Here is a 56,394-nt window from a genome sequence, read left to right as displayed (position 1 = left end):
CCACCGTCCAGCACGAGTACGGCGACCACCTGCTGGTCAACTTCTCGGTGTGGGAGTCCCTCGACGCGCTGTGGAACTACGTCTACCGCAGCGACCACCTGGCCGTGCTGCGCCGCCGCCGCGAATGGTTCCTGCGCATGGCGGAGCCCGCCATGGTGATGTGGTGGATCCCCGAAGGGACCATCCCGACGCTGGCCGAGGGGATGGCACGCCTGCGCCGCCTCAGGACCGAAGGACCCGGCCCCGAGGCGTTCACCTACAAGGACGCCTACGACAGCAGCGAGGCCGCCAGCCTGCCCGCCGCCGCCGCGGCCAGGAAGTAGGCCAGGTCCTCCTCCAGCCCCCTGCCCATCGTCGACAGCCGGACCGGCGAGGCGGACAACGCCTCGCGCAGGCCGTCGACCGGCACCGGGACCAGGTCGTGCCGGACCGCCAGGAGCTCCGCCTGGTCCCGCACCCGCTCACCGAACGCGCCATCCAGCATCGGCACCGGCACCCGGGCCCGCGCCAGCGCCACCCGCCCGTACGCCGTCAGCGAATGGTGCGAGACGCCCACGTGCCGCTCGCGCAGGTCGCCCTCGCTCACCCGCAGCGACGCCACCGGCCGCCCCTGCAGCACCGCCGCCGCGTTGACCGCCTCGCCCGCCGACACCCCCGAGAACCCCCACCGGGTGCCCGTGCCCAGGTTGCCCGGCCCCTGCGCGACCACCGCCACGTCGGCCTCCAGCACGTGGCGGGCCGCCAGCAGCCCCGTGTGGACGGTGACGGCCTCCACGTCGCCGCCGAACGCCTGCCCGACCGTGACCGTCCCCGCCAGCCAGCCGATCTCCCGCAGCCGCGCCGCCGCCATCGAGAACCACGCGGGCAGGGCCCCGCCGTCCTGCATCACGTACGCGACCCGTACGCCGGGACGGGACTCGTACAGGCCGCACAGGATCGGCGGGAGCGCCGAGTGCAGGTCGGCGACCACCACGGGCATGCCGTCGACGGAGTCGGCCTCGCGCAGCCGCTCGTGGAACGGGGAGTCCTGCTCGTCGGCGCCCAGCACCGTGGCCTGCAGCGGCGTGTAGCGCGCCTTCACCAGGTGGCCGGGGCCCTGGGGATCTTCCGGCAAACGGTTCGGCACTGCCACCACCATGGCGTAACCTCCCGTACCGAGACCCATCGCGAGTGCCGTCGTGTTGAGCAGCACCTCGTCGCCGGGCTCCGGGCGGCCCACCAGCAGCGGATAGGCCAGCGCCCGGGACAACGCGCCCGCCGCGTTGGAGTCCTCACCGGACACGGCGACGTCCAGCTCCATCGCTCCCGGCCACTCGCGCCGGATCCGCACAACCTCGCCCTTGCGCCATCTGATCACGGGGGCAGGGTAGCGTCGTTGAAGGAGGAGTGAGCAGATGTCGCGCCGTAAGACCGAGCGGTTGCTCAATCTGGTGATCTGCCTGCTCGCCACCCGCCGCCCGCTGTCGGCCGAGCAGATCCGCCAGGCCGTCCCCGGTTACGACCGCGACGGCGACGAGGCGTTCCAGCGCATGTTCGAGCGGGACAAGAACGAGCTGCGCGAGATCGGCATCCCGATCGACGTGGTCCGCGACCCGTGGGAGGACGAGCCCGGCTACCGCATCGAGCGGCAGTCGTACGAGCTGCCCGAGATCACCCTGGAGCCGGACGAGGCCGCGGTGCTGGGCGTGGCCGCGCAGGTGTGGCAGCGCGCCAGCCTGGCCGAGGCCGCCTCCGGGGCGCTGCTCAAGCTGCGCGCCGGCGGGGTCGCCACCGACGAGACCGCGGGCGGGGGAGTGGCCGGCGGCGGCGCGCTGGAGGTGCGCGTCGACACCCGCGACCCGGCCTTCCCGGCGCTATGGGAGGCCGTGCGCGACCGGCGGCCGGTCCGCTTCGACTACCGCGGCGCCGGCAGCGAGAACGTGCACACCCGCACCGTCGAGCCGTGGGGCGTGGTCAGCCGCCGCGGCCGCTGGTACCTGGCCGGGTTCGACCGGGGGCGCGGCGCGCCGCGGGCCTTCCGGCTCAGCCGCATCACCGGCCAGGTCGCCGCCGCGGGCCGGCCCGGCTCCGTCGAGGTGCCCAAGGGCGTCGACCTGCGGGCCATGGTCGACTTCCCCGACGAGCCCGCGCGCGAGCGCACCGCGCTGGTGCGCGTGCGGCAGGGCGCCTGCGAGGGGCTGCGCCAGCTCGCCCGGACCGTGCGCCCCGGCGCCGACGGGTGGGACGAGGCCGAGCTCACCTTCTCCGACCCCGAACGGCTGGCCGGATGGATGGCCAGCCTCGGCTCCGACGTCGAGGTGGCCGGGCCGCCCGACGCCCGCGAAGCCGTCATCCGCCGACTGAAGGGAGCGCTGGCATGAGCGGGTCCGCCGACCGGCTGCCCAGGCTGCTCGCGCTCGTCCCCTACCTGATGTCCCACCCCGGGGCGCAGGTCGGCGAGGTGGCCGAGGTGTTCGGCCTGAGCGAGAAGCAGCTCATCGACGACCTGCAGCTCGTGTGGATGTGCGGCCTGCCCGGCCACACGCCCGGCGACCTCATCGACGTGTCGTGGGACGGCGGCGAGATCGTCATTGACAACGCCGACACCATCGCCAGGCCGCTGCGGCTGGGCATCGACGAGGCCAGCGCGCTGCTCGTCGCGCTGCGCATGCTGGCCGCCACGCCGGAGCTGGCCGAGGTGCAGGGCGACGCGCTGCCCCGGGTGGTGGCCAAGCTGGAGCGCGCCGCGGGCGAGGGCGCCGCGGCCGTCAGCAGCCAGGTCGCCGTCGACGTCGACGCCGCCCCCGACGCGCTGCCCCGAGTGCGCCAGGCGCTGACCGCCCGCCGCCGGCTGTCGCTGCGCTACTACGTGCCGGGCCGCGACGAGGTGACGCCGCGCGAGGTCGACCCGATGCGGATCGTCGTCGTCGACGGGCGCAGCTACCTGGAGTGCTGGTGCTACCGGGCCGAGGCGATGCGGCTGTTCAGGCTGGACCGGATGCTCGGCGTCGAGGTGCTCGACGTGCCCGCCGACCCGCCTGCCGAGGCCGAGCCGATCGACGTCGCGCAGGGCGTGTTCCGGCCGTCGCCGACCGACGAGCTGGTCGAGCTTGAGGTCACCGCCGCCGGGCGCTGGGTGGCCGAGTACTACCCGTGCGAGCAGGTCACCGAGCTGGGCGAAGGGCGGCTGCGGGTGACGCTGCGGGCCCGGGACGAGGACTGGGTCCTGCGGCTGGCGCTGCGGCTGGGCGACACCGGCCGCGTCGTGGCGCCGCCCGCGATGGCGGGCCGCGTGCGGGAGGAGGCGGAGCGCGCCCTCGGCCTGTACGCTCACCAGGCATGACGTGGATCTTGCCGGCCGCCGTGCTCCTGGTCGCCGGGCTGGCCGTGATAGCGGTCGCCGGGCGGCGCGCGGCGGTGGCCGCACGCCGCTTGAACAGGGAGATTGCCCAAGTTCATCAGCAATTCAGACACAAAGAGAACATCGGGGGATGAGGCAGCGGCCCCGGCAGCGTACGATCGGGGGGAAGAACCGCACTTCGCTCACCATGAAGGACGTCACATGAACTTGGGAGCTCCGGAGATCATCCTGATCCTGGTGGCCTTGGTCCTGCTCTTCGGCGCCAAGAAGCTGCCGGATCTCGCCCGTGGCGTCGGCCGGTCCCTGCGCATCTTCAAGGCCGAGACGAGCAAGCTCAACGACGACGACGACAAGCCCACCGTCGTGCAGGCGCAGGCCGAGCCCCAGGCTCAGCCCCAGCCCGCGCCCCCGCAGCAGATCCCCGCGGCGGCGCCCTCCGTCGAGGAGCAGGCTCGCCAGCTGGAGGAGCAGGCCGCCCGGCTGCGTGCCGCCGCGCAGGCCGACAAGCGTCCCTGACCCATCCACCCCTCGTCCCCTTGGACTGACTAGATGGCGCTGCTGAAACGGTCGGATCCCAAACCGCAGCGGGATCCCGAGGGCCGCATGCCGCTGATGGAGCACCTGCGCGAGCTGCGCAACCGGGTGCTCATCGCGCTCGCGGCCGTGGCGGTCGGCCTGGTCATCGGCTGGCTCGTGTCCGGGCCGATGTGGGAGCTGCTCAAGGAGCCCTACTGCTCCGCCCCGCAGTCGCGCGATCTGACCGGCGAGTGCAGCCTGACCTACAACGGGATCTTCTCCTCGTTCTTCATCACGCTGAAGATCTCGCTGATGGTCTCCCTCGTCGTGGCCTCACCGGTGTGGCTCTACCAGATCTGGGCGTTCGTCACCCCCGCCCTCTACCGCACCGAGAAGCGCTACACGATGGCGTTCCTGGGGCTGGCCATCCCGCTGTTCGCGGCCGGCGCGGCGCTGTCCTATCTGATCATGGACACGGCGCTGGGGTTCCTGCTCAGCTTCTCGCTCGAGGGCACCGTCGCCACCATCTCGATCGACGAGTACCTCGACTACGTCCTGATCATGCTGCTGATCTTCGGCGTGTCGTTCGAGCTGCCGCTGCTGCTGGTCTTCCTCAACATCATCGGCGTGCTGCCGCGCGCCACCGTGGCCAAGCACCGGCGCCTGGTCATCTTCCTCATGTTCGTCTTCGGCGCGCTCGTCACGCCGGGCGGCGACCCGGTCACCATGATGGCGCTGGCCGCGCCGATGATCGTGCTGTTCGCGGCGGCCGAGCTGGTCATGTACCTGCTGGAGCGCAAGCGGGCCGACCCCTACGCGGGGCTCGACGACGACCAGGCCTCCGCGCTGTCCGACGACGACACCCCGATCGACGCCCCCACCGGCGTGGACGACGGGCGACAGGAAGAGGATTCCGGTTCTGCCCGATAGGCGATAGGTTCCGGGCGTGGCCCCCCAACTCGCCCTGCTCGTCAACCCCGCCGCACGCGGCGGACGCGCCCTGCGCCTGCTCGAACCCGTGGCCCGCCGACTCCGCGCCGGCGGCGCCGACCTGTCGGTGATCGTCGGCGACGACGCGGCGGACGCGCTCGTACGGGCCTGCGCCGCCGTCGCCGAACGTCCCGACGCGCTTGTCGCCTTCGGCGGCGACGGCCTCGTGCACCTGGCCGTCCAGGCCGTCGCGGGCACCGACGTGCCGCTCGGCATCATCCCGGCGGGCACCGGCAACGACATCGCCGCCGCCCTCGGCCTGCCCGTCCAGGACCCCGTCGCGGCGGCCCGAACCGTCCTCCGCATGCGCCCCCGCCCCCTCGACGCCGCCACCATCCGCCACACCACCGCCCCGCCCTTCCCGGACCCCTGCACGCGCGCGGGCGCCGCCGGAGGCCCCGGCAACGGTGGTCTTGGGGGCCGCTCCGGCGGCGTCCCCGGCCTCGGTGGTCCCGGCGGCGCCGGTGGCGTCCCTGGTCCCGATGGTCCCGGTGGCGTCGGTGGCGCGCCCGTGGGCGGGTCCGGTGGCGACCCAGATGGGCCCGTCGGCCGCCCCGGGCGGGCCGGCCGCTCCGGTGCGGGTGGGGACGGGGCGGGTGGGGGCACCGGTGGCCGGTTCGGGGCGGGGCTCTCCGGTGTGGGGGGCGGGGGTGGGGAGGAGGTGTTCGCCGGGGTGGTGTGCTGCGGGTTCGACTCGCGGGTGAACGAGCGGGCCAACGCGCTGTCGTGGCCGCCGGGGATGGCCCGGTACCTGGTGGCGACCGCGCGGGAGCTGAGGTCGTTCGAGCCGATCCCGTTCCGGGTGACGATCGACGGCGGGGAGCCGGTCGAGCGGGAGGCCATGATGGTCGCGGTGGGCAACACGAGCTCGTACGGCGCCGGGATGCGCATCTGCCCGGACGCCCGCCCCGACGACGGGCTGCTGGACGTGGTGATGGTGGGCGCGGTGGGCAAGGGGGAGTTCCTGCGCGTCTTCCCGCGTGTCTACCGGGGCACGCACGTGGCGCATCCGGCGGTGACGGTGTGGCGGGCCAGGAGCGTCACGCTGGAGGCGGCCGGCGTCGTGGCGTACGCCGACGGTGAGCGGATCGGCCCGGCCCCGGTCACGTGCGAGGTGCGGCCGGGCGCGTTGAACGTCCTGGTATGAACCGTACTTTGTAAAGGGCGCGGCCGTGAGGACGGACCGGAATGGCGGTTTCGGTAGGGTGGCCGGTATGACAACGCCAGCGGAACGCTACGCGGCCTTCCGTCAGAAATACGCCGGCGACGGGCCCGCATTCACCTCGTTCCGGGGCCTGTACGACTTCGAGCTGGACGAGTTCCAGATCGACGCCTGCCGGGCGCTGGAGGCGGGCGACGGAGTCCTGGTGGCGGCGCCCACCGGCTCTGGGAAGACGGTCGTCGGCGAGTTCGCCGTCCACCTGGCTCTGGAGCAGGGGCTCAAGTGCTTCTACACCACCCCGATCAAGGCGCTGTCCAACCAGAAGTACAACGACCTGGTCAAACGGTACGGCACGGCCAAGGTGGGCCTGCTGACCGGCGACAACAGCGTCAACGGCGAGGCCCCGATCGTCGTCATGACGACCGAGGTGCTGCGCAACATGCTCTACGCGGGCTCGGCCACGCTGGCGGGGCTCGGGTTCGCGGTGATGGACGAGGTCCACTACCTGGCCGACCGGTTCCGCGGGGCGGTGTGGGAAGAGGTCATCATCCACCTGCCGGAGTCGGTGCGGCTGGTGGCGCTGTCGGCGACGGTGAGCAACGCCGAGGAGTTCGGCGAGTGGCTCGGTGAGGTGCGCGGCGACACCACCGTGATCGTCGACGAGCACCGGCCGGTGCCGCTGTGGCAGCACATGATGGTGGGCCACCGCGTCTACGACATCTTCATGACCGACGACGACACGCCGCGGATCAACCCGACGCTGATGCGGGTCACGCGGGACGCCGAGCGGCTGACGGCGGGGCGGGGCAGGCGCGGCTACGGCAGGCCGACGCGCTCGCGCCCGCCGGACCGGGCGCAGGTGATCGAGCGGCTCGACGCGGAGGCGCTGCTGCCGGCGATCACGTTCATCTTCTCGCGGGCGGGCTGCGACGCGGCCGTCCAGCAGTGCCTGCACGCCGGGATCCGGCTGACGACGGAGCGGGAGCGGCACGAGATCCGCCAGCTCGTCGACGAGCGCACGGCGCACCTGCCGGACGAGGACCTGGCGGTGCTGGGCTACCTGGAGTGGCGCGACTGCCTGGAGCGGGGGCTGGCCGCGCACCACGCGGGCATGCTGCCGGCGTTCAAGGAGGTCGTCGAGGAGCTGTTCACCCGCGGCCTGGTCAAGGCGGTGTTCGCGACGGAGACGCTGGCGCTGGGCATCAACATGCCGGCCCGCAGCGTGGTGATCGAGAAGCTCGACAAGTGGAACGGCGAGACGCACGCCGACCTGACCCCCGGCGAATACACGCAGCTCACCGGCCGGGCGGGGCGGCGCGGCATCGACGTCGAGGGCCACGCGGTGGTGCTGTGGCAGCCGGGCATGGACCCGCTGTCGGTGGCGGGCCTGGCGGGCACCCGTACGTATCCGCTGCGCTCCAGCTTCCAGCCGTCCTACAACATGGCGGTCAACCTGGTCGGCCAGTTCGGCAGGGAGCGGGCCAGGGCGCTGCTGGAGGAGTCGTTCGCCCAGTTCCAGGCCGACCGGGCGGTGGTCGGGCTGGCCAAGCAGCTGCGCAAGCACGAGGAGGCGCTGGAGGGCTACCAGGAGGCGATGACCTGCCATCTGGGCGACTTCCCCGAGTACGCGGCTCTGCGCAGGCGGCTGTCGGACCGGGAGGCGGAGCTGTCGCGCCAGCGCGGCGCGGCCCGGCGGGCGGCGGCGGTGCGGTCGCTGGAGGCGCTGCAGCCGGGTGACGTGATCCGGGTGCCGGGCGGGCGCCGGGCCGGGCTCGCGGTGGTGCTCGACCCGGGCCGCAACCCGCGCGGTCACGGTCCCAGCCCGCTGGTGCTGACGATCGGCAAGCAGATCAAGAAGCTCGACCCCGCGGACTTCCCGGTGCCGGTGGAGCCGCTGGAGAAGATCCGCATCCCGAAGAACTTCAACGGCCGCTCGCCCAAGGAACGCGCCAACCTGGTCTCCACGCTGCTGGCCAGGATCGGTGACCGCGATCTGGGCAAGCCGGTCAGGGCGCGGGACCACGCGGTGGAGGACGACGAGGTCAACGAGCTGCGCCGGCGCATCCGGCAGCACCCGTGCCACGGCTGCGACGAGCGCGAGGACCACGCCCGCTGGGCCGAGCGTTACCACAAGCTGCTGCGTGAGACCGAGGGGCTGCGGCGGCGGGTGGAGGGCCGTTCGCACGTCATCTCGCGCACCTTCGACCGGATCTGCTCGGTGCTGGAGCAGCTCGGCTACCTGGAGGGCGAGCAGGTCACCGACGAGGGCCGCCGGCTGGGCCGCCTCTACACCGAGCTCGACCTGCTGACGGCCGAGTGCCTGCGCAGCGGGCTGTGGGAGGAGCTCGACCCGGCTGAGCTGGCGGCGTGCGTGTCGGCGCTGGTGTTCGAGTCGCGGCAGTCCGACGACGCGCGCCGGCCCAAGGTCCCGGCGGGCCGGGCGCAGGACGCGCTGACGGCGATGCTGCGGCTGTGGGGCGAGCTGGAGGGCATCGAGTCCGACCACGGCCTGTCGACGATCCGCGAGCCGGATCTCGGCTTCGCGTGGGCGGCGTTCCGCTGGACGAAGGGTCACTCGCTGGACGCGGTGCTGATGGACGGCGTGGGCGGCAACGAGCTGGCGGCGGGCGACTTCGTGCGCTGGGTCAAGCAGCTCATGGACCTGCTGGGGCAGCTCGGCAACGCCGCCCCGCCCGGCAGCCGGATCAAGCAGACGGCGACCAAGGCGATGGACGCGATGCGGCGTGGGGTGGTGGCCTACTCGTCGGTGGCCTGACCCTCTTGCCAGAGGACGTGCGCGCGATTACGGTCAAGACCGTTATATCGCCCGCCGGGAGGCTGTCGTGCGCATCGTCCTTGTCGCATTCCTTGTCCTGTTATCCCTCGCCACTCCGGCCCAGGCCGAATCGCCGCCCACCGGGTGCGGCTTCCAGAGCCTGGGCCGGCTGCCGCTGACCGGCGCGACCACGGCGGGCACCGCGCTCGACGGCGATCGCGTCTACTCGGTGACCTCCAGCGCCTCCGGCCCGGCCGTGCTCGGCATCCGCGACGCCGCCGACGGCTCGCTGATCGCCGAACGCCCGCTGCCGCTCGCCCTCGGCTCCTGGGCCGTCACCGTGGCGCCCGACCACTCCGTCTACGTGGGCAGCTACAACGCCACCGCCGGGGCGATGGGCCGCCTGTTCCGCTACGACCCGGCGGCCGACAAGGTGAGCGAGCTGGGCATCGCGGTGCCGGGCGAGACGTTCGTGTGGACGGTCGCGGCCAGCCCCGACGGCTCGGCCGTCTACGGCGGCACCTCGCCCAACGGGCGGCTGTTCCGCTACGACACCGCCACCGGCCGCGTCGCCGACCTGGGCAGCCCGGTGCCGGGCGAGCAGTTCGTCCGCGACCTGGCCGTCGGCGCCGACGGCACCGTGTACGCCGGGGTCGGCGCGCAGAGCATGAAGGTCGCCGTGGTCGCGCCGGACGGCGCCGTCCGGCAGGTCATCGAACCGCCGGTCGAGGGCGCGGGCTACGCCTACGACCTCGACGTCGTCGGCCACCACCTGCTCGTCCGCTTCACCACCTCGACGGGCGCCAACCCGATGGGCGTGTACGACCTGGCCGCCAAGGCGTGGAAGGACGTGGTGGCGGACGTCGGCAGCCTGACCGTGGGCGGCGGCAGGCACGGGCACACCGTCCACCTGGTCCAGGACGACGAACTCATCGAATACGACCTGAAAAGCGGAAAAATCACGAAGCTGGGCTTCGGTGACCTCGGCGGCGGGGCCGCCCGGACGCTCGGCTGGATCGGCACCACCCTCGTCGGCACCTCCTCGACCGGCCGCCTCTGGCACTACGACCGCCGCGCCGGCAAGGGCGTCCTGTTCGAGTCCACGCTTACCGGCCAGCCCGTCAGCATCCGCTCGATGGGCGTCGGCCCCGACGGGCGGATCTACGCCGGCGGCTTCTTCACCGGCGGCCTGGCCTCCTACGACCCCGCGACCGGCGAGACCCGCTCGTGGCCGAACGTCGGCCAGAGCGAGGGCATCGTCACCCATCGCGGCAAGCTCTACCTGGGCGTCTACCCCGGCGCGCGCATCTACGAGTTCGACGGCGAGCAGCCGCGGCTGCTGCTCGGGCTGGGGGAGCAGGAGCAGGACCGCCCGTTCGCGATGGTGTCGGCGGGCGACTGGCTGGCGTTCGGCACCGTGCCCAAGGCGGGCGTCCTCGGCGGCGCGCTCGGCCTGCTCGACCCGGCCACCGGGGAGAAGGTGATCGAACGTGACCTGATCCCCGGCCACAGCATCATCGGCCTGGCCTACCGCGACGGCGTCCTGTACGGGACCACGTCGGCCTTCGGCGGCACCAACGTCCCGCAGGGCGAGGCCCAGGCGTTCGCCTACGACGTCGCCGGGCGCTCGCTGAAGTGGCGGACCACGCCCGTCCCCGGCAACCTGGCCCTCGGCTCGCTCGCCTTCGACGGCGCGGGCAGGCTGTGGGGGCTCAGCCCCGACTCGCTGTTCGAGCTCGATCCGGCCACCGGCCGGGCGCTGCGCACGGTCAAGCACCAGACCTACCCGTGGCAGACGGTGTCGCAGGTGTGGCTCGACACCTACGTCGAGGCCGGCCGTGACGGCATGCTGTACGGCAAGGTCCAGGGCAAGGTCTACCGGATCGACCCGGTGACGATGAAGCTCACGCTGATCGTCCGGCCGATCTCGAACCTGGTGAAGGGCGCCGACGGGCACATGTACCTGTCGCGGTTCGAGAACTTCTCCACCTACAGGCTCTGCTGAAGGGCCTCGGTCCGCTTGCGCAGCACCTCGACGGTGCGCGTGACGTAGTCGGCTATCGTGGCCAGCTCGCGGGCGTCGTACCGGGACATGAAGGCGTTCATGTCCGCGCCGAGGTCGGCGAAGATGCCCGCGAGGTCCGGCCGGTTGCCGGGGTCGGCCTCGACGAGGACGCGGCGGCGGTCGGCGGGGTCGGCGACCCGCCGGGCGTAGCCGGCGCGTTCGAGCCGGCCGACGAGGGCCGTGACGGCGCTGGCGTTCATGCCGAGCTCGCCGGCGAGCGCTCCGGCGGTCAGCCCGCCGGAGCGGGTGATCACGCCCAGCGCCTTGTGGTCGACCGCGCTCAGGCCCAGCTTGCGCGCGACCGCCTCGTGGAAGAGCACGACCGCGGTGCTCAGCTCCCAGCCCATCCTCGCGCCGTCCATCCACGCTCCTTTGTTTCAATGGAGTGAATAATTCAATGTGATGAAGTATTGTACCGGCATGGTTCTCCGATCAGGTTTCGAACTCGCCGGTGACGCCGCATCCTGGGGATGGCGCTTCTACCTCCGGCACTTCTGGATCGTCGCCGGGCTGTCGATGGTCCCGGCCGTCCAGCGCTTCGCCGCCATCACCGCCGGCGACGACCTGCCCGCCGCCGTGAACATCGCCGCCGAGGTGCTCACCGCCGCCTGCCGCGTCGTCCTGCTGTACGTGATCGTCCGCCTGGCCGTACGCGCCGAGCCCGCGCTGCGCGGCCTGACCCCCGCCGCGCTGTGGCAGCGCATGGGCGAGGGGATCGACCGCGACCGCTGGGCCTTCGCCACCCAGTTCCTCGTGCTGGGCGCGGCCTTCACCGTGCTCGACGTGCTGCCGGCCCTCGCCGTCGAACAGTGGGCAGGCCAGGCGCGCGACCTCGTCACCGCGCTGCTCGTCTCCGTGAAGAACCCCACCGTCATCGCGTTCACCTTCGTCTGGATGACCGGCGTCGCGACACGGCTCATGCTCAGCGGCTCAAGGCGTCCAGCAGCCGGTTGAGCGGGCTGTCGAGCCCGTAGCGGTCGGCCAGGCGCACCAGCGCCTCCGGATCGCGCGGCTTGACCGGCAGCGTCAGGTCCGCGGCCGGCAGCGGCGCGTCGCCGGCGACCTTGACCACGGCCGGGGCGGCGGCCAGATAGTCGCGGGCGGCGGCCAGCTTGGTGCGGCTGCCCGCCGGGAAGCCCTCGGTGACGCCCGCGTCCAGCGCCTCCAGCAGCGCCTCCAGCGAGCCGAACCGGGTCACCAGCGACGCCGCCGTCTTCTCGCCCACCCCCGCCACGCCCGGCAGGCCGTCGCTGGGGTCGCCGCGCAGCGTGGCGAAGTCGGCGTAGCCGCGGCCCGGGATGCCGTACTTGGCGCTCACCCAGCTCTCGTCCACGAGCTGCAGGTTGCGGATGCCGCGCGCGGTGTAGAGGACGCGCACCGGGCGGGCGTCGTCGACGAGCTGGAACAGGTCGCGGTCGCCCGTCACGATGTCGACCGCGCCGGAGGCCCGGTGGGTCAGCGTGCCGATCACGTCGTCGGCCTCGAACCCGGGCGACTCCAGGCGGGCGATGCCGACCGCGTCCAGCACCTCCTCGATCACCGGGATCTGCGGCACCAGCGTGTCGGGCACCTCCTCGGTGTCGCCGTGGGCGACCCGATGCGCCTTGTACGTGGGGATCGCCGCCACCCGGAAGGCGGGCCGCCAGTCGGCGTCCATCGTGGCCACCAGCTCGGCGGGGGAGTGCTGCCGCACCAGCGTGGCGATCATGTCGATGAGGCCCCGCACCGCGTTGACCGGCATGCCGTCGGGCGCCGTGATCGAGTCCGGAATGCCGAAGTAGGCGCGGAAGTAGAGCGAAGGGGTGTCCAGAAGCATCAGCACTAGCCCAGTATGCCCACAGCCAGCAGGCACGCGTCGTCTTCCGGGTTGGGCCCGCCGATGTCGGCCAGCAGCCGGTCCAGGCCCTCGTCCAGGTCGCAGCCCGGCAGCTTGCACGCCGCCGTCATAACCAGGTCGAGCCCCTCGTCGATGTCGCGGGTGCGCCGCTCCACCAGCCCGTCGGTGAACATCAGCAGCAGGTCGCCCGCCCGCAGCGGGGTGCTGGCCAGAAGATAGGGCCGGTCGCAGGTGGCGCCCAGCAGCACGCCCGCGGGCGGGCACAGCGGCGAGGCCACCCCGTCGCGCACCAGGATCGGCGCCAGGTTGCCCGCCTGCCCCCAGGCGAACACGCGGGTCGCGGTGTCGAGATGGCCGATGATCGCGGTGGCCGTGGTGCCCGACAGCCGGTGCAGCACCAGGTCGTTCAGCCAGGCCAGCACCCGGTTCGGCGGCACGCCCGTCATCGTCAGGCCGATCAGCGCGTGGCGGAGCTGCGCCATGTGCGCGATCGCCGGCAGGCCGTGCCCCGACACGTCGCCGATCGCCAGCAGCGCCCGCCCGTCGGGCAGCGCCGCGGCCTCGAACCAGTCGCCGCCCAGGCTGGCGGTCTTCTCCGCCGGGACGTAACGCACCGCGATCCGGGTGCGCGGCAGGTCCAGGCAGCCGACCGGCTCCGGCAGGATCGCCTCGCGCAGCGCCAGCATCACGTGCCGCTCCTCGGCCGCCTGCACCCGCGCCTCCAGGAGCTGGCGGCGCGACTCCGACATGATCCGCTCGGCCCGGCGGCGGCCGGTGATGTCCTGGATGACGCCGTGCACGCCGGTCGGGCCGCCCGGCGCCATCAGCGGCTCCAGCACCACCCGCAGGTTGCGCACGTCGCCGCCGTCACGCCGGACGCGGAACTCGGCCTGCACCGGCTCCACGCCCCGCACCACCGTCCACAGCAGTTCGTCGAGCGCGGCCAGGTCGGCGGGCTCGACGTGCCGGGCCAGCTCGGCCAGCGGCAGCGGCCCGGCCCCGGGGTCACGCCCGAAGATGGCGTAGACCTGGTCGGACCACATGACGGCGCCGGTGCGCAGGTTCCACTCCGCCCAGCCCATGTTGCCCAGCCGCTGGGCGTGCGCCAGCCGGGCGGCGAGCAGCTCGGGGTCGACCATGGTCTCACTCTCAGCCGGCAGGGAACGGGACAATTGGCCCCACACTACGTGTTCGACGGTGAACGTACGGTAGTGATGGCCTGCCGTGTGGTGAGACCTTTTCGCGGATTTTAGGCGGCGGGATCCGGAGTAGATTGAGCCTGTGACGTCCTCAGACCTGTATCCCGTGTCCCGTTTGGCCGCCGTCCAGGAGGCCACCGCCAAGGCCGGCCTCGACGCCCTGCTGCTCACCCCGGGCCCCGACCTTCGCTACGTCAGCGGCTACGACGCCAAGCCGCTCGAGCGCCTGACGTGCCTGGTCGTGCCCGCCGCGGCGGAGCCGTACATGATGGTGCCCCGCCTGGAGCTGCCGGCCGCCGAGGCGTCGCCGGCCTCGCGGCTCGGACTGGACTTCGTGGCCTGGGACGAGACCGACGACCCCTACCGGATCGCCGCCGACCGGCTCGGCCCTGCGAGCCGGGTCGGCCTGGCCGACCGCATGTGGGCGATGGCCTCGCTGCGCTTCCGTGACGTGCTGCCGGACGCCGAGCAGGTGCTGGCCGGCACGGTGCTGCGGGAGCTGCGCATGCGCAAGTCGCCCGCCGAGGTGGCGGCGCTGCGCGAGGCCGGGGCGGCCATCGACGCCGTGCACCGCCGGGTGCCGGAGTTCCTGCGCGCCGGGCGCACCGAGCGCGAGGTGGCCCGCGACATCGCCGAGGCGATCCTCGCCGCCGGGCACGCCACCGTCGACTTCGTCATCGTCGCCTCCGGCCCCAACGGCGCCAGCCCCCACCACGACGTGTCCGACCGCGTCATCCAGGCGGGCGAGCCCGTCGTCGTCGACATCGGCGGCCAGCTCCACAACGGCTACTGCTCCGACTCCACGCGCAACTACTGCGTGGGCGAGCCGCCCGCCGACTACGCCGCCTCCTTCGAGGTGCTGCGCCGCGCCCAGGACGCCGCCTGCGCCGCCGTACGGCCCGGCGTGTCGTGCGAGTCGATCGACGCGGCGGCCCGCGAGGTCATCGCCGAGGCCGGCTACGGCGAGCTGTTCATCCACCGCACCGGCCACGGCATCGGCATCGAGACGCACGAGGAGCCGTACATCGTCGCCGGCAACGACGAGGCCATGGAGCCCGGCTTCGCCTTCTCCGTCGAGCCCGGCATCTACCTGCCCGGCAGCCACGGCGCCCGCATCGAGGACATCCTCGTGTGCACCGAGACCGGCGGCGAGCGGCTCAACGACAGCCCCCGCGACCTGGTGATCGTCTAACCGGCGGAGGTCAGGCGCGGAGCCAGCCGCTCCAGCTGGTCGACGGCCGAGGGCAGGTCGCCGGTCAGCGGGTGGAGCAGCACGTGGTCCGCCCCGGCCGCCAGATGCGCCCGCAGCCGGGCCGCCACCGCCTCGTCCTCGCCCCAGGCCAGCAGGGCGTCGATGAGGCGGTCGCTGCGCCCGCCCGCCAGGTCGGCGTCACCGTAGCCCAGCCTGCGGTAGTTGGCGGTGTACGGGTTGTCGCCGTCGCCGCCCAGGCTGATCAGGGCCCGGATCCGGCCCCTGGCCCGGGCCGCGTCGGGGTCGAGGACGAGCATCTGGTGCGGGATCAGCAGCCCGTCCGGGCCGAGCGCCCGGCGGGCCGCCTCGGTGTGCTCGACCGGCTGCATGAACGGGTGCGCGCCGTGGGCCCGCTCGCCCGCCAGCCGGTGCGCCCGGGGGCCCAGCGCCGCCAGCACCCGTGGATACCGGGCCCCGGCAAGCTCGTCGTCACGGGCGGCGGCACGGTCCATGCCGTCCAGGTAGTCGCGCAACGCGCTCAGCGGTCGCCCGCCCGTGTGCTCGCCTGTGTGCCCGCCGAGGCCGAGGACGAGCCTGCCCGGGTACGCCTCGGCGAGGGTGGCGGCCCCGCCGTGCGCCGCGACCGGGTCGCGTACGGTGATGTTGGCGACGCCCGCCCCGGCGACCAGCCGCCTGGTCGCGGCCAGCATCACGGCGAGCTGGGCGAAGATCTCGCGCCCGCCGGCCGGGGAGGACGGCGGCGGCTCGCCCGTCCACAGCGACCCGTAGCCGAGCCCCTCGATCCGCGCGAACTGCTCGCGCTGCACGGTCACCGGCGTGCGCGCGAGGGTCATCGGCGCGATCCACACCCCGAACCGGCCGAGCCGATGCCGCACCTGTGTCGTGTCCATCGTCGCTCCAGACTTTCCGGAGACTGTCTCCGGTTAGCTCCGGCACTAAGATACGGAAGCGGTCTCCGTTTTGTGAACCCCCGGGAGGGGACGACGTGGGCGACACCCGGCGCGCCATGCGGGCCGACGCGCGGCGCAACCGCGACCGGCTGCTCGCCGAGGCGCGCGCCGCCTTCCTCGAACACGGCACCGGCGCCTCCCTCGACGACGTCGCCGCCCGCGCCGGCGTCGGAGCCGGCACCCTCTACCGGCACTTCCCCACCCGGGAGGCGCTGCTGGAGGCGCTGCTGGGCGAACGGTTCGACGCGCTCACCGCCCGCGCCCGCGCCCTCGCGGACCAGGGCTCCGCCCGCGAGGCGCTGCTCGCCTGGACCCTGGAGTTCGTCGAGACCACGACCGCCTACCGCGGGCTCACCGCCATGCTGACGGCCACCCTGCGCGACCCCGCCTCGGCCCTGCACGCCTCCTGCGAGGCCATGCGCGAGGCCGGGACCGCCCTGCTGGCCCGCGCCCAGCGAGCCGGTGACGTGCGCGCCGACGTCACCCCCGCCGAGTTCCTCGCCCTGGTCGCCGGAGTCTCCTGGGCACGCGAGCAACTGACCGGCCGCGAGCCCGGCGGCGAACGGCTCCTCCCGCTGATCTTCGAAGGACTCGGGCCGTCCCGTTGACCGCCCCCTCCGGGAGAGACAGGGGGCCGCGAAGCGCCCCGGTCAGAGGCGGATCCACGAGGTGACCACCGGGCCGCCCGCGCCCGGGGTGACGCGCACCCGCAGCGGGCCCGGCGGCAGCGGCGCGGTGGTGAACCGGCCCAGTTCGTCGGCGCGCAGCCGCAGCTCGGAGTCGCGGCGCTGCACGCCGATGTCGGCGGCCTCGCCCGGCAGGATCCGCCCGACCAGCCGCGCGCCAGACACCTCCAGCTCCACCTTCACCTCCCCGGCCCGGAACGTCAGCAGCCGGGGGCTGGCCGGCCCGCGCACCCGGGTGGCCGGCTCCTCGTCCCACGAGTCGAACTCCAGCAGGGCCAGCTCCGCGTCGAGCGTCCGCAGCGTGAACGCCTGCATGGCGTCGTCCAGCAGCTCCGGCGGCACCGGGTCGAGCAGGTGGGCGATGTTGCGCAGCTCGTCTTCCAGATCGAAGCCGTCGTCCATGTCGTTCACCCCGAACTCACCCCGACTCACCCGACATCATTCGAAGTCACGGGAAGTCCCCGTCACCCCGCGGCGCGCGACCAGCACGCCGAGCCGCTTCAGGCAGCGCCCCCGCATGGGGCCGATGCTGCCGACCGCGATGCCCAGCGCCGTCGCCACCTCCTGATAGGTGGGCCGCGGCGAGGCGATGAGCACGCGCAACAGGCGGCGGCAGCGCTCGGACATCTCCTCGAACGCCGCCCACACCTCCCGCGCCCGCTCGGCCTCGGCGTCGGCCTCCTCGGCGTCCAGCAGCAGGCGCTCCGGCGAACGTTCGTCCACGTCGAAGCCCATCAGTCCCACGTCGCTGACGGGGATGACCCTGCCGCTGGTACGGATGACGCGTAACGCCTCGTTCCTGGCGGTGCTGGCGAGCCAGGCGCCTGCCTTGTCCGGATCGCGGATCCGGGTCAGGTGCTCGGCGAAGCGGAACCACGTCGTCTGCGCCACGTCCTGGGCATCGGCGGGGGCCGGCAGGTAGGCGCGGGCGACAGCCCACACCAGCCCGCTGTAGCGGTGGTAGAGCTCCTTCCACGCGCCGGCATCCCCGTCCGCTGCTGCCCTGACGAGGGCTGCGGTGTCGTCCACGGCGGTCCTTCCCTGTCCAGGGGCGGAATGCTCACGATGATATTTCGTGAGCCGCCCGAGGACAGGGTGTCGTACCTCACCGCAGATAACCCGTCAGATCGGGAACGGCCAGCCGCGTCTCCACGAGCTGCCTGGCCGCCTCACGGGAGGACACCCCGGCCTCCGACATGCGCGCCGCGATCAGCCCCGCGATCACCGGGGTGGCGAACGACGTGCCGCTCCACATCGCCAGCCCGCTGAACGTCGCCTTGTCGCCCACCCGCAGCGGCGCCACGCACGTGCAGCCCGTGTACAGGCCCGCCGGGTGGAAACGGCAGGTGGTGCGGTGCGGGTAGCCGTACTCGTACGGGCCGGAGGTGAAGGCGTTGACCATGCGCTCGCCGGGAGCGTAGACGGTGACCCAGCTCCCGTGGTTGCTGAAGCAGGCCCGGCCCCTGCCGTCCTCGCGCAGCGCCCCCACGGACACGACCACGTCGCCGGAGGCGTTGACCGGCTCGCCCGCGTAGGCGGCGGGCCAGAACCGGCCGGTGGAGCCGTCGTTGCCCGCCGCCGCCACCAGCACCGTCTCCGGGTGCCGGGCCAGCTCAGCCATGAAGTCGGCCAGGCCCAGCAGCGCCCCCGCGTGCTCCGTCTGCGTGCCCGCCGACAGGGAGATGATGTCGGGCCAGCCGTGCCTGTCGAGCGCGTCGCGGATGAGCAGGCCCAGCTGGTCCTCCATGATCGCGCCGCCGTACGGGAAGGCGTTGTGGACGCGCACGTCGGCGGCCGGCGCGGTGCAGCGGACGATGCCGGCGATGAACGTGCCGTGCCCCACGTACGGCTTGATCAGGCCGTCGGCGTCGAGCTCGTCGCCGGGCGAGGTGACGTCGCCGTGGACCTCCGGGATGCCCGGCACGCCGTCGCTGGCGGCCAGCCACTGGTGGTCGAGGTAGTCGTGCACCAGGCCGGTGTCGATGACGGCCACCCGCACGCCCGCGCCCCGGTCGTCGCCCGCCCTGGCGGGCCGCAGCGGCTCGTCGCACGGCACCGGCTCGTCGCCCGGGCACAGGTTGACCCCCGCCACGGTGACGAAGTGGACCGGCGTCGAGCGCACCCGCCGGACGGAGAGCCGGTCGGCCACCAGCCGCGCGTCGCGGTCGCCCACGTACAGCCTGCGCACCGACACCCGCCCGGCGTCACGCTCCGGCGGCCAGGTGACCTGAAGATCGGCGTCGCCAGGCACCAGCTCCTGCACCAGGTCGGCGGTGCGGTCGAGCTCGGCCGCGGGCACCAGGACGTGGTCCGCCAGCCGCGCGAACGACGGCTGGACGGCCGAGCCCGGCGCCGCCCCGTCAGGACCGGCCACCGCCCGCAGGCCGTCCGGCAGCGCCTCGTTGAGCATGTCGAGCTGCGCCCAGAAACGGGAGTCGTCACGGCCGGGGCCGGGTGTGCTCATCGTCTGCCCTCCAGAGCGAAGAACGGGTCCTGTGCCTTTATGAGCGGCGAGCGCCGCCGTTGATACACCCGCGGAGCCGGTTCTACCATCGATGGGTGCCCCGAGCCGGTGTTCCCGACGATCCGCACGACGTGCTCGACATGGTGTTCGCGCGCCCGCAGGAGGCGCTCAAGGCCGCCAGGGCGATGCTCGAAACCGGACGAGGCCCCTACGACCACTCGATCGCCCGGCAGGCCATCGGCATCCTGCGCCGCGACTTCGGCGACCTGGAGGCGGCCATCGGCGAGCTGCGCCAGGCGGTGCGCCTGGCCCGGCGGGCCGGATCGCCCGACCGCGAGGCCGACGTGCTGGCCACGCTCGGGGTCGCGCTCGTCCAGCACGGCCGCACCCGGGCCGGGCTGGCCACCCTCGACCAGGCCGCCGCGCTGTCCGGCGGCACCACGCGGGCGCGGGTGCTCTTCAGGCGGGCGGGCGCCCGGTGGATCCTCGGCTGGCACCGGGAGGCGCTCGACGACCTGAGGTCCGCCGCGCCCGCGCTGCGCCGGGCCGGCGACACCGTGTGGGCCGCCCGCGCGCTCACCTTACGCGGGCACGCCCAGCTCGCCCTCGGTTCCGTCCAGGCCGCCGACGCCGACTTCCGCACCGCGCAGGGCATGTTCGCCACCACCCGGCAGGAGCACGACTCCGTCGTCGCCGTGCAGAACCGCGGCGTCGCCGCCTTCGTCGCCGGCGACCTGCCCACCGCCCTCGACCTGCTGGAGGAGGCCGACCAGGGCTTCCGCAAGCTCGGCACGCCGATGCTCGACCTGGTAGCCGACCGGTGCGCCGTGCTGCTGGCCGCCGGGCTGTCCCGCGAGGCGCTGGAACAGGCCGACGGCGGGCTGCGGCTGCTCGACCGGCTGCGCGGCCAGGCCACCCGGCGGGCCGAGCTGCTGCTGCTCGCCGCCCGGGCCGCGCTGCTGGCCGCCGACCCCGGCACCGCCGGCCGGCGCGCGGCCGAGGCCCGCGCGCTGTTCGCCGGGCAGCGCCGCGACTGGTGGGCCGAGCACGCGCGGCTCATCCTCGTCCAGGCCGAGCTGGCGCGCGGCCCGGCCACGCCGCGCCTGCTCGCCGACGCCCGCCGCCTCGCCGGGCGGCTGACCCGGCTCGGCTCGCCCGAGGTGTGGCAGGCGCACCTGCTCGCCGGGCGCACCGCGCTCGCCCTCGGCCAGGCCGCCGCCGCCGAACGCCACCTGTCGGCCGCCGCCCGCGTCCGGCACCGCGGCCCCGCCACCTCACGCGCCGGCGGCTGGCTGGCCGAGGCGCTGCGCGCCGACGCCGCCGGGCAGCCGCGCCGCCTCCTGCACGCCTGCCGGTCCGGGCTCGCGCTCATCGAGGAGCACCGGCTCACCTTCGGCTCGTCGGAGCTGCGCGCGCTCGTCACCGCGCAGGGCGTCGAGCTCGCCCGGCTCGCGCTGCGCCACCTGCACGCCGCCGGGCGCACCCGCGAACTGCTCGCCTGGACCGAACGCTGGCGCGCCACCGCGCTCGCCGTGCCGCCCATCCGCCCGCCCGACGACCCGGAGCTGCAGGCCCAGCTCGCCGCGCTGCGCCGGCTCGACCAGCTCCTCGGCCGCGCCCGCTCCGATGGCGCCGCCTCCGCCGCCACGCTCGAACGCGACCGCGCCCGCCTGGAGGCCCGGGTGCGCGCCACCACCCTGCGCGTCCGCGGCACCGGTGCGGGCGAGGCGCGCGGGCCCGGCTGCGGCCAGATTCTCGACGCTCTCGGCCCCGGCGGCCGCCTCGCCGAGCTCGTCGTCATCGACGGCACCCTGCACGCGCTGCTGTGCGCGGGCGGGCGGGTGCGCACCTACGAGATCGGGCCCGCTGCCGCCGCGGTCGCCGAGATGGAGTACGCGCGCTCCCGGCTGCGCCGGCTCGCCTACGACCGCGACCCGCCGCGCGACGAGCTCGCCGCGCTGGGCGGGCGGCTGGAGGAGGCGCTGCTCGGGCCCGTCGCCCGGCTGCTCGGCGACGGGCCGTGCGTCGTCGTGCCGCCCAGCGTCCTGCACGCCACCCCGTGGGGGCTGCTGCCGTCGCTGCGGCGCACCGCCTTCAGCGTCGCGCCGTCGGCCGCCGCCTGGCTGCGCGCCCGCGCCGCCGCGCCCCCTTCCGGCGGCGTCGTCCTCGTACGCGGCCCCGAGGTCCCCAACGCCCGCGCCGAGCTCCACGCCATCGCCAACCTGTACGGCCACCCCGGAGAAGCGGCACCCGGCGGGCCACCCACGGGCGGCGGCGTCCCCGAGGGAATCGCGGCTTCGGCGGGCGGCGGGCTTCCCGACGGGACGACTCCGTACTCGGGGGGCCTCGCGCCCGGCGGGCGGTTCCCCGGCGCGGCGGGCCGTCCGGGACCGGCCACGGACGGACCCGGGCAGGACGGACCCGGGCAGGACGGACCCGGGCGGGACGGACCCGGGCAGGACGGAGCCGGGCAGGGCGGGCACGGGGGAGGCTCGCCGGAAGGGACCGTGCGGGTGCTGGGCGGGGGTGGGGCGACGGCGGGGGCCGTGCTGGAGGCCATCGACGGGTGCGCGCTCGCGCACGTGGCCGCGCACGGCACGTTCCGGGCCGACAGCCCGCTGTTCTCCTCGCTCTACCTGGACGACGGCCCCCTGACCGTCTACGACCTGGAGAGGCTGCGGCGCGCCCCGTACCGGCTGGTGCTGTCGAGCTGCGACTCCGGCCAGATGGCCCCCGTCGGCGCCGACGAGCTGATCGGCCCAGCCACGGCGCTGCTGCACCTGGGCACCGCCGGCATCGTGGCCAGCGTCGTCCCGGTCAACGACGAGACGGCCGTGCCCGTCATGGTCAGGCTGCACGCGGGCCTGCGCCGGGGCCTGTCGCTGGCCGAGGCGCTGCGTGACGCGCGGGGCGACGACGTCTCCTTCATCGCCATCGGAGCGGGCTGATCGGGCACGCCGCCATGCCTTGATCGGATACCAGTGATCATGTGACAATCCATCACAGAGGGTATTGGGGGGCACACCCATGATCCGACACGCCGATCGAGCGGCTTGAGGATGCCTGACGGGGACGAGGCGTTCGAGCTGGGCCGGACCTGCGCACTGGCCGCCGCGTGCGGCCGGGACCTGCGGCGGTGCGCCCAGATGTACGCGGGCCTGTTCCCCGCGGCGGCCTTCGACGCCGAGTTCTACACCACGCTGTCGCTGTCGGGCGCCTTCAGCGCGCCCTGGGCCACCGCCGACCGGCTGAAGATCGTCAACCGCACCGCCCTGTGGGTGCTGGCGCTGGACCGGCTGGTCGACCGCATCGCCACGAGCCGCGACCAGGTGGCCCGGCTGGCCCGCGACTGCCTGGCGGTCGCCGACGGCGCGGCCCCGCGCGCGGCCGTCACCCGGTTCCTGGCCGACTTGCGTGACGAGCTGGCCACGGTGGCGGAGTTCGGCGAGCTGCGGCAGGTATGGCGCGATCAGCTCGCCCGCACGCTGGCGGCGATGGAGCGGGCCTGGGTGTGGCGTGACACCGGCGCCCGCGTGACGTTCCCCCACTACCTGGACAACGCCGACAGCCGCGGCACCTGCCTCGTCGACCTGTCGCACTGGATCTACGCCGGCGACACGTGGGCCAGGGCGCATCTGGAGGAGCTGCGCGAGGCCAGCGGGTGCGTGCAGCGTTACCTGCACCTGCTCGGCGACCTGGCCTCCTACCGGCGCGACGTGAGCTGGGGCGGCCTGAACGTGCTCATGCTCGGCGTCACCTCCGGCGAGGTGACCGACGCGATGGCGGACCTGGCGGGCGAGGCGGGCGAGCTGGTCGAGCGGCTGCGGGGGAGCAGCCCGCACGCGGCCGACTACTTATGGCGACAAATGGGCTTCAGTGCGGGTTTTCACAATATTTCGGGCTATGCCCGGCACGACTAACTGTCAGGTCAGATATCATGACAAGCCGCTTTACTGCCCTCCATTCCCCATGCCCCCAAAAGCCGCAATAAGCGACAAACGATGACATATTGATTTCTGGGGTCCTATGCGGCTTGAGTGGAATTTGTGGCATTGCTAGGGTGTCTCGATGCCAGGCAAGTGGATCAACCTTTCCCGACGCCTTGACAGGGGTCGCTGACCACGGCGCCGCAGGAGGGAATGCGGCCGTGTCGCGACCGCGGAGGGACGTACAGGCGGTGCTGGATGGATTTCGGTCGCTTTGATCACTGGCGGCTGCCGACCCCGATCAAGATCCTGATCGCGGGAGGCTTCGGCGCGGGCAAGACCACGATGGTGGGCGCCGTGTCGGAGACCCGCACGCTGCGCACCGAGGAGGCGCTCACCCACGTCGGCGTGCACGTCGACGACCTGTACGGCGTCGAGTTCAAGCCGACCACCACCGTGGCGATGGACTTCGGCCGCATCACGATCCGCGGCGACTACATGCTCTACCTGTTCGGCACGCCCGGCCAGGAGCGCTTCTTCTTCGTCTGGGACGACCTGGCCATGGGCGCGCTCGGCGCGGTCGTGCTCGCCGACACCCGCCGCCTGGCCGACTGCTTCCCGGCCATCGACTACTTCGAGAAGCGCCGCCAGCCGTTCGTCGTGGCGCTCAACTGCTTCGACGGGGCCCGCCCGTTCACCGTCGGCGAGGTGCGCCAGGCGCTCGGCCTGGAGCCGGGCGTGCCGATCGTGCGCTGTGACGCCCGCCGGCGCGACTCCAGCCGGGACGTGCTCGTCACGCTCGTCGAGCACGCGATGCGCATGGGCGCCTCGCCGGTCGGGACGTTGTCGTGACCATGACCGGATATTTTTGACCGATGGAGGAGATCGATCGCAGGATCGTCACGCTGCTGGCCGGCGACGGCCGGATGAGCTTCACCGACCTCGCCAGGGAGACCGGCCTGTCGGTGTCGGCCGTGCACCAGCGGGTGCGCCGCCTGGAGAAGCGCGGCGTGCTGCGCGGCTACGCCGCGATCGTCGACTACGACGCCGTCGGGCTGCCGATGACCGCGTTCGTGTCGATCAAGCCGATCGACCCGGCCGCGCCCGACGACGCGCCGGAGCGCCTGGCCCACCTGACCGCGATCGAGGCGTGCCACAGCGTCGCGGGTGACGAGAGCTACATCCTCAAGGTGCGCGTCGCCTCCCCGGTCGCGCTGGAGGAGCTGCTCCAGCAGATCCGCGCCGCCGCCAACGTCTCCACCCGCACCACGGTCGTCCTGAGCACCCCGTACGAGCACCGCGCCCCCGAGGCGCCCGCCGGATAGCCGGCCCGAAGAGTTCGGCGCCCCCACTGTTCGGCAATGCCGAACGCGATGTAGGGTGTGGGGCGTGGGAGACACCATCCAGTCCGTCGAGCGCGCCGCAGGCATCCTGCGCCTGCTGGCCTCCGGTCCGCGCGAGCTGGGGGTGGCCGAGCTCGCCCGCGCGATGGAGCTGCCCAAGGGCACCCTGCACGGCATCCTGCGCACGCTCGTGCACGTCGGGTTCGTCGAGCAGGACGCCACCACCGGCCGCTACCGGCTCGGCGGCACCCTGCTGCACCTCGGCAGCAGCTACCTCGACGTCAACGAGCTGCGCACCCGCTCGCTCAACTGGGCCGACGCGCTCGCCGGGCGCAGCCGCGAGAGCGTGTGGATCGGCACCCTGCACGAGGGTGGGGTCCTGGTCGTGCACCACGTGTTCCGGCCCGACGACAGCATGCAGGTCCTGCAGGTCGGCACCCTGCTGCCCGCGCACGCGACCGCCCTGGGCAAGGTGCTGCTCGCCTACGACCCGTACGGGGAGAGCGCGGGGGAGCCGCTGGCCGCGCACACGCCCGCCACCCTGGTCACCGCCGACGCGCTGGCCAAGGAGCTGGAGCTGGTGCGCGGCCGGGGCTGGGCCGCCGACCTGGAGGAGCTGGTCGAGGGGGAGGTGTCGATCGCCGCCCCGATCCGCGACCGCCGCGCCGTCACCGTGGGCGCGATCGGCGTGCGCGGAGCCGTCGAGCGGCTGGCCGAGGACGGCGAGCCGCGCCGTGACCTGGTGTCCTACGTGCGCGACGCCGCGCGGGCCATCACCCGGGACCTGAGCCGATGACCGGTTGACACCACCCGTCGGGCCCAGACTAGGATCTCAAGCCAGGCGTTCGGCAATGCCGAACATGCGAGAAGTGAGGAAGCCGTGGAGTACGTCGCCGCCATCGACCAGGGCACCACGTCCAGCCGGTGCATGGTGTTCGACGAGGGCGGCCGGATCGTGTCCGTGGCCCAGCGCGAGCACCGGCAGATCTTCCCCAGGCCCGGCTGGGTCGAGCACGACGCCGCCGAGATCTGGGAGGCCGTGCAGGGCGTGGTCGCCGACGCGGTCACCGGCAGCGGCATCGACCCGGGCAGCCTCGTCGCCCTCGGCATCACCAACCAGCGCGAGACCACGATCCTGTGGGACCGCCGCACCGGCGAGCCGGTGGCCAACGCCATCGTCTGGCAGGACACCCGCACCGACGCCCTGGTCACCGCGCTCGCCCCGCACGAGCAGCTGTTCCGGGAGCGGGCCGGGCTGCCGCTGGCCACCTACTTCGCCGGGCCGAAGATCCGCTGGCTGCTCGACGAGACCCCCGGCCTGCGCGAGCGGGCCGAGCGCGGCGACGTGCTGTTCGGCACCGTCGACAGCTGGCTCGTCTGGAAGCTCACCGGCCGGCACGTCACCGACGTCACCAACGCCAGCCGCACCATGCTGATGAACCTGCGCACGCTCGCCTGGGACCCCGAGCTGCTCGACGCGCTCGGCGTGCCCGCCGCGATGCTGCCGGAGATCCGGCCCAGCGCCGAGGTCTACGGCCGCACCGGCGACGGGGTCCCGGTCGCCGCCGCGCTCGGCGATCAGCAGGCCGCGCTGTTCGGCCAGACCTGCTTCTCCCCCGGGGAGACCAAGAGCACCTACGGCTCGGGCAGCTTCCTGCTGATGAACACCGGCGCCGAGCCCGTCACCTCCAAGCACGGCCTGCTCACCACCGTCGGCTACCAGATCGGTGACGCCCCGGCCACCTACGCGCTCGAAGGCTCGATCGCCGTCACCGGCTCCCTGGTGCAGTGGCTGCGCGACAACCTCGGCCTCATCTCCAGCGCCGCCGAGATCGAGACCCTGGCCCGCACCGTCGACGACAACGGCGGCTGCTACTTCGTGCCCGCCTTCTCCGGCCTGTTCGCGCCCCACTGGCGGGCCGACGCCCGCGGGATCATCGCCGGGCTGACCGGGTTCGTCACCAAGGGCCACATCGCCCGCGCCGTCCTGGAGGCCACCGCCTGGCAGACGCGCGAGGTCGTCGACGCGATGAACGCCGACGCCGGCCTCGCGCTCACCGCCCTGCGCGCCGACGGCGGCATGACCGCCAACAACCTGCTCATGCAGATCCTGGCCGACGTCCTCGGCGTGCCCGTCGTACGCCCGATGGTGGCCGAGACCACCTGCCTGGGCGCGGCGTACGCGGCCGGGCTGGCCACCGGCTACTGGCCCGGCACCGACGCGCTGCGCGCCAACTGGCACAAGGCCGCCGAATGGCGGCCGGAGATCGACCCCGACGTCAGGGACGCCGAGCACCGCAACTGGCGCAAGGCCATCGAACGCAGCCTCGACTGGAGCACCACATGACCGCCATCCGCACCACGTCCGGCGAACGGGCCGAGACCCGCGAGGAGCTGAGCAGCCGCCCCTACGACCTGCTGGTCATCGGCGGCGGCATCCTCGGCACCGCCGTCACCTGGATGGCCGCCCAGGCGGGGCTGCGCGTCGCCATGGTCGACGCGGGCGACTTCGCCGGAGCGACCTCCAGCGCCTCCTCCAAGCTCGTCCACGGCGGCCTGCGCTATCTGCAGACCGGCAACGTCAAGCTCGTCGCGGAGAACCACCGCGAGCGCCGCGCCCTGGCCGGTGAGATCGCCCCGCACCTGGTCAAGCCGCTGTCGTTCGTGGTGCCCGTCTACCGGGGCGGCCCGCACGGCGCCGCCAAGCTCGGCGCGGGCGTGTTCCTCTACTCGGCGCTGTCGGTGTTCGGCGACGGTCTCGGCCGCGTCATCACGCCGCAGCAGGCGCTGGCCCGGGTGCCCGCGCTCAAGCCCGCCGGGCTGCGCGCCGCCGCCGTCTACGGCGACCACCAGATGAACGACAGCCGCGTCGCCGTCATGACCGTCCGCGCCGCCGTCGACGCGGGCGCCGTCGTGCTCAACCACGCCGAGGTCGTCGGGCTGCGCAAGTCCGGCGGCACCGTCGTCGGCGCCGACCTGCGCGACCGGCTCGACGGCGCCGAGTTCGGCGTCTCGGCCAGGCTCGTCCTCAACGCCACCGGCCCGTGGGTCGATCACCTGCGCCGCATGGAGGACCCGGACGCCGCGCCCAGCATCCGCCTGTCGAAGGGCGCCCACCTGGTGCTGCGCCGCCACGAGCCGTGGAAGGCCGCGCTGACGATCCCCATCGACAAGTACCGGGTGTCGTTCGCCATCCCGTGGGAGGACCATCTGCTGCTCGGCACCACCGACGAGGCGTACGACGGCGACCCGGCCGACGTGCGCGCCACCGACGCCGACGTGGCCCAGATCCTCGACGAGGCCGGGCACGCGGTCGAGGACGCGCAGGTGCGCCGAGAGGACATCACCTACGCCTTCGCCGGGCTGCGGGTGCTGCCCGGCGGTCCCGGCCGGGTCGCCGCCGCCAAGCGGGAGACGCTGCTCAGCCGGGGCAGGGGCGGCATGCTGTCGGTCGCCGGCGGCAAGTGGACCACCTACCGCCACATCGGCAGGGTCGTGCTCGACACGCTCGCCCGGCTGCCCGGCAGGCCGCTCGGCGACGACCTGGCCGCCATCCTGCCCACGGTGCCGCTGCCCGGCCTGGCCAGCCCCGACGCGGTCGCGATGCGGCTGTGGTCGGAGCACGACCCGGCCGCCCGCATGGATCCGCTCGTCGCCCGCCACCTGGCCTCCCACTACGGGACGCTGGCCTTCGACGTGGCCAGGCTCATCCGGGAGGACCCGGCGCTCGGCGAGCGCATGCACCCGGACGGCCCCGACATCTGGGCCCAGGCGGTCTACGCCCGCGACCACGAGTGGGCGGTCACCGTCGACGACGTCCTGCGCCGCCGCACCACGCTCACCGTGCGCGGCCTCGACACCGACGACGTGCGCGCCCGCGTCGCCGCCCTGCTCGCCCCGTGATCACCGGCGGGCGCGCAGGGCGTCCAGGCGCCGCATGACGGGGGTGGCGGTGACGCCGTGCAGCACGACGGAGGCCAGCACGGTGAACCCCGTCACCGCCCACAGCTCGTCCGCCGGCACGCCGAAGTCCGCCTGCCCCAGCGCGAACGCCAGGTAGAACAGCGACCCGACGCCCCGGATGCCGAAGAAGGAGATCACCAGGCGCTCCCGGGGCCCGGCCGCCCCGCCCGCCTGGGAGAGCCAGCCCGCCAGCGGCCGGATCACCAGCAGCAGCAGCGCGCCCACGGCGACGCCCCGCCAGGTGAGCGCCGCCAGGCCGCCGGTCGCGACGAACCCGCCCAGCAGGAGCAGCAGCCAGGCGGTGAACAGCCGCTCGATCTGCTCCACGAACCCGTGCAGGACCGAGTTGTAGCCGTGGCCGCGCTCGGCGTTCCTGATCGCGCACGCGGTGACGAACACCGCCACGAAGCCGTAGCCGTGAGCCAGCTCGGTCAGGCCGTAGGACAGGAAGGTGGCGGCCAGGGCGACGAACCCGTCGTGCCGTTCGGCCAGGCGCAGCCGCTTCTCCCGGGTGTGGAAGAACAGGCGGCCGAGCACCCGCCCGATCAGCAGGCCGCACACCACGCCCGCGGCCGTCCGGTAGAGCACGTCCACCAGGGCCCACTCGCCAGCCCAGCCCGCACCGCCCACGACGGCCAGCGCGACGGCCGCGTACACGATGGGGAAGGCCAGCCCGTCGTTGAGCCCCGCCTCGGAGGTGAGCGCGAACCTGACCTCGTCGTCGGCGTTCTCCACGTCGACCGGCTCGCCCACGTGCACGTCGGAGGCCAGGACCGGGTCGGTCGGCGCGAGCACCGCGCCGAGCAGCAGCGCCGCCGCGAGCGGCCACTCCAGCAGGACGAGCGCGGCGGCGGCCACCCCGGCGACCGTCACGGGCATCGCCCAGCCGAGCAGCCGCCACGTGCTGCCCCACGACCGCCACCCGGCCTTCCGGTTGAGCGCCAGGCCGGCGCCCATGAGCGAGACGACCACGCAGATTTCGGTGATGTGCTCCAGGGCCAGCCGGTGCGCGACCGGGTCGGGCTCGGGCAGGCCGAGCGGCAGCAGGAACAGCAGCACGCCCCCGGCCAGGTAGGCCAGCGGCAGCGAGAACGCCCGGTTGGCGAGGAGCTCCGGGAGGAGGGCGGCCAGCAGCGCCGCGGCGCCGCCCAGGGCGAACAGGAGATCAGGAGGAGACACGCCGGGCCTCTGCCCGCGAGATCGCGTGTCAGCCCTGGGCGTCTCGTTCGGTGAGCCTGGCCATGGCCTGGCCGTAGGGCGGGTCGAACCAGTAGTCGGAGTGCCAGCGCAGCTCGGCGAGGGGTTCGCCCGGCTCGGGCTGCGGCGGGTCCCAGCAGAACACGTCCACCGGGCCCGGTTGCGCGGCCCGGGGGCCGAACGGGTCGGCCGGGGCGAAGACGGGCCCGCCGATCGGGTCGCTCAGCCGGTACAGGTTGACCCACGGCACCGCCTCACGCACCGCGGGCAGGCTCGGGCCGCCGAAGTAGGCGGGGAAGAAGGCCGCGTACAGCCGGCGCAGCGGCGAGCCGTGGGTGAGCAGCCGCACCCGCCCGCGCGCGCCGGGCCCGAGCTGCAGCACCAGGGCGGCGGCGATGACGCTGCCCTGGCTGTGGCCCGACAGCACCACCCTGTCGCGTTCGTCCCGCGACAGCACGCCGACGCGGGCGACCAGCTCCGGCAGCACCCGCTCGGTGTAGCAGGGCGGCGCGAGCGGGTGGATGGCGCGCGGCCAGAAGGTCGCCACGTCCCACAGGATGCCGATCGTGCGGCGCAGCGCCGGGTCGCTGTAGGTGCGCCGGCCCAGCAGCACCAGCCCCACGAGGGTGGCGGTGATGGCCCAGCTGCCCATCGTGGCGAACAGCCCGGCGGTGCCGCCGACGGGGTGGACCAGCCCGAGCTGGTAGATCACCGTCACCGTGGCGAACCCGGCCAGCACCACGCCGACGAGCAGCCCCAGCACGAGCCCGGCCCGGTCGGTGAGCGAGGCGAGCGCCCACTTGCCGGCCACGTCGTCGCCGTCGTCGCCGTAGTAGGGCGTGAGCTTCGGCGTCAGCTCCTCCGCGACCGTGCCGCGGATCCGCCACAGCACGGCGGCCACGCAGATCACGCCCAGCACCAGGACCGGCACGAGCGCGGCCGTCCACCACACGGCGTCGCCCAGGAACAGCCTGCGGCCGACCGGCTGCGCCCTGGCGGGCGACTCCGGCACGCCGAAGAACGAGGCGGTCCAGAACATGACGCCGAGCGCGAGCGCGTTCGCGCTGCCGGCCGCCACCATGAGCGTGAACCAGCTCGCCATCCCGCGCATCGCCGGCCGCTCCTCAGGCGCCGACAGCCGCGCCAGCACCCACGTCGCCACCAGCAGGAACACCACCAGCGCCACCAGCAGCACGAACCGCACCCCGGCCACGCCCGGCAGCCGGAGCGGAGGCGTCCCGCCGAGCGGCAGCCCGGCCATCGCCGCGGCCAGCGTGACCGCCAGCACCGCGGGCGCGGCCACCTCCAGCACCCGGCAGGCCGCCGTGAGCGGCCGGCCGCCCGGGTCGTCGCCGCCCGGGTCCACCCGCCGCGCCAGCCCCGGCAGCAGCACCAGCACCGCCGCGACGACCTGCACGGCCCCGTTCGCCACCGTCAGCGCCAGCCCGGCCGCCGCCCCCGCGAACGGCGCCGCCACGGCCAGCCCGATCGCGCCGAGCGCGTACGCCACGTGCACCGCGCGCAGCCGCCACACCGGCACGTCGCCGTGCCACAGCCGCCGCCGCGCCAGCGGCAGCGCCGCCTCCTGCGGGCCGTCGGGCGGCATCCCCGTACGCTCGTCGCGGTTCCACGTCCGCCGGGCGATCAGCCACAGCAGCGCCACCACGGCCAGCGGCACCAGCGCGGTGACCGCCAGCCGCCGCGACGGCTCCGACCCCCACAGCTCGCCCATCCAGCGCACCCACACGGGCGCGGTGTCGTACGTGCACGCGCGGCCCGCGGCGGTGCACTGCCAGCCCACCAGGTCGACGCTCGACCCGATCACCGCGTGCACGAGCGTGCCGGTCAGCAGCAGCGCGAACAGCCGCTGCGCCGCCTCGACCACGTGGCGCAGCCGCCGCCCGCGCGCCGGCCTGGGCAGCATGAAGTAGGCCAGGTTCGCCAGCGAGAACGGCAGCAGCAGCAGCCACAGCGCGATCGTCCGGCCGCCGGAGGTCAGCCCGCCCCACGCGTACGCCTCGCGGTGGCGCACGCCGGGCACGTCGGCCTGCTCGCCGGCGGGCGGCCCGGCGGGCCACCAGCGGCGGTAGAAGCCGGTCGTCGAGTCACCCGACACCAGCCGCGGATGCGGGTGGTTGAGCATCTGGTCCGGCGGCGTGCCGGACACGCCGTGCACGCGCAGCTCGGTCAGGCCGCGGCTGGTGGTGTCGAGGAACCCGTCCATACACGCATGGTCGCCGCGCGGGCGGGGCCGCGCCATAGGCCGGAACCATCACGTGTCCATATGGTTACTCTCCGTCAGAAGCCGGGACTTGGCGGCCTCGGCGGCGCCCAGGCGTTCGAGCCCGCACAGGGCCGCGCCGACGATCGAGCGGACGCGGGACACCACCGGCTCGGCCTTCGGCGCCCTGGCGGCCAGCCCGGCGGTGACCAGGTCCATGAGCAGCGGGTGACCGGCGGTCAGCAGGCCGCCGCCCAGGACGACCTCGGCGGGCGTCTCCAGCAGGTCCAGGCGGCGCAGGCACACCTCGGCCAGCACGACGACCTCGTCGGCCTGCCGCCCGACGAGCGCCGCCGCCACCGTGTCGCCCGCGCCCGCCGCGGCGAGCACGCCCGGCGCCAGCTCGTGCAGCCGCCCCAGCCCCACCTCGCCGAAGTGCACGGCCAGCACCAGCTCCTGCACGGTGGCGACGCCGAAGTGCTCCTTGACCGTGTCCGCCAGCGCCGTGGCGGGGCCTCTGCCGTCCTCGGCGCGCACCGCGTGCCACAGCGCCTCCTCTCCGACGCCCTGGCCGCCGCCCCAGTCGCCGCTGATGCGCCCCAGCGCCGGGAACCTGGCCACCTCGCCGCCGGGGGAGACCCCGGCCGCGTTGATGCCCGCCCCGCACACCACCGCGACGCCCCACGGCTGCGACGCGCCCGCCCGCAGCAGCGCGAACACGTCGTTGCGCACCACGATGTCCGGCCCGAAGCCGCGCGCGGCGAACTCGGCCGCCAGCGCCTCCTCCTCCACCGGCAGGTCGGCCCCGGCCAGGTAGGCGGCCACGTGATCGAACCCGCCCGCCGGAGCCCAGCCCGCGTCGCGCACGGCCTCCTCGACGACGTCCACGGCGGCCCGGACGCCCGCGCTCTGCGGCGCGAACGCGCCCGCGCGGCCGGTCGCCAGGATCTCGCCGTCCTCGGCCACCACGGCCACGTCGGTCTTGCTGTTGCCGCCGTCGACGGCCAGCAGCACCCTGCGGCGCGTCATCGGCCCGCCGCCCACGCCAGGTGCGCCCGGTTGGCGTCGAGCAGCAGCCCGGTCAGCTCCTCGGCGATCGCGTCCTGGCCGATCAGCGGGTGGGCGAGCAGCGCGTCACGCACCCGGTCCGCGCCGCCGTGCAGCGCCGCGTCCAGGGCCAGTTCCTCGTACGCGGACACGTGCGCGACCAGTCCGGCGTACAGCGGCTCCAGCGAGGCGACGGGCAGCGGTTCCGCGCCCGAGGCGGTGATCCTGGCCGGGACCTCGATCACCGCGTCCGCGCCGAGGAACGGCAGGGTGTCGCCGTTGCGCACGTTGACGACCTGGGTGTCGCCCCGGTCGCCGAGCAGGGAGGCGATCAGCGCGACCGCCGCCTCGGAGTAGAACGCGCCGCCGCGCTTGCCGAGCAGCTCCGGCTTGGTGTTCACCGACGGGTCGGCGTACAGCTTGAGCAGCTCCTCCTCCATCGCCGCGACCTCGGCCGCCCGCGACGGCTTGGCCCGCTGCTCCTCCACGACCAGGTCGTGGGCGTAGAAGTAACGCAGGTAGTACGACGGCACCGCGCCGAGCCGGTGCAGCAGCTCGGGACGCAGCCCCACGTCGGCGGCGATCTCGTCGCCGTGCTCGGCCAGCAGCCCGGGCAGCACGTCCACGCCGTCGACCGTGACCGAGCGCTCCCAGGTCAGGTGGTTGAGCCCGACGTGCCCGAGCTGGACCCGCTCGGGCTCGACGCCCAGGTGCTTGGCGAAGCGGCGCTGGAAGCCGATGGCCACGTTGCACAGCCCGATCGCCCGGTGACCCGCGTCCAGCAGGGCCCGCGTCACGATGCCCACCGGGTTGGTGAAGTCGACGATCCACGCGTCCGGCGCATGGGCCCTGACCTGCTCGGCGATCTCCAGCACCACCGGCACCGTCCGCAGCGCCTTGGCCAGGCCGCCCGCGCCGGTGGTCTCCTGGCCGACGCAGCCGCACTGCAACGGCAGCGTCTCGTCGACGTTCCGCGCGGCCTGGCCGCCCACCCGGAGCTGGAACAGCACCGCGTCGGCCCCGGCGACGCCCTCGGCCACGTCGGCGGTCGCGACCACCCGGGCCGGGTGCCCGGCGTGCGCCAGCATCCGGCGCGCCATGCCCGCCACCAGCCCGAGCCTGGAGGCGTCCGGGTCCACCAGCGCGATCTCGGTCAGCGGCAGCTCGTCGCGCAGCCGCGCGAACCCGTCGATCAGCTCGGGCGTGTACGTGGAGCCGCCCCCGACAACAGCGAGTCTCAAACCTCGGTCCCTTCCATGGGTCACGATCCGGGCAGCGTGGCGCCGAAGACCTCGTCGCGCACGATCTTCAGAGCCAGGTCAAGTCCGCCGGCCAGCACCGGGTTGCCCGCCACCTCCGACAGGCGGACCAGGGGCTGGGGAATCGTCAGCGCGTGCAGCTCCCGCTCGATCAGCGCCCGCAGCGGCTCGCCGCCCGCCAGCACCACGCCGCCGGTCACCACGATCAGGCCGGGGTCCACCACGGACGTGATGGCCGCCAGGCCCACCGCCAGCCGGGCCGCCACCTCGCGCAACCCCGACGCCGCCCGGGCGCTCTGAGAGCCACGGAGAGCGCTCTCCGTGACGGGGGTGACCAATGAGGCCGTCTCCGCCCCGTCCGTGGCCGTAGCGGCCCTCTGAGCGCCGTCCGGGCCTGTGTGCGCCGGATGTCCGGCCCGGAGATCTTCAAGGGCGGCCGTCCCGTCCGCCTCCAGCCGACGGACGGCGTTCGCCACCGCCTCGCGGAAGTCCGCGCCCTCGACGCCGTGGGCGCGCAGCACCCGCAGGACGGCCGCGCCGCCGGTGAGCGCCTGGTAGCCGTGGTCGCCGTACTGCCCCGCCTCGCGGGCCGTCGGCGCGCCCGGCGCGGGCATGTAGCCGACCTCGCCGGCGCCTCCGGTCGCGCCCCGGTGCATGCGGCCGCCGAGCACGATGGCCGACCCGATGCCCTGGTCGGCCCAGAGCAGCACGAAGTCGGGCGTGCCGCGCGCCGCGCCGTGCGCCTGCTCGGCCACGGCCACCAGGTTGACGTTGTTCTCCACCGACACGGGCACGCCCAGCCCGTCGCTCAGCGCCTTCTCCAGGTCGTCGACGTGCCAGCCGGGCATCTCCTCGGCCGTCGCGTACCCCAGGCGGCCCGTGGAGGGGTCCAGTGCCGCCTGCACGCCGATCACCACCCGCCGGGGCGGCTCGGGCGGCCTCGCCCCCGCGAGGGCCGCGCGGAGCCGGTCGACGAGCTCGTCCGGGGTGGCGGGCGCGGGCACCGCGTGCTCGCCGACGACGGTGCCGGTCAGGTCGGCCACGCGCGCCTCGACGCGGGTGAAGGTCACGTCCAGCGCGGCCGCGTACGCCGCCTCGGGGTTGAGCCGGTAGACCTCGGCCGTACGGCCGGGCAGGCCCTCCCTGATGCCGTCGGGCACCACCAGCCCGGCCTCCTGCAGACGGGAGAGCAGCTGGGAGGCCGTAGGCTTCGACAGACCGGTCAGCGTGCCGATCTCGAGGCGGGTGAGTGGGCCGCGTTCGAGAAGCGCGCGCAGGGCGGCGCGATCGTTGATCGCGCGCAGCAGGCTCGGCGTGCCCGGCACGGGACCGCTCACTGTTACCCCTTCCAGTTAGGAAACTTTCCTAACCGGGGTGAACGTAAAGAGCGAAAGGCCATTCGGTCAAGTGTCGAAATCGACCCGTGACCGTACGAGAGGGAGGGAAAAGCGAAGAGTGGCTCAACAGGCGTGCTAATGTCGTCGTTTGTCGTAACAACAAGCAGAATGGCCCGGAGCGTCCCATTAACCACAATAATGGTCTGGCGGCAACTCGTCAAACAGAGCTCGCCAGGGAGCAGGCGTACGTCACCCGCCTCTACGACCGCCTCGACCTGCTGCGCGAGCGTACCCAGCGGCAGCTCAAGGACGTGCTGGCCATGGGAGCCGTCGGCACGATGCAGAACATGTCGGAGCGTGACTCCTTCGCCGAGATGCACGCCACCCGGCTCGCCCGGCTGTGGGCGGTCGAGCGCGGCCTGGTTTTCGGACGGCTCGATCACCACGCCGAAGGCCGCCTCTACATCGGCAAGCTCGGCCTGACCGACGACGAGCAGGAGCGGCTGCTCATCGACTGGCGGGCGCCCGTCGCCCAGCCCTTCTACCGCGCCACCCCGGCCGCGCCGATGGGCGTCACCCGGCGGCGCCACCTGCAGACCAGGGGCCGCGAGGTCATCGGCGTCGACGACGACCTGCTCGACCTCGACGCGCTCACCGAGGACGACCGCGCCACCCTCAACGGCGAGGCCGCGCTGCTGGCCGCGCTCGACGAGCGGCGCACCGGCCGCATGCGCGACATCGTCGCCACCATCCAGGGCGAGCAGGACCGCGTCATCCGCGCCGACCTCAACGGCGTGCTGGTCGTGCAGGGCGGCCCCGGCACCGGCAAGACCGTCGTCGCGCTGCACCGCGCCGCCTACCTCCTCTACACCCACCGCGAGCGGCTCGAGCGCCGCGGCGTGCTCGTCCTCGGCCCCAACCCGACGTTCCTGCGCTACATCGAGCAGGTGCTGCCCTCGCTGGGCGAGACCGACGTGCTGCTGTCCACCGTCGGCGAGCTCTACCCCGGCGTGACCGCCACCGCCCGCGAGCGGCCCGAGGTGGCCGCCGTCAAGGGCGACGCGCGCATGGCCGAGGTGCTGGCCAAGGCCGTGCGCGAACGCCAGCGCGTCCCGCGCCAGCCGATCGAGCTGAACCTCGGCCGCAACACCCTCACCATCGACCGCGGCATGCTGGAGTCGGCCCGCAACAAGGCGATCCGCTCGCGCCGGCCGCACAACCAGGCCCGCGCCGTGTTCGTCAGGTCGCTGCTCAACGCGCTCGCCCGGCAGCTCGCCAGGAAGATCGGCAAGGGCCTCATCGACGACGACGACCTCGCCGACCTGCGCGAGGACCTGCGCACCGAGCCGGTCGTCCGGTCCGCGCTCAACCGCCTGTGGCCCTACCTGACGCCGCAGCGGCTGCTGCTCGGCCTGTACGGCTCGCCGCAGCGGCTCGCCGAGGCCGCCTCGGCGCTGACACCGAAGGAGCGGGAGCTGCTGCTGCGCGACGCCTCCCGCGCGGGGGAGTGGACCGAGTCCGACGTGCCGCTGCTCGACGAGGCCGCCGACCTGCTCGGCGAGATCGACGAGCAGGTGCTGCGCGCCTCCGCCCTGCAGGCGGAGGAGGAGCTGGCCGCCGCCCGCCGCGCCGAGGAGCACGAGCGCGAGGCCGAGCTCGCCTACGCCCGCGAGGTCCTGGAGCTGACCGGCCTGTCCGACGTCATGGAGGCCGAACGCCTCGCCGAACGCCAGCGCGGCGGCGGCCCCTACCTGACCACCGCCGAGCGCGCCGCCGCCGACCGCACCTGGGCCTACGGCCACGTCATCGTCGACGAGGCGCAGGAGCTGTCGCCGATGGCCTGGCGCGCCGTCATGCGGCGCGTCCCCAACCGGTCCATGACGATCGTCGGCGACATCGCCCAGACGGGGTCCGCCGCCGGCGCGCGTTCCTGGAAGGACGTGCTCGACCCGTACGTGGCCGGGCGCTGGCGGCAGGAACGCCTGACCGTCAACTACCGCACGCCCGTCGAGCTGATGGAGGTAGCCGCCCGCGTGCTGGCCACCGTCGGCCCGTCGCTGGAGGCGCCCACCTCCGTCCGCGAGGGCGGCACGCCGCCCTGGTCGGCCCCGCTGTCCGCGCTGCCCGACCTGGTCAGGGCGGAGGCGGCCGAAGGCGGCAAGGTCGCCGTGGTGACCCCCGACGCGCTGCTCGGCGAGCTCGGCGACCTGGTGCGCGAGGCGGTCGAGGGCGCCGTGGTCGTCGCCCCCGGAGCCGGCCGGGCCCGCGGCGCGGCGGCGCTCGACGCGCCCGTCGCCGTCATGGGCGTCGCCGACGCCAAGGGGCTGGAGTTCGACGCGGTCATCGTGGCCGAGCCGGGCCTCATCGCGGCCCAGTCGCCGCGCGGCCCGAGCGACCTGTACGTGGCGCTGACCCGCGCCACGCAACGGCTCGGCGTCGTCGCGGAAGGCCCGCTCCCGCAGGCGCTCAGCGGCTTGCCAACCCGTGCGCAGGCAGCCGCGAATGGGCTTTGACCGGCTCCGGCGCGGGCGGCCACCTGCGAAGACTCGATGTTTCTGCTGATCGGGACACGGTTGACATCTGAGGTGGAGTCGGTAGTTTGCTGCGCAGTCCAGCACGGGACTTGGCCGGTTGGCCGTCTCTGACATCGCCGGATCCTGCGTCCGTGACGGAGCGTGACTTCGTCCACACAGCCAGGTGCAGGGCCGTCGGTCCGTCGAGTCGGGGCACCCCAACCGGGCGGGGGGTTGGACCCGGGACGGGCCCGGGAGCCCAGTAGACAACGGAATTCCGCGCTCGCCGCCGACGAGACGGGTCCGGTCCGAAGGGTTTCCGGGCCCTCTTCCCGTTCCCGTGCACCGGGCCGTCTGCGCGCCGGGTGGTCCCGTCGGCCACGGGATCACCCTGCCGCCCCCGCTTTCCGCCGTGCCGTGATGACCTGAGCGCGCCCGTGGGGCGGTAGCGTTTCCGCAAGCAGGCGATCGGCGAGGGAGACGCGCAGTGGTGCAGGAACGAACGGGCCCACCGTCCACGCCCCCCGCCCCCGTGCCCGCCGGCGACGACGCCGACAGCCCGTCCGACACCGTGGACCGCGCCCCCGGTGAGCCGGGCCCGCCCGCGCCGCCCCGCGCCGGACGCGGGCGCTCGCGGCGCGACGCGGCGATGCGCGCCGCGGTCATGTCCGCCGGGAGCCTGCTGCTCTACCTGGCCTTCCCGCCGCTCGGCTGGTGGCCGTGCGCGCCGCTCGGCCTCGCCCTGATCGCCGCCTCCCTGTACGGCGCCGGGCCCCGCCGCGCCGCCTGGCTCGGCTACCTGGGCGGCCTGGTGTTCCTGTTCCCCGCGCTCGCCTGGGTGCGGACGGTCGGCGACGACGTCTGGCTGATGCTCGTCGGCGTCGAGAGCCTGTTCTACGCCGCGCTGGCCGTGGCCGCCGCGCTGGTGCTCCGGCTCAAGTGGTGGCCGCTGTGGTTCGCCGCGCTGTGGGTGGCGATGGAGTGGCTGCGCGGCCTGGTGCCGATCGGCGGCTTCCCGTGGGCGCGGGTGGCCTTCAGCCAGGGCGAGTCCGTGTTCACCCCGTACGCCGCGCTGGGCGGCGCGCCGCTGGTGTCGTTCGCCGCCACCCTGTGCGGCACGCTGCTCGCGTACGCGATCCTGCGCCGGCCCGCGCCTGGCCCGAAGGCGGCACTGCGGCGGGTCGCGCCGCTGGCGCTCGCGCTGGCCGTGCCGCTGCTCGGCCTGGCCGTGCCCCGCCCCGGCGACGAGGGCCGCACCGTCAACGTCGGCATCGTGCAGGGCAACGTGCCCGGCCGGGGCATGGACATCTTCGGCGACGAGCCCGCGATCGTGATGAAGAACCACGCCGACGGCACCCGGCGCATCGCCCAGGCCGTCCGCGAGGGCAGGCTGCCCAGGCCCGACATCGTGGTCCTGCCGGAGAACTCCACCGACATCGACCCCTTCCGCGACGCCTACGCGTACCGGACCATCGACGAGTCGGTCAAGGACGTCGGCGTGCCCACGCTGATCGGCGCCGTCGTGGCGATCGGCGACGACCGGCGCGCCACCCGCAGCCTGGTGTGGGACCCGGCCACCGGGCCCGGCGCCCACTACGACAAGCAGCGCCTGGTCCCCTTCGGCGAGTACACGCCGTTCAAGGAGCTCGTGCTGGCCCTGTGGGACCGCGCCGCGCTGGTCGGCAGGCAGTCGGTGGCCGGCACCGTGCCCGGCGACCTCAAGCTCGGGCCGGTCACCGTCGGCGCCGTCAACTGCTACGAGGTGGCCTACGACGACACCGTGCGCGGCACCGTGCGCGCCGGCGGCACCCCGCTCGTCGTGCAGACCAACAACGCCACCTACGCGCAGTCCAACCTGCCGGCGCAGCAGCTCGCCATGTCGCAGTTGCGCGCCGTCGAGCACAACAGGGCCGTGGTGACCGCCGCCACCACCGGGATCTCCGCTTTCGTGACACCGGACGGTAAGGTCTCCTGGCAGACTCGCGAGCTCGTGGCCGACCAGACGGTGGTGACCGTGCCGATACGCACCGAACACACCATCGCCACGAGGGTCGGCGCGCTGCCGGAGTGGGCATTGATGGTGATGGGTGCGGCGGCCGTCGGAGTCGCCGTGTGGCGCAGACGGCGGGACGACCGGATGGGGAACGACTGACGATGGAGACTCTCGGGCGGGTGCTGGTCATCGTCCCGACCTACAACGAGCGCGACAACCTGCCGAGGATCGCCGAGCGGCTGCGGGCCGCGGTGCCCGGCGCGCACCTGCTGGTGGCCGACGACAACAGCCCCGACGGCACCGGCAAGATCGCCGACGAGCTCGCCTCCGGCGACGACCACGTGCACGTCCTGCACCGGCCGGCCAAGCAGGGGCTCGGCGCCGCCTACATCGCCGGGTTCCGCTGGGGGCTGGACGAGGGCTTCGACGTGCTGGTCGAGATGGACGCCGACGGCTCACACCAGCCCGAGGAGCTGCACAAGCTGCTGGAGGCGCTGGCCGACGGCGCCGACCTGGCCATCGGCTCCCGCTACGTGCCGGGCGGCCGCGTGATGAACTGGCCGGCCTCCCGCGAGTTCCTGTCCCGGGGCGCCAACGTCTACACACGGCTCATGCTGGGCCTGCCGGTGCGCGACGCCACCGCCGGCTTCCGCGCCTACCGGGCGGCCACCCTGGAGAAGATCGGGCTGGCCGACGTGGAGTCGCAGGGCTACTGCTTCCAGGTCGACCTCACGCTGCGCGCCGCCCGCCACGGGCTGCGGGTGGCAGAGGTGCCGATCACGTTCGTCGAGCGCACGGTCGGCACCAGCAAGATGAGCGGCCGCGTCATGGGCGAGGCGTTCTGGCGCATCGCCCAGTGGGGCGTCACCGGGCTGCCTGCCCGCATGCGCCGCCGGCGCGGCTGAACGGGCATGGCTGGGCGGGCGTGGCTGAGCGGAAGGCGCCACGCGGCGGCGGGCGCGGAACGCATCGGGGCCGCCGCGCGTTGTCCGTGATGTAGACGTGTGCGGAATCGAGGGCGAACGATGCGGCTTGTGCTATTCCTGGCCTTCCTGCTGGTGCCGGTGCTGGAGATCTGGCTGCTCATCCAGGTGGGCTCCGTCATCGGCGGCTGGCAGACGGTCGGCCTGCTGGTCGCGGCGAGCCTGCTGGGCTCGTGGCTGATCCGGCGCGAGGGCCGCAGGGCGTGGCGCAGCCTCCAGGAGGCGCTGCAGTCGGGGCGGATGCCGGAGCGGGAGCTGGCCGACGGCGGGCTCATCCTGGTGGGCGGCACGCTGCTGCTCACGCCGGGCTTCTTCAGCGACGTGGTCGGCCTGCTGTGCATCCTGCCGATGACCCGGCCGCTGATGCGGCGGCTCGGCGCGTACTTCTTCCAGCGGCGGATCAAGAAGATGGCGGCGGCCTCGCCGTACGCGAACCTCTTCACGGCCGCGCCGGGCGCGGTGCCGGACGGCGACCCGTTCGCCGGCCCCGCGCGCAACGGCCAGCACGCGCAGCACGGGCAGCACGGTGGACCGGGCAAGGTCGTGCACGGCGAGGTCATCCGGGAAGACTGAGGCCGGGGACGCAGACAGAGAAAAACCCCCGGGCCGTCAGCCCGGGGGTTTCACCGTGAGAGGTCGTCAGGCGCTCTTGCGACGCTGGGCCCTCAGGACCGCCAGCCGCTCGTTGAGCACCTCTTCCAGGTCTTCGATGGACCGCCGCTCCAGGAGCATGTCCCAGTGTGTCCGCGGGGGCTTCGTCTTCTTCGATTCCGGCTGCTCGCCGTCGACCCGGACCGCGGTGGCGCCGCACATGCGGCACTCCCAGGTCGCGGGGATCTCGGCCTCGGCGGCAAGCGGAACCTCGAAGCGATGGCCCTTCGGGCAGGTGTAGGACACCTCCTGGCGGGGGGCCAGATCCGTGTTACGGTCGTTCTCGTAGCTGGTTGCCCCGAGCCGGGTGCCACGAAGCGCGCGCTCGCCCATGTTTCAATGCCTCCTACAGGGCCCCCATACGTGGGGGGTCTGTCTCCCACGGTGTGTAACGCTTGGTACCGTGATGGGATTCCCACCTGCGGGGTGATCCAATCGCGCATCGGCCCGGCAGTTGGACGCGGCGTCCATGAAGTCCGGCCGGCGGGCACGGGGTCGAGGGTCCTGCCGCGGCTCCCACCAGCGCCGGTGTCCCCCAGCACGGTGAGTCCTGAAAGTGAACTGGCATGGGTTCACTTCGTCAACGCTCCTATGCTGGGCCCGTGAACAGGTTCGGGGACATGCACTGCTCCATCGCCCAGGCCGTCGGCGTCGTCGCCGAGCCGTGGACTCCGCTCATCCTGCGCGACCTCTTCCTCGGCGTGCGGCGGTTCGACGACCTGGCGGAGGACCTGGGCATCTCGCGCAACCTGCTCACCAGACGGCTGGACCACCTCGTGAGCGCGGGCGTGGTGGAGCGGCAGCCCTACCAGGACCGGCCGCCGCGCCACGAGTACGTGCTGACCGAGGCGGGCCGCGACATCGTGCCGGCGCTCATCACGCTCATGTCCTGGGGCGACCGGTGGGCCACGCCGCCCGGAGGGCCGCCCGCGCTGCTCGTGCACTCCTGCGGCCAGCAGTTCACCCCGGTCGTCACCTGCCCGCACTGCGGCGGCGAGGCCAACGCCGAGACCGTGCTGGCCGTGCGGGGCCCCGGCGCCGCCCAGGGGCCCGGCACGATGGTCCTGGCGGCCCCCTAGCCTCCCGCTAGATCTTCGAGGGCACCTCGTTGCCCGCGGCGCGGATGGCCCTGGGCAGGTTGACCAGGGCCAGCAGCACGAAGCCGAGCACGAAGAAGACGATCATCGACAGGATGGCGATGCGGTAGCTGTTGGTGAACTGCAGCGCGAGCGTGATCGTGAGCGAGCCGATGAAGGCCGAGCCCTTGTCGCTGATCTGCAGCAGGCTGAAGTACTCGGCCTCCCGGCCCTTCGGGATGACCTGCGAGAACAGCGAGCGCGACAGCGCCTGGCTGCCGCCCAGCACGATCGCGATCGCGAACGCCATCAGGTAGAACTGCAGCGCCTCGCCCTCCCGCACGAACAGCGCGGCGATCACGATGACCGTCCACACCACCAGGCTGGCCAGGACCGTGTTCTTGGTGCCGAACCGCCGGGCCAGCCGGCCGAGCAGCAGCGCGCCGAAGAACGCCACGAACTGCACCATGAGGATGGCGGTGATCTGCACTTCCTGTTCGAGCTTGAGCGCCTCGGAGGCGAAGGCGGCGCTGTTGCCGATGACGGTCTGGATGCCGTCGTTGTAGACCAGGTACGCCACCAGGAACAGCAGCGTCAGCGGGTAGCGGCGCAGCTCCCTGAGCGTGCGGCCGAGCTGGCGGAAGCTGCCGCCCACGGAGGACAGCGCGGTGTGCTCGTGGGCCGGGACGGGCCGGTTGCGCAGCCGCAGCAGCGGCACGATCGTGAACGTCGCCCACCACAGCCCGGCCGACATCATGGCGATGCGCACCGCGTGCCCCTCCTCCAGGCCGAGGCTCGCGTGGTTGAGGAAGAGCACCAGGTTGAGCGCCAGCAGCAGGCCGCCGCCCAGGTAGCCGATGGCCCACCCGCGCGAGGAGACCCGGTCGCGCTCCTCGGCTGTGGAGATCTGCGGCAGGAACGAGTCGTAGACGACGATGGAGGCGCCGTAGGCCAGGTTGGCGACGACGAACAGCACGCCGCCCAGCAGGTAGCGGTCGCCCTCGACGAAGTACAGGCCCATCGCGGCCAGCGCGCCCGCGTAGGCGAAGGCGCCGAGCATCTCCCGCTTGCGGCCGGTGTGGTCGGCGAGCGCGCCCACGATCGGCAGGAAGACGATCTGCAGCAGCACCGCCGCGGTCGTGATCAGCCCGAAGTACGCGGCCGGGCGGATGTCCATGCCGAGCACGTCCACGTAGCCGAGCCCGGGGCTGGCCGCGGCCAGCTCGTCGAAGGTCTCGACGCAGGTGGCGGCGGCGACCTGCGGGAAGTCCTTGGCGCACGCCGCGGTCTTGGCGACCGGGATCAGGTACGGGCCGAGGAAGACCGAGATGACCGTGGTGTAGAAGGCCGAGTTGGCCCAGTCGTAGAAGTACCAGCCGCGCTGCTCGCGCCTGCGGGCGGCGGGGGAGGCACCGGTGGGGTCCGCGGGGGGTGCGGGTACGGACAAGAGTCGCTCCTAGGCGGCCATGCGGCCGGGATGCCACTGTCCGCGCTCTTCCAGCACGGTGCGCAGCCCGGTGATGTTGTCGGTCATGATGCCGTCGACGCCCAGATCGAGCAGGCGCTCCATCCGCGCGGCGTCGTTGATCGTCCACACGTGCACCTGCATGCCGATGGCGTGCGCCGTACGGACCAGGCTGCGCGTGGTGACGGGCAGCCCGCGGAAGCCGATCGGGACCTGCGCGCACGGGATGCCCGCGCGCACCAGCCGGGCCAGCAGCCGGCCGTAGCCGGAGGTGGAGGCGGCGGCGCGCAGCGCGGCGACGCCGCGCGGGCCGAGCGCCGAGCAGACCTCGCGCCCGATCGCGGCCCGGGCCAGCGCCAGCCGCTCGTCGGAGAACGACGTCAGGCAGACGCGGTCGTAGGCGCCGGTGCGGCGGATCGCCTCGGCCAGCGGCGCGATCGCCGCGGCCTCCTTGACGTCGATGTTGAACCGGATCTCCGGCCAGGTGCCGAGCAGGTCCTCCAGCAGCGGGATCTCGTGCTCGCCGCCGATGCGGGCGCGCCGCACGGCGCTGTAGGGCAGCTCGGCGATGCGGCCGCGCCGGTCGGTCACCCGGTCGAGGGTGTGGTCGTGGAAGGCCAGCAGCACCCCGTCGGCGGTCGCGTGCGCGTCGGTCTCCAGGTAGGTGTAGCCGAGCCGCACGGCCCGCTCGAAGGCCGCCGCCGAGTTCTCCGCCCCTTCGGCCGCGCCGCCCCGGTGGGCGAACGCCAGGGGCGCCGGGTGGTCGAGGAAAGCGAAGCGACGGCTGAGCACGACCTGAGTATGCCTTCCGCGAATGAACAACGGGGTTACGAATCGGGGAGATTCTGCCATTCCTGGCGTCGCGCCTCGGCGAGCGCGATGGCGGCGGCGACGGCCACGTTGAACGAGCCGACGCGCCCCACCTGCGGGATGTAGCAGACGCCGTCGGCGGCGTCGAGCAGCGCGGGGGAGCAGCCGTGGTCCTCGCTGCCGACCACCAGGCACACGTCGCGGCCGAGGTCGGCCCTGTGCAGGGGGACGGCCTCGGCCGTCAGCTCGATCGCCAGCACGGTGAAGCCGTCGTCCCTGGCCGCCTTGACCGCCTCGGTCGCGGGCATCGCCTCGTGCCAGGTGACCAGCCGGTCGGTGCCGAGCGCGGTCTTGCCGGCCTTGGGGTTGGTCGGCGGGGTGGCGTTGCCGGCCAGCCAGATCTGGTCGACGCCGAACGCGGCCGCGCTGCGGAAGATCGAGCCCACGTTGAACGGGCCGGTGACCGACTCCAGGATCAGCCCCAGGCGGTTGCCGGTGTTGCGGCGCCAGGTGCGGTTGAGCCGCTTGACGTCGGTGGGGCGCAGCTGCCTTCTCATCGTTGCACCTTCAGGATTCGGTAGGCGGCCCGGGAGGCCTCGCGGGAGGCCTGCCAGCCCTGCTCGCCGAGCCAGCGCTGCAGGGAGTCCGAGCCGAGGTGTTTCTGGACGACCAGGTAGGCGGCGCCGCCGGGAGCCAGCCGGGACAGCCACCTGGTGAGCATCTCGTGCAGCGCCGCCTTGCCGATGCGGATGGCGGGGTTGGACCAGATCGCCTGGAACGTCACGTCGTCCGGCATCTCGTCGGCGTGCACGGGCCGTACTTTGTAAAGGCGCGCGGCCTGGGCGTTGCGCTCGGTGAGCTCCAGGCTGCGCCGGTTCACGTCGACGGCCCACACCGTCGCCCCGGGCGCCCGCGAGGCCATCGTCAGCGCGATCGGGCCGTAGCCGCAGCCCAGGTCGAGCAGGTCGCCCTCCTGGGGTGGCGGCGGGACCGTCTCCAGCAGGATGCGCGTGCCGGCGTCGACCCGCTCCGGCGAGAACACGCCCCTGTCGGTCTCCAGCCGCAGGTGCAGGTCGGGCAGCACCAGGTCGACGGAGCCGGGCTTGCTGGCGGTCTCGGGACGCTCGGAGAAGTAGTGGGCCACGTGGGGAAACGTTACGGGATCCGGGTGCCGAACAAGACCGCGGCGCCCGCGACCAGCAGGCCGAGGACGAGCGCGGCGACGATGAACTGCTGGGTGATCTCCTGCTTGACCAGCTTGTAGCCGAGCGAGGTGCCGATCTGCTCGTAGACCTCGCGCAGCTCGCTGCCGGACTCGGCCGTGTAGGCGCGCCCGCCGGTGCCGTCGGAGAGCTGCTGGAGCGTCTGCTTGTTGACGGGCACGTTGACGGGCCTGCCGTCGATGGAGACGGTGCCCTCCTGGGTGCCGTAGGCGATGGTGGAGACCGGGATGTGCGCCTGCGTGGCGGCGTCGGTGGCCTCCTTGACCGAGCGGCCCGAGGTGTTGTCGCCGTCGGACAGCAGCACGATCGCGGCGGGCGGCGGGTCGGTGGCGGCGTCCTGGTCGAAGGAGCGCACCGATTCGAGCGAGTTGAACACCGCCTCGCCGATCGCGGTGCCGGGCCGGGTGGACAGGTTGCCGATCGCGGTCACCACGGCGCCGTGGTCGGTGGTGGGGGAGATCAGCACGTTGGCGGAGCGGGCGAAGGCGACGACGCCGACGTTGAACCGGTCGGGCAGCTCGCGGACGAACGACTGGGCGGCGGACTTGGCGGCGGTGATCCGGTTGGGGTCGACGTCGCCGGCCTCCATGGACAGCGACACGTCCAGGGCGATCATGATGGTGGCCCGGTCGCGCGGCACCCGTACCTCGTCGGCGGGGCGGGCCGCGCCGAGGACGAGCAGCGACATCATGACGAGGAACAGCGCGGGCGGCACGTGCCTGCGCCAGCCGGGGCCGGCGGGGGCGACCAGGTTGAGCAGCGCCAGGTTCGTGAAGCGGACGGTGTAGCGGCGGCGGAAGAACTGCGCGGCCACGTAGCCGGCGGCCAGCAGCAGCACCAGCACCGACAGCCAGAGCCAGGCCGGCGACAGAAAAGTCACGGGGTCACCTTCCGGTGTGCCAGGTGGCGGGTGCGCCGCTGGCGCAGGACGAACTGCGCGACGTCGAACACCCAGTCGCGGTCGGTGCGCAGCACCAGGTGGGCGACGCCGGCGCGGCGCAGGGCGGCGCGGGTGCCCTCCCGTTGCAGCGCCGCGGCCTCGGCGTAGGCGCGGCGTACTTTGGGCGAAAGGTGCACTTCGCGTACGTGCCCGGTCTCGGGGTCGGCGAACGCGACGCGGCCCACGTCGGGGAGTTCGAGCTCGCGCGGGTCGACGATCTCCACGGCCAGCACCTGGTGGCGGGCGGACAGACGGCGGATGGGGCGCTCCCAGGGGCGTTCGGCGTCGGGGTCGAGGGAGGGGCGGGCGTCGAGGAAGTCGGAGACGATCACGCGCATGCCGCGCCGCCGCCGGGTGGCAGCCAGCACGTCGATGCCCTCGGCCAGGTCGGGCGCGTCGGGGACGGCGCGGCCGCGCGGGGCGTCCATGAGCGCGGACAGCAGGCCGTACAGGGCGGGGCGGCCGGTGCGGGCGGGCATGCGGTGGATGAACTCGTCGTGGATGACCAGGGCGCCGAAGCGGTCGCCCATCCGGCTGGACAGGAAGCCGAGCGCGCCGACGGCGGCCACGACCAGGTCGCGCTTGTCGGTGTCGGCGGTGCCGAAGTCCATGCTGGGCGACAGGTCGGCCAGCGCCCACGTCTCCAGCTCGCGGTCGGCGACCAGGTCGCGCACGTGCGGCACGGTCGTGCGGGCGGTGACGGCCCAGTCCATGCGGCGCACGTCGTCCTCGCCCGGCACGTAGACGCGGCTGTCGCCGGCCTCGCTGCCGGTGCCGGGCAGCAGGCCCTGGTGGGCGCCGTGCAGGAGCCCGTCCAGGCGCCGGGTGACGACCAGCTCCAGCTTGCGCAGGGCCTGTTCGGCGGTGCTCACCGGTTCTGGTTCCACACGACGAGGGGCGGCGGGACGGCGTGCAGGATCTGGCGGACGACCTGCTCGGGGTCGACGCCGTCGGCCAGCGCGTCGAAGGTGAGCATCAGCCGGTGCGCCATCACGTCCACGGCCACGTCGCGCACGTCGTCGGGCAGCAGGTAGTCGCGGCCGCGCAGCACGGCCAGGGCGCGGCCGGCGGAGACCAGGCCGAGGGTGGCGCGCGGGCTGACGCCGATCTCGATCGTCTCGGCCAGGTCGGCCAGGCCGTAGTCGGAGGGGGCGCGGGTCGACATGACGAGGCGGACCACGTAGTCGGCGACGAGCTGGTGGACCGAGACGTTCTCGGCGGCCTCCTGGAGCGCCAGCAGCCGCTGCGGGTCGAGGACGCGGTCGGGGGCGGGCGGGGTGACGCTCATCCGGTGCAGGATCTCCAGCTCCTCGTGCGCGGTCGGGTGCGGCACCCGTACGCGGAACAGGAAGCGGTCGCGCTGGACCTCGGGCAGGGGGTAGACGCCCTCGGACTCGATCGGGTTCTGGGTGGCCAGCACGATGAAGGGGCGGGGCAGCGGGTGGGTGACGCCGGCGAGCGTGACCTGGCGTTCGGCCATGACCTCCAGCAGCGCCGACTGCACCTTGGCGGGGGCGCGGTTGATCTCGTCGGCGAGCAGGAAGTTGACGAACACCGGGCCGAGCTCGACGTCGAACTTCTCGTTGGACGGGTGGAAGACGCGGGTGCCGACGATGTCGCTGGGCACCAGGTCGGGGGTGAACTGGATACGGGCGAACGTGCCGCCCACGACGGTGGCCAGGGTGGAGGCGGCGAGGGTCTTGGCGACGCCCGGAACCCCTTCCAGCAGGCAGTGGCCGCGTGCCAGCAGGGCCACGACCAGTCTCTCGACCATGTGCTCCTGGCCGACGATGACCCGCCGGACCTCGTCGAGGGCCTGACGCAGCACCGCCGCGTCCGTTCCGCCTGGCTGCTCTTCGGCGTCGCTCATGACGCTATTCCACCAAAGGCGCCGCAAACGTGCACGACGCCACGTCTGTGCTTTCATGGCAGATGTGGCAAGTCCGCTTCAGTTCGGTGATCCGCCACGGCTCGGGCCGTTCGTGGTGCAGGCCCGCCTGCACGCGGCCCCGGCCGGTTTCGTCTATCTGGGGCAGGGGCCTGACGGGCGCGCGGTCTCCCTGGCCGTGCTGACGCGCGGGGCGGCGTTCGACGCGGCGGCGCGCGAGCGGTTCGTGACCGCCGTGCGCGAGGCCGCGCCCGCCGAGCAGGCGGGCGTGCGCGGCTGGCTCGGGCGCGCCGGCAGGTCGCGGTCCGCGGTGGTCGACGACGTGCCCGCGGTGCTGGGCATGAACACCGGGCGGGCGCCCTGGGTGGCGGTGCCGTACGCGCCGGGCAAGGCGGGGGCCGAGCGGTTCCTGGAGCCGGTCATGGTGGGCGGCACGCTGATCGGGCAGGCGCACGGCCCGGACTTCGTCCCGTACTGGCTGACCGACCGCGCGCCCGCGCTGGCCCCGCCGGTGCGCAAGCGGCCGCTGACCGAGACGCGCAAGCGGGTGCTGATGGCGGCGCTGGCGGTGCTCGTGCTGCTTCTGCTGATGACGGTGATCGCCCTGCTCATGCTGGTGCGTTCCGACAACAGCGACCCGATGCCGCGCCAGCTCCCGCCGACGCAGTTCCTGCCGAGCCCGCCGCCGACGCCGGCCACGCCGGAGCCGCAGCGGCCGAGCCCGTCGCCGACGCCGGAGCCGACGCGCAGCGGCGAGACGCCCGGCCGTTCACCGGGGGAGGGCGATCCGGAGAACCGGCAGCTCTGATCGATTTGAGCCTGACGTCGCGTGAGGCTCTAGCGTCAGCGCCATGAAGTTCATCGTTCACGACACGGTCTCGGCGATGGCCGGGATGCTGAAGGGGCCGCGGGAGAAGCGGCCCGACGCGCTGCGCGAGATGCTGGCGCCGATGTGGGCGGCCTCGCGCGTGCCCGTGCCGGCCGACCTCGTCGACATGCACCACCAGGCCGGCGGGTTCCGGGCGGACGCCGACGATCCGCGCTACCTGGAGGCGCTGGAGAGGCTGGCCCGGCAGGACGTGCTGGGGCAGATCGAGCGGGAGCTGGAGCGGGCCTCCGAGGCGCTGGGACACCTGGAGCAGGAGGAGCGGATCCAGGTGATGTTCGTGCTCGGCGATCCGGACAACGACCATCTGATGAGGGTGGCCGCCGGCTACTACGGGATGGGCGGCATCCCCGGGTGGCTCTACCTGCTGGCGTGGCCCACCGACGAGGTCATCGGGCGGATCGGGCATCTGGCGGTGCACGAGTTCCACCACGCGGTGCGTTTCACCACGGTCGAGTGGCACCCGGTCGAGGTGACGGTCGGCGAGCACGTGATCAGCGAGGGGCTGGCCGAGGCGTTCGTGCGGGAGCTGTCGGGGGCCGAGGCGATGGGGCCGTGGTCGTCGATGGTGACGGGGGAGGAGTACGAGCGCGCGCGGACGAAGATCATGGCCGACTTCGAGCTGGCGGGCATGCAGCACACCTCCGCGTACGTGCTGGGCGACAGCGCCATGCGGCTGTTCGGCCAGGAGCCGCGCGGCATTCCGGATATGGCGGGATATTCGGTGGGGTTGTCGCTGGTGGACGAGATCATCGAGGCCACCGGCATGACCGCCGCCCAGCTCAGCGGCCTGCCTGTCGCCGAGCTCATGCGGCTGCGCGCTCAGCGCGGCGAGACGAAGCCCGACTCGTAGGCGGCGATGACCGCCTGGGTGCGGTCACGGGCGCCCAGCTTGGCGAGCACGTTGCCGACGTGCGTCTTGACCGTCTCCGGGCTGACGGTCAGCTCGGCGGCGATCTCGCCGTTGGACAGGCCCTTGGCCATCAGCCGCAGCACGTCCCCCTCCCGGCCGGTCAGCCTGCCGATCCCGGGCACCTCGGTGACCGGGCGGCGACCGGCCAGCGCGCGGATGGCGGCCGGGAACAGCAGCGTCTCCCCGGCCGCCACCAGCTTGACCGCGCGCACCAGCTCGTCCGGCCTGGTCCGCTTCAGCAGGAACCCGTCCGCGCCCGCCCGCAGCGCGTCGTAGACGTAGTCGTCGTTCTCGAACGTCGTCACCACCAGCACCTTCGGCGGGTCGTCCAGCGCCACCAGCCGCCGCGTGGCCTGGATGCCGTCGACGTCCGGCATCCGCACGTCCATCAGCACCACGTCGGGCCGCTCCCGGCGCACCACCGGCAGCACCGCGGCCCCGTCGGCGGCCTCCCCGACCACGCTCAGCTCCGGCTCGGAGTCGAGGATGACGCGCAGCCCCGCGCGGATGAGGTCCTCGTCGTCGGCGATCACGACCCTGATAGTCATGGATGCGACCGTAGCGGCAGCCGCACCCGGACGTGCCAGCCGCCCTCCCGCGGCCCCGCGTCCATCTCGCCGCCGAGCAGCCGCACCCGCTCCCGCATGCCGGCCACCCCCCTGCCGCCGCCTCCGGGCCTGCCCCGGTCCGGCTCGCCGCCGGTCCGGTTGACGACCTCCAGGTGCAGCGCGTGCTCCCGCACGCCGACCGTGACGTCCACGGGCGGGCGGCCGTGCTTGATGGCGTTGGTCAGCGCCTCCTGGACGATCCGGTACGCCTCCCGGGACACCGATCCGGGGACCGCGGCCAGGTCGCCCGCCTCCAGCCGCACCGGCACCCCCGCCCCGGCCACCAGCTCGGGCAGCCGCGCCAACGTGGCCGCGGGCTCCCTGCTCCGGCCGGGGTCGTCGGCGCCCTGGTCGCGGTCGTCGGTGGGCCGATCGTTCACGGGCCGATCGTTCACGGGCCGGTCGTTCACGGGCCGGTCGCTCGCGGGGCGGTCGTCCTCGCGAAGGAGGCCGAGGACGTGGTCGAGGTCCTCCAGGGCGGAGCGGGCCGACTGCTCGATGGCCGACAGGGCCGTACGCGCCAGGGCGGGGTCGCGGTCGAGGACGCGGCCGGCCGCGGCCGCCTGCAGCGTGACCACGCTCAGCGCGTGCCCCACCGAGTCGTGCAGCTCGCGGGCCAGCCGGTTGCGCTGGGCCAGCGTACGGGCGTGCTCCTCGGCGGCGGCCAGCCGTTCGGCGGGGGTCGGGCCGAGCAGCGGGGGCGCCAGGCGGGCCAGCAGCGCCGCCGACCAGTGGACGAGCAGCACGAGCGGCACCAGCAGCGCCACCCCGGCGGCGGCCCAGCCGACCGCCTGCCACCCGCCGTCGACGCGGTAGCCGAGCATGTCCGGGGCGCCGCCGACGAACGGCAGCGCCAGCGAGACCACCGTGAACGGCACGACCGCGAGCGTGAAGCCGCTGGCGAGCCCGCCGACGGCCAGGTGCATCGTGTACCAGGCGGCCGTGCGCCGCCGCTCCTGCCAGGACCGCCGCGCCCCCGGCACCCCCGGCTCGACCCGGACGCCCAGCAGGCCCTCGGCCGCGCTGATCTCCAGCGAGCGCACCGGCAGGAACAGCCCGGTGAGCGCCACGACGGGCAGCACCGCGGCGAAGACGCCGATCTGGGTGGGGAGCAGCACGCTGGCGGTCTGGTCGCCGCGCAGGATGCCGGAGACCAGCACGCCGACCATCATGTACGGCATCAGCAGGGCCCCGCCCAGGATCAGGCACGACCAGCGCCGGGCCAGCGATCGGTTCCATCTCACATCGGCGATTGTATGTCGACCTATATTCGCTCTCGGTGGAATGCGCTTTTAGAGAAATGCGCCGCCAGCGAAAAGATTCCTTAATTCGCGAAGACCGGGTCTAACGTCGTCAATGTAAAACGGCACCACCAGAAAGGGCGAAGCCCATGACGGAGACTCTGCGCGCACAGTGGCCTGACCAGCTCAATCAGCGCCTGCTCAAGGAGCGCATCCTCGTTCTCGGCCAGGAGGTCGACGACGACATTTGCAACCGGCTGTGCGGTGAGCTGCTATTGCTGGCAGCCGAGGATCCGACCCGCGACATTACGCTTTACATCAATTCGCCGGGCGGTTCGGTGAGTGCCGGGATGGCGCTCTACGACATGATGCAGTTCGTGCCGTGCGACGTGGCGACGGTCGCGATGGGGTTCGCCGCGTCCATGGGGCAGCTCCTGCTCTGCGCCGGCGCGCCCGGCAAGCGCTACGCGCTGCCCAACTCGCGCGTCGTCATGCACCAGCCGCTCGGCGGCATCGGAGGCTCGGCCGCCGACATCCAGATCCAGGCCGAGAACATGCTCCACACCAAGCGGCGGATGGCCGAGATCATCGCCCACCACACGGGCCAGCCGCTGGAGCGCATCCAGGCCGATTCCGACCGCGACCGCTGGTTCACCGCCCGGGAAGCCCTGGAGTACGGCTTCGTCGACCACATCGCCGAAGGGACCAACTGACATGAGCGGACGCTACGTGCTGCCCTCGTTCACCGAGCGCACCTCCTACGGGGTCAAGGAGCTCAACCCGTACAACAAGCTCTTCGAGGACCGGATCATCTTCATCGGCACGCCGATCGACGACACCTCCGCCAACGACGTGATGGCGCAGCTCCTGACGCTCGAGTCGATCGACCCCGACCGGGACATCAACATGTACATCAACTCGCCGGGCGGGTCGTTCACCGCCATGGCGGCCATCTACGACACCATGCAGTTCGTCCGGCCGGAGATCCAGACGGTCTGCATCGGCGAGGCCGCCTCGGCGGCGGCCGTCCTGCTCGCCGCCGGCGCCCCCGGCAAGCGCGCCGCGCTGCCGCACGCCCGGGTCCTGCTCCACCAGCCCGCCACCGAGGGCGGCCGGGGCCAGGGCAGCGACCTGGAGATCCACGCCCGCGAGATCCTGCGCATGCGTGACCAGCAGGAGGAGATCCTGGCCCGCCACACCGGGCGCGGCCCCCTGGAAATCAGGAAGGACATCGAGCGCGACCGCATCTTCACCGCCGAGCAGGCGCGCACCTACCGGCTCATCGACGACATCTTCGCCTCCCGCAAACGCACCCTCACCCCGGCCCGCTAGCCGGCCTTCCGGGGATCGCCCCCGTCCTGGGCGCGGCCGGGGCGGGGGCCTCTCCGGCCCATCGCGCCCCGCAGGAGGCGGCGCGGCGTTGGGGCAGTGTCCGGTGATTGGCGTGTAACGCCTGCCCTATACCCTTTTGAGGGCCCTTTTTGGGGTTTATCGGGGGAGCGGGGAGTCGGGTGTCGCTGGAACAGGTTCTGCTCCTGCTCGTCGCGGCGGCCGGCGCCGGCTGGGTGGATGCGGTGGTGGGCGGCGGCGGGCTCCTGCAGTTGCCGGCGCTGATGGTGACCGGCATCTCGCCGGTGCAGGCGATGGCCACGAACAAGTTCTCCTCCGTGTTCGGCACCGCCTCGGCCGCCGTCACGTACGCGCTCACCACGAAGTTCGACCGGGAGGTGGCGCTGCCGGGGGCGGCGCTCGCGGTGCTGAGCGCCGGGCTGGGCGCGTTGGCGGCGGCGGCGATCAGCGCGGAGGTGCTGCGGCCGACGGTGATGGTGATCCTGCTCGGCGTGGCGGCGTTCGTGACGTTGCGGCCGGCGCTCGGCGCCACCGGGCAGCCGCAGTTGCGCACCCGGCGCCGGGTCGCGCTCGCGGTGGGCGTGGCGGGGCTGGGGATCGCGTTCTACGACGGGATCATGGGCCCGGGCACGGGGACGTTCCTGATCATCGCGTTCACCACGATCATCGGGCTGGACTTCGTGTCGGCGTCCGCCTCGGCCAAGATCATCAATACCGGGACGAACCTGGGGGCGCTGCTGGTGTTCGGCTGGCAGGGGCACGTGCTGTGGGGGCTCGGGCTGGGCATGGCGGCGTGCAATATCGCCGGGGCGCAGGTCGGAGCGCGGATGGCCATCCGGCGCGGTGCCGGGTTCGTGCGGATCATCCTGCTGTGCGTGGTGGTCGCGATGGTGGCCAGGCTCGGCTGGCAGCAGTTCGCATAACGGACGCGTCCCTACAATGGCGGCATGCGCGCGAGCCGTCTGTTGTCGCTACTGCTGCTGTTGCAGACGCGCGGCCGCATGACGGCGACCGAACTGTCGGCGGAGCTGGAGGTCTCGGTCCGTACGGTGTACCGCGACGTGGAGGCGCTGTCGGCGGCCGGGGTGCCGGTCTACGCCGACCGCGGCCCGGCGGGCGGCTACCAGCTGCTCGACGGCTACCGCACCCGGCTCAACGGGCTGACCGCGGAGGAGGCGTCGTCGCTGTTCCTGGCAGGGCTGCCGGGGCCCGCGGCCGAGCTGGGGCTGGCCGAGGTGGCGGCGAACGCCGAGCTGAAGCTCCTGGCCGCGCTGCCGCCCGAGCCGCGCTCGCACGCCTCGCGGATGCGCGAGCGGTTCCTGCTGGACGTGCCCGGCTGGTACCGCGGCGCCGACGACGTGCCGCACCTGACCGAGGTGTCGGAGGCGGTGTGGGATCAGCGCCCGCTGCGGATGACCTACCGGCGGTGGGGGCAGCAGGTGGTCGAGCGGCTGGTGCACCCGTACGGGCTGGTGCTCAAGGGCGGCACCTGGTACATGGTCGCGGCGCCGCCCGGCGGCAGCCCGCGCACGTACCGGGTGTCGCGGGTGCTGACGGCCGAGACGGCGCCCGGGCGCTTCGAGCGGCCCGAGGGGTTCGACCTGGCAGAGTTCTGGCAGGCGTACGCGGCCGAGTTCCGGCAGCGCATGTACACCGCCGAGGCGGTGATCAGGCTGGCGCCCGGCATGGAGGACATGCTGGCGTACACGATGGGCGCCGAGGTGGTCACGGCGGCGCTGGAGGCGGGCGGCGAGCCCGACGCCGAAGGGTGGCGCACGCTGACCGTGCCCATCGAGTCGATCAGGCACGCCCGCTGGCTGCTGCTGCGCATGGGCGCGGACGTGGAGGTGCTCGGCCCGCCCGAACTGCGCGTCCTCATGGCGGAGGCGGTCACGGCCCTCGGAAAAATGTACGGATAATCCGGTTTCGTTCTGGCACGATGGCCGCTTATGTATCTACTAGCTTTCATCGGCGCGTGCGTGCTGGTGGCGATGGTGCCCGGGGTGAGCACCGCCGTCATCCTGCGCCAGACGGTCAGATCGGGGCGCGGCTCCGGGCTGTCGGCCACGCTCGGCAACGAGACGGGCATCCTGGCGTGGGGCCTGGCCGCCGCGTTCGGCCTCTCGGCGCTGCTGCTCGCCTCGCAGCTGGCCTACGACGTCATGCGGATCACCGGCGCGGTCGTGCTCGTGGTCATGGGCGCGCAGTCGCTCTGGCAGGCCCGGCGCGGCGCGCCCGAGCCCCGGCCGGCCGACGCGCTCGCGCCGTCCGCCGCCGGTCACCGCAGGTCCTACCTGCTCGGGCTGGGCACCTGCCTGGCCAACCCGAAGGCGGCGGTGTTCGCGATGTCGTTCCTGCCGCAG

General features: G+C 73.5%; 54 protein-coding genes (2 of these 54 cut by a window edge). 31 read left to right on the top strand and 23 right to left on the bottom strand.

The genetic code is table 11. From position 1 onward, the window contains the following. Window positions 1-323, top strand: partial view of a DUF3291 domain-containing protein gene (locus ACBI99_RS41135; protein ID WP_219519173.1) — the 3' portion only. The gene continues 157 nt to the left of window position 1, outside the view; only the last 323 of its 480 coding nucleotides appear in the window; its start codon lies beyond the left edge, outside the window; its stop codon occupies window positions 321-323. Here the strand turns inward: ACBI99_RS41135 and ACBI99_RS41130 are convergent. Next, on the bottom strand, window positions 269-1,357 hold the full coding sequence (locus ACBI99_RS41130; protein WP_308126256.1) for a DUF3866 family protein: 1,089 nt from the start codon (window positions 1,355-1,357) through the stop codon (window positions 269-271). The two genes, ACBI99_RS41135 and ACBI99_RS41130, sit on opposite strands and share 55 nt — an antisense overlap. Before the next feature lie 37 nt (window positions 1,358-1,394). Here ACBI99_RS41130 and ACBI99_RS41125 point away from each other — a divergent pair, with 37 nt between their 5' ends. The 8 genes from ACBI99_RS41125 (at window position 1,395) to ACBI99_RS41090 (ending at window position 10,789) form a co-directional block, all read left to right on the top strand. Then, window positions 1,395-2,360 (top strand): YafY family protein, encoded by a 966-nt coding sequence (locus tag ACBI99_RS41125; RefSeq protein WP_219519171.1) that lies wholly within the window; start codon window positions 1,395-1,397, stop codon window positions 2,358-2,360. Next, window positions 2,357-3,322 (top strand): YafY family protein, encoded by a 966-nt coding sequence (locus ACBI99_RS41120; RefSeq protein ID WP_219519168.1) that lies wholly within the window; start codon window positions 2,357-2,359, stop codon window positions 3,320-3,322. The genes ACBI99_RS41125 and ACBI99_RS41120 overlap by 4 nt, the downstream gene beginning before the upstream one ends. Beyond that, window positions 3,319-3,474, top strand: a complete 156-nt coding sequence (locus tag ACBI99_RS41115; protein WP_219519165.1) for a hypothetical protein — start codon at window positions 3,319-3,321, stop codon at window positions 3,472-3,474. The genes ACBI99_RS41120 and ACBI99_RS41115 overlap by 4 nt, the downstream gene beginning before the upstream one ends. A gap of 67 nt (window positions 3,475-3,541) precedes the next feature. Next, window positions 3,542-3,856 (top strand): Sec-independent protein translocase subunit TatA, encoded by a 315-nt coding sequence (tatA, locus tag ACBI99_RS41110; protein WP_357586840.1) that lies wholly within the window; start codon window positions 3,542-3,544, stop codon window positions 3,854-3,856. 33 nt (window positions 3,857-3,889) lie between these two features. After that, the gene (gene tatC / locus ACBI99_RS41105) at window positions 3,890-4,786 is read left to right on the top strand and encodes a twin-arginine translocase subunit TatC (RefSeq protein ID WP_246647039.1); all 897 of its coding nucleotides are present in this window, start codon (window positions 3,890-3,892) and stop codon (window positions 4,784-4,786) included. Window positions 4,787-4,802: 16 nt separating this feature from the next. Continuing rightward, window positions 4,803-5,993 carry a diacylglycerol/lipid kinase family protein gene (locus ACBI99_RS41100; RefSeq protein WP_375074930.1) on the top strand — a complete coding sequence of 397 codons (1,191 nt, stop codon included), beginning with the start codon at window positions 4,803-4,805 and terminating at the stop codon, window positions 5,991-5,993. 67 nt (window positions 5,994-6,060) lie between these two features. Then, window positions 6,061-8,784 carry a DEAD/DEAH box helicase gene (locus tag ACBI99_RS41095; RefSeq protein WP_357586844.1) on the top strand — a complete coding sequence of 908 codons (2,724 nt, stop codon included), beginning with the start codon at window positions 6,061-6,063 and terminating at the stop codon, window positions 8,782-8,784. Between the two features lie 67 nt (window positions 8,785-8,851). After that, complete coding sequence (locus tag ACBI99_RS41090; RefSeq protein WP_375074929.1) at window positions 8,852-10,789, top strand: hypothetical protein; 1,938 nt, start codon at window positions 8,852-8,854, stop codon at window positions 10,787-10,789. Here ACBI99_RS41090 and ACBI99_RS41085 read toward each other — a convergent pair. Then, window positions 10,774-11,211: a MarR family winged helix-turn-helix transcriptional regulator gene (locus ACBI99_RS41085; protein WP_219514922.1), complete on the bottom strand. Its 438-nt coding sequence runs from the start codon at window positions 11,209-11,211 to the stop codon at window positions 10,774-10,776. The two genes, ACBI99_RS41090 and ACBI99_RS41085, sit on opposite strands and share 16 nt — an antisense overlap. 58 nt (window positions 11,212-11,269) lie before the next feature. On the opposite strand from ACBI99_RS41085, the gene ACBI99_RS41080 reads away from it, so the two are divergent. Next, complete coding sequence (locus ACBI99_RS41080) at window positions 11,270-11,803, top strand: hypothetical protein (RefSeq protein WP_375074928.1); 534 nt, start codon at window positions 11,270-11,272, stop codon at window positions 11,801-11,803. Here ACBI99_RS41080 and ACBI99_RS41075 read toward each other — a convergent pair. Both ACBI99_RS41075 and ACBI99_RS41070 read right to left on the bottom strand, forming a co-directional pair. Continuing rightward, window positions 11,772-12,665: a 5'-3' exonuclease H3TH domain-containing protein gene (locus tag ACBI99_RS41075; RefSeq protein WP_375074932.1), complete on the bottom strand. Its 894-nt coding sequence runs from the start codon at window positions 12,663-12,665 to the stop codon at window positions 11,772-11,774. The genes ACBI99_RS41080 and ACBI99_RS41075 overlap by 32 nt on opposite strands. A gap of 5 nt (window positions 12,666-12,670) precedes the next feature. After that, window positions 12,671-13,825, bottom strand: coding sequence for a PP2C family protein-serine/threonine phosphatase (locus tag ACBI99_RS41070; protein ID WP_219514911.1), 1,155 nt, complete (start codon window positions 13,823-13,825; stop codon window positions 12,671-12,673). Window positions 13,826-13,982: 157 nt separating this feature from the next. Between ACBI99_RS41070 and ACBI99_RS41065 the strand changes: the two genes are divergently transcribed. Then, the gene (locus ACBI99_RS41065; RefSeq protein ID WP_364171042.1) at window positions 13,983-15,077 is read left to right on the top strand and encodes a Xaa-Pro peptidase family protein; all 1,095 of its coding nucleotides are present in this window, start codon (window positions 13,983-13,985) and stop codon (window positions 15,075-15,077) included. Here ACBI99_RS41065 and ACBI99_RS41060 read toward each other — a convergent pair. Further along, entirely contained in the window at window positions 15,074-15,988 is a 915-nt protein-coding gene (locus tag ACBI99_RS41060; RefSeq protein ID WP_375074927.1) for a TIGR03620 family F420-dependent LLM class oxidoreductase, read from the bottom strand. The two genes, ACBI99_RS41065 and ACBI99_RS41060, sit on opposite strands and share 4 nt — an antisense overlap. Window positions 15,989-16,083: 95 nt before the next feature. Between ACBI99_RS41060 and ACBI99_RS41055 the strand changes: the two genes are divergently transcribed. Next, the gene (locus ACBI99_RS41055; protein ID WP_375074926.1) at window positions 16,084-16,656 is read left to right on the top strand and encodes a TetR/AcrR family transcriptional regulator; all 573 of its coding nucleotides are present in this window, start codon (window positions 16,084-16,086) and stop codon (window positions 16,654-16,656) included. Window positions 16,657-16,698: 42 nt separating this feature from the next. Here the strand turns inward: ACBI99_RS41055 and ACBI99_RS41050 are convergent, their stop codons facing one another. From ACBI99_RS41050 to ACBI99_RS41040, 3 genes are all read right to left on the bottom strand, one after another. Then, window positions 16,699-17,136, bottom strand: a complete 438-nt coding sequence (locus tag ACBI99_RS41050) for a hypothetical protein (RefSeq protein ID WP_375074925.1) — start codon at window positions 17,134-17,136, stop codon at window positions 16,699-16,701. 36 nt (window positions 17,137-17,172) lie between these two features. After that, the gene (locus ACBI99_RS41045) at window positions 17,173-17,763 is read right to left on the bottom strand and encodes an RNA polymerase sigma factor (protein WP_219514907.1); all 591 of its coding nucleotides are present in this window, start codon (window positions 17,761-17,763) and stop codon (window positions 17,173-17,175) included. A 76-nt stretch (window positions 17,764-17,839) separates the two neighbouring features. Further along, the gene (locus tag ACBI99_RS41040) at window positions 17,840-19,198 is read right to left on the bottom strand and encodes a S8 family serine peptidase (protein ID WP_375074924.1); all 1,359 of its coding nucleotides are present in this window, start codon (window positions 19,196-19,198) and stop codon (window positions 17,840-17,842) included. Between the two features lie 95 nt (window positions 19,199-19,293). Here ACBI99_RS41040 and ACBI99_RS41035 point away from each other — a divergent pair, with 95 nt between their 5' ends. The 7 genes from ACBI99_RS41035 to ACBI99_RS41005 all read left to right on the top strand — a co-directional run bounded on the left by ACBI99_RS41035 (window position 19,294) and on the right by ACBI99_RS41005 (window position 28,370). Continuing rightward, the gene (locus ACBI99_RS41035) at window positions 19,294-22,146 is read left to right on the top strand and encodes a CHAT domain-containing protein (protein ID WP_375074923.1); all 2,853 of its coding nucleotides are present in this window, start codon (window positions 19,294-19,296) and stop codon (window positions 22,144-22,146) included. Between the two features lie 111 nt (window positions 22,147-22,257). After that, a complete protein-coding gene (locus tag ACBI99_RS41030) occupies window positions 22,258-23,118 on the top strand; it encodes a hypothetical protein (RefSeq protein WP_375074922.1) in 861 nt (286 codons plus the stop codon). A 264-nt stretch (window positions 23,119-23,382) separates the two neighbouring features. After that, entirely contained in the window at window positions 23,383-23,976 is a 594-nt protein-coding gene (locus ACBI99_RS41025) for an ATP/GTP-binding protein (protein WP_219514903.1), read from the top strand. Window positions 23,977-23,999: 23 nt separating this feature from the next. Continuing rightward, entirely contained in the window at window positions 24,000-24,449 is a 450-nt protein-coding gene (locus ACBI99_RS41020; RefSeq protein ID WP_219514902.1) for an Lrp/AsnC family transcriptional regulator, read from the top strand. A gap of 64 nt (window positions 24,450-24,513) precedes the next feature. Then, window positions 24,514-25,263 carry an IclR family transcriptional regulator gene (locus ACBI99_RS41015; RefSeq protein ID WP_357586862.1) on the top strand — a complete coding sequence of 250 codons (750 nt, stop codon included), beginning with the start codon at window positions 24,514-24,516 and terminating at the stop codon, window positions 25,261-25,263. An 84-nt stretch (window positions 25,264-25,347) separates the two neighbouring features. Beyond that, a complete protein-coding gene (glpK, locus tag ACBI99_RS41010) occupies window positions 25,348-26,814 on the top strand; it encodes a glycerol kinase GlpK (RefSeq protein ID WP_357586864.1) in 1,467 nt (488 codons plus the stop codon). Continuing rightward, window positions 26,811-28,370: a glycerol-3-phosphate dehydrogenase/oxidase gene (locus tag ACBI99_RS41005; RefSeq protein WP_375074921.1), complete on the top strand. Its 1,560-nt coding sequence runs from the start codon at window positions 26,811-26,813 to the stop codon at window positions 28,368-28,370. The genes glpK and ACBI99_RS41005 overlap by 4 nt, the downstream gene beginning before the upstream one ends. Here ACBI99_RS41005 and ACBI99_RS41000 read toward each other — a convergent pair whose 3' ends face one another. From ACBI99_RS41000 to ACBI99_RS40980, 5 genes are read right to left on the bottom strand one after another with little or no spacing between them, the layout of a single operon-like run. Beyond that, window positions 28,371-29,609, bottom strand: a complete 1,239-nt coding sequence (locus ACBI99_RS41000; RefSeq protein ID WP_219514879.1) for a sodium:proton antiporter — start codon at window positions 29,607-29,609, stop codon at window positions 28,371-28,373. A 28-nt stretch (window positions 29,610-29,637) separates the two neighbouring features. Then, a complete protein-coding gene (locus ACBI99_RS40995) occupies window positions 29,638-31,851 on the bottom strand; it encodes a hypothetical protein (protein ID WP_219514861.1) in 2,214 nt (737 codons plus the stop codon). Between the two features lie 48 nt (window positions 31,852-31,899). Continuing rightward, a complete protein-coding gene (locus tag ACBI99_RS40990) occupies window positions 31,900-32,877 on the bottom strand; it encodes a BadF/BadG/BcrA/BcrD ATPase family protein (RefSeq protein ID WP_219514851.1) in 978 nt (325 codons plus the stop codon). Next, on the bottom strand, window positions 32,874-34,136 hold the full coding sequence (locus ACBI99_RS40985) for a 6-phospho-beta-glucosidase (protein WP_375074920.1): 1,263 nt from the start codon (window positions 34,134-34,136) through the stop codon (window positions 32,874-32,876). Before ACBI99_RS40985 ends, ACBI99_RS40990 begins: the two co-directional genes overlap by 4 nt. Before the next feature lie 20 nt (window positions 34,137-34,156). Next, window positions 34,157-35,491 (bottom strand): ROK family protein, encoded by a 1,335-nt coding sequence (locus ACBI99_RS40980; protein ID WP_375074919.1) that lies wholly within the window; start codon window positions 35,489-35,491, stop codon window positions 34,157-34,159. Window positions 35,492-35,811: 320 nt separating this feature from the next. Here ACBI99_RS40980 and ACBI99_RS40975 point away from each other — a divergent pair, with 320 nt between their 5' ends. The 4 genes from ACBI99_RS40975 to ACBI99_RS40960 all read left to right on the top strand — a co-directional run bounded on the left by ACBI99_RS40975 (window position 35,812) and on the right by ACBI99_RS40960 (window position 41,553). Further along, a complete protein-coding gene (locus ACBI99_RS40975) occupies window positions 35,812-38,004 on the top strand; it encodes an ATP-binding domain-containing protein (protein WP_246646666.1) in 2,193 nt (730 codons plus the stop codon). Window positions 38,005-38,491: 487 nt separating this feature from the next. After that, window positions 38,492-40,156, top strand: coding sequence for an apolipoprotein N-acyltransferase (gene lnt / locus ACBI99_RS40970; protein WP_375074918.1), 1,665 nt, complete (start codon window positions 38,492-38,494; stop codon window positions 40,154-40,156). A 2-nt stretch (window positions 40,157-40,158) separates the two neighbouring features. Continuing rightward, window positions 40,159-40,902, top strand: a complete 744-nt coding sequence (locus ACBI99_RS40965) for a polyprenol monophosphomannose synthase (protein WP_049576627.1) — start codon at window positions 40,159-40,161, stop codon at window positions 40,900-40,902. 120 nt (window positions 40,903-41,022) lie between these two features. Next, window positions 41,023-41,553 carry an FxsA family protein gene (locus tag ACBI99_RS40960; protein WP_219517124.1) on the top strand — a complete coding sequence of 177 codons (531 nt, stop codon included), beginning with the start codon at window positions 41,023-41,025 and terminating at the stop codon, window positions 41,551-41,553. 66 nt (window positions 41,554-41,619) lie between these two features. Here ACBI99_RS40960 and ACBI99_RS40955 read toward each other — a convergent pair whose 3' ends face one another. Then, the gene (locus ACBI99_RS40955; RefSeq protein WP_043625492.1) at window positions 41,620-41,964 is read right to left on the bottom strand and encodes an RNA polymerase-binding protein RbpA; all 345 of its coding nucleotides are present in this window, start codon (window positions 41,962-41,964) and stop codon (window positions 41,620-41,622) included. Between the two features lie 269 nt (window positions 41,965-42,233). On the opposite strand from ACBI99_RS40955, the gene ACBI99_RS40950 reads away from it, so the two are divergent. Next, on the top strand, window positions 42,234-42,710 hold the full coding sequence (locus ACBI99_RS40950) for a helix-turn-helix domain-containing protein (protein WP_308126151.1): 477 nt from the start codon (window positions 42,234-42,236) through the stop codon (window positions 42,708-42,710). Between the two features lie 7 nt (window positions 42,711-42,717). Here the strand turns inward: ACBI99_RS40950 and ACBI99_RS40945 are convergent, their stop codons facing one another. Genes ACBI99_RS40945 through ACBI99_RS40915 form a run of 7 tightly spaced genes read right to left on the bottom strand, consistent with a single transcriptional unit; the run spans window position 42,718 to window position 49,015 of the window. Next, on the bottom strand, window positions 42,718-44,154 hold the full coding sequence (locus ACBI99_RS40945) for an MFS transporter (RefSeq protein ID WP_357588267.1): 1,437 nt from the start codon (window positions 44,152-44,154) through the stop codon (window positions 42,718-42,720). A 9-nt stretch (window positions 44,155-44,163) separates the two neighbouring features. After that, complete coding sequence (locus ACBI99_RS40940; RefSeq protein WP_308126152.1) at window positions 44,164-44,964, bottom strand: glycerophosphodiester phosphodiesterase family protein; 801 nt, start codon at window positions 44,962-44,964, stop codon at window positions 44,164-44,166. 35 nt (window positions 44,965-44,999) lie between these two features. Continuing rightward, a complete protein-coding gene (locus tag ACBI99_RS40935; RefSeq protein ID WP_219517129.1) occupies window positions 45,000-45,539 on the bottom strand; it encodes a TrmH family RNA methyltransferase in 540 nt (179 codons plus the stop codon). Continuing rightward, a complete protein-coding gene (locus tag ACBI99_RS40930; RefSeq protein WP_357588265.1) occupies window positions 45,536-46,126 on the bottom strand; it encodes a methyltransferase in 591 nt (196 codons plus the stop codon). The genes ACBI99_RS40935 and ACBI99_RS40930 overlap by 4 nt, the downstream gene beginning before the upstream one ends. 11 nt (window positions 46,127-46,137) lie before the next feature. Beyond that, complete coding sequence (locus ACBI99_RS40925; RefSeq protein ID WP_219517133.1) at window positions 46,138-47,085, bottom strand: VWA domain-containing protein; 948 nt, start codon at window positions 47,083-47,085, stop codon at window positions 46,138-46,140. Further along, the gene (locus tag ACBI99_RS40920; protein WP_219517134.1) at window positions 47,082-48,032 is read right to left on the bottom strand and encodes a DUF58 domain-containing protein; all 951 of its coding nucleotides are present in this window, start codon (window positions 48,030-48,032) and stop codon (window positions 47,082-47,084) included. Before ACBI99_RS40920 ends, ACBI99_RS40925 begins: the two co-directional genes overlap by 4 nt. Further along, window positions 48,014-49,015 carry a MoxR family ATPase gene (locus ACBI99_RS40915; RefSeq protein ID WP_219517136.1) on the bottom strand — a complete coding sequence of 334 codons (1,002 nt, stop codon included), beginning with the start codon at window positions 49,013-49,015 and terminating at the stop codon, window positions 48,014-48,016. Before ACBI99_RS40915 ends, ACBI99_RS40920 begins: the two co-directional genes overlap by 19 nt. A gap of 55 nt (window positions 49,016-49,070) precedes the next feature. On the opposite strand from ACBI99_RS40915, the gene ACBI99_RS40910 reads away from it, so the two are divergent. Together ACBI99_RS40910 and ACBI99_RS40905 are read left to right on the top strand one after the other, a co-directional pair. Beyond that, a complete protein-coding gene (locus tag ACBI99_RS40910; protein WP_246646664.1) occupies window positions 49,071-49,841 on the top strand; it encodes a hypothetical protein in 771 nt (256 codons plus the stop codon). 43 nt (window positions 49,842-49,884) lie between these two features. Continuing rightward, window positions 49,885-50,772: a DUF2268 domain-containing protein gene (locus ACBI99_RS40905; RefSeq protein ID WP_219517138.1), complete on the top strand. Its 888-nt coding sequence runs from the start codon at window positions 49,885-49,887 to the stop codon at window positions 50,770-50,772. On the opposite strand, the gene ACBI99_RS40900 is transcribed toward ACBI99_RS40905, so the two are convergent. Together ACBI99_RS40900 and ACBI99_RS40895 are read right to left on the bottom strand one after the other, a co-directional pair. Continuing rightward, on the bottom strand, window positions 50,742-51,380 hold the full coding sequence (locus tag ACBI99_RS40900) for a response regulator transcription factor (RefSeq protein WP_219517140.1): 639 nt from the start codon (window positions 51,378-51,380) through the stop codon (window positions 50,742-50,744). The genes ACBI99_RS40905 and ACBI99_RS40900 overlap by 31 nt on opposite strands. Further along, entirely contained in the window at window positions 51,377-52,684 is a 1,308-nt protein-coding gene (locus tag ACBI99_RS40895) for a sensor histidine kinase (protein WP_375074917.1), read from the bottom strand. Before ACBI99_RS40895 ends, ACBI99_RS40900 begins: the two co-directional genes overlap by 4 nt. Window positions 52,685-52,830: 146 nt before the next feature. On the opposite strand from ACBI99_RS40895, the gene ACBI99_RS40890 reads away from it, so the two are divergent. The 5 genes from ACBI99_RS40890 to ACBI99_RS40870 all read left to right on the top strand — a co-directional run. Beyond that, window positions 52,831-53,394: a ClpP family protease gene (locus ACBI99_RS40890; protein WP_219517142.1), complete on the top strand. Its 564-nt coding sequence runs from the start codon at window positions 52,831-52,833 to the stop codon at window positions 53,392-53,394. Between the two features lies 1 nt (window position 53,395). Further along, a complete protein-coding gene (locus ACBI99_RS40885) occupies window positions 53,396-54,013 on the top strand; it encodes an ATP-dependent Clp protease proteolytic subunit (protein ID WP_219517144.1) in 618 nt (205 codons plus the stop codon). A gap of 179 nt (window positions 54,014-54,192) precedes the next feature. Then, on the top strand, window positions 54,193-54,954 hold the full coding sequence (locus ACBI99_RS40880; RefSeq protein WP_375074916.1) for a TSUP family transporter: 762 nt from the start codon (window positions 54,193-54,195) through the stop codon (window positions 54,952-54,954). 24 nt (window positions 54,955-54,978) lie between these two features. Continuing rightward, complete coding sequence (locus ACBI99_RS40875) at window positions 54,979-55,950, top strand: YafY family protein (protein ID WP_219517147.1); 972 nt, start codon at window positions 54,979-54,981, stop codon at window positions 55,948-55,950. 30 nt (window positions 55,951-55,980) lie between these two features. Then, a protein-coding gene (locus ACBI99_RS40870; RefSeq protein ID WP_357588257.1) for a LysE family translocator crosses the window boundary here: on the top strand, window positions 55,981-56,394 show its 5' portion. The gene runs 213 nt beyond the window's last position; 414 of the gene's 627 nt are visible here — the first part of the coding sequence; the start codon lies at window positions 55,981-55,983; its stop codon lies off the right edge, out of view.

The organism is Nonomuraea sp. ATR24, assembly GCF_041950485.1.
GTDB classification, from domain to species: Bacteria; Actinomycetota; Actinomycetes; order Streptosporangiales; family Streptosporangiaceae; genus Nonomuraea; species Nonomuraea ceibae.
Note: the sequence above shows the minus strand (reverse complement) of the source record. Positions and strands in the feature narration are given on the sequence as shown.

Coding starts and splice junctions, on each gene's coding strand:
- tatC (WP_246647039.1), top strand. CDS start 3,890: ATGGCGCTGCTGAAACGGTCGGATCCCAAACCGCAGCGGGATCCCGAG.
- ACBI99_RS41115 (WP_219519165.1), top strand. CDS start 3,319: ATGACGTGGATCTTGCCGGCCGCCGTGCTCCTGGTCGCCGGGCTGGCC.
- ACBI99_RS41075 (WP_375074932.1), bottom strand. CDS start 12,665: ATGCTTCTGGACACCCCTTCGCTCTACTTCCGCGCCTACTTCGGCATT.
- ACBI99_RS40885 (WP_219517144.1), top strand. CDS start 53,396: ATGAGCGGACGCTACGTGCTGCCCTCGTTCACCGAGCGCACCTCCTAC.
- ACBI99_RS40960 (WP_219517124.1), top strand. CDS start 41,023: ATGCGGCTTGTGCTATTCCTGGCCTTCCTGCTGGTGCCGGTGCTGGAG.
- ACBI99_RS40965 (WP_049576627.1), top strand. CDS start 40,159: ATGGAGACTCTCGGGCGGGTGCTGGTCATCGTCCCGACCTACAACGAG.
- ACBI99_RS40955 (WP_043625492.1), bottom strand. CDS start 41,964: ATGGGCGAGCGCGCGCTTCGTGGCACCCGGCTCGGGGCAACCAGCTAC.
- ACBI99_RS41050 (WP_375074925.1), bottom strand. CDS start 17,136: ATGGACGACGGCTTCGATCTGGAAGACGAGCTGCGCAACATCGCCCAC.
- ACBI99_RS41060 (WP_375074927.1), bottom strand. CDS start 15,988: ATGGACACGACACAGGTGCGGCATCGGCTCGGCCGGTTCGGGGTGTGG.
- ACBI99_RS40900 (WP_219517140.1), bottom strand. CDS start 51,380: ATGACTATCAGGGTCGTGATCGCCGACGACGAGGACCTCATCCGCGCG.
- ACBI99_RS40995 (WP_219514861.1), bottom strand. CDS start 31,851: ATGGACGGGTTCCTCGACACCACCAGCCGCGGCCTGACCGAGCTGCGC.
- ACBI99_RS41070 (WP_219514911.1), bottom strand. CDS start 13,825: ATGGTCGACCCCGAGCTGCTCGCCGCCCGGCTGGCGCACGCCCAGCGG.
- ACBI99_RS41085 (WP_219514922.1), bottom strand. CDS start 11,211: ATGGACGGCGCGAGGATGGGCTGGGAGCTGAGCACCGCGGTCGTGCTC.
- ACBI99_RS41030 (WP_375074922.1), top strand. CDS start 22,258: ATGCCTGACGGGGACGAGGCGTTCGAGCTGGGCCGGACCTGCGCACTG.
- ACBI99_RS40975 (WP_246646666.1), top strand. CDS start 35,812: ATGGGAGCCGTCGGCACGATGCAGAACATGTCGGAGCGTGACTCCTTC.
- ACBI99_RS41025 (WP_219514903.1), top strand. CDS start 23,383: ATGGATTTCGGTCGCTTTGATCACTGGCGGCTGCCGACCCCGATCAAG.
- ACBI99_RS40990 (WP_219514851.1), bottom strand. CDS start 32,877: ATGACGCGCCGCAGGGTGCTGCTGGCCGTCGACGGCGGCAACAGCAAG.
- ACBI99_RS40910 (WP_246646664.1), top strand. CDS start 49,071: ATGGCAGATGTGGCAAGTCCGCTTCAGTTCGGTGATCCGCCACGGCTC.
- ACBI99_RS40905 (WP_219517138.1), top strand. CDS start 49,885: ATGAAGTTCATCGTTCACGACACGGTCTCGGCGATGGCCGGGATGCTG.
- ACBI99_RS41080 (WP_375074928.1), top strand. CDS start 11,270: ATGGTTCTCCGATCAGGTTTCGAACTCGCCGGTGACGCCGCATCCTGG.
- ACBI99_RS41120 (WP_219519168.1), top strand. CDS start 2,357: ATGAGCGGGTCCGCCGACCGGCTGCCCAGGCTGCTCGCGCTCGTCCCC.
- ACBI99_RS41125 (WP_219519171.1), top strand. CDS start 1,395: ATGTCGCGCCGTAAGACCGAGCGGTTGCTCAATCTGGTGATCTGCCTG.
- ACBI99_RS41020 (WP_219514902.1), top strand. CDS start 24,000: ATGGAGGAGATCGATCGCAGGATCGTCACGCTGCTGGCCGGCGACGGC.
- ACBI99_RS40890 (WP_219517142.1), top strand. CDS start 52,831: ATGACGGAGACTCTGCGCGCACAGTGGCCTGACCAGCTCAATCAGCGC.
- ACBI99_RS40915 (WP_219517136.1), bottom strand. CDS start 49,015: ATGAGCGACGCCGAAGAGCAGCCAGGCGGAACGGACGCGGCGGTGCTG.
- ACBI99_RS40875 (WP_219517147.1), top strand. CDS start 54,979: ATGCGCGCGAGCCGTCTGTTGTCGCTACTGCTGCTGTTGCAGACGCGC.
- ACBI99_RS41040 (WP_375074924.1), bottom strand. CDS start 19,198: ATGAGCACACCCGGCCCCGGCCGTGACGACTCCCGTTTCTGGGCGCAG.
- tatA (WP_357586840.1), top strand. CDS start 3,542: ATGAACTTGGGAGCTCCGGAGATCATCCTGATCCTGGTGGCCTTGGTC.
- ACBI99_RS40935 (WP_219517129.1), bottom strand. CDS start 45,539: ATGAGAAGGCAGCTGCGCCCCACCGACGTCAAGCGGCTCAACCGCACC.
- ACBI99_RS41005 (WP_375074921.1), top strand. CDS start 26,811: ATGACCGCCATCCGCACCACGTCCGGCGAACGGGCCGAGACCCGCGAG.
- ACBI99_RS41095 (WP_357586844.1), top strand. CDS start 6,061: ATGACAACGCCAGCGGAACGCTACGCGGCCTTCCGTCAGAAATACGCC.